This is a genomic window from Terriglobales bacterium (genome assembly GCA_035487355.1).
GTDB lineage: Bacteria > Acidobacteriota > Terriglobia > Terriglobales > Acidobacteriaceae > QIAW01.
Genome location: DATHMF010000030.1, coordinates 57,672 through 115,342 on the forward strand (window position 1 = coordinate 57,672; position 57,671 = coordinate 115,342).

At 56.1% G+C, this 57,671-nt stretch carries 56 protein-coding genes (2 of these 56 cut by a window edge); 25 read left to right on the top strand and 31 right to left on the bottom strand.

Annotated features, from left to right (window positions below):
* From VK738_06985 to VK738_07035, 11 genes are all read right to left on the bottom strand, one after another.
* A protein-coding gene (locus VK738_06985; protein ID HTD22380.1) for a hypothetical protein crosses the window boundary here: on the bottom strand, positions 1–345 show its 5' portion. Its footprint begins 168 nt before the window's first position; the window shows 345 of its 513 coding nt (coding positions 1–345); its start codon is at positions 343–345; its stop codon lies off the left edge, out of view.
* A gap of 72 nt (positions 346–417) precedes the next feature.
* Positions 418–1,020, bottom strand: a complete 603-nt coding sequence (locus VK738_06990; protein ID HTD22381.1) for a ubiquitin-conjugating enzyme E2 — start codon at positions 1,018–1,020, stop codon at positions 418–420.
* A gap of 36 nt (positions 1,021–1,056) precedes the next feature.
* On the bottom strand, positions 1,057–1,716 hold the full coding sequence (locus VK738_06995; protein ID HTD22382.1) for a DUF4339 domain-containing protein: 660 nt from the start codon (positions 1,714–1,716) through the stop codon (positions 1,057–1,059).
* A gap of 14 nt (positions 1,717–1,730) precedes the next feature.
* The gene (locus VK738_07000) at positions 1,731–2,282 is read right to left on the bottom strand and encodes an NINE protein (protein HTD22383.1); all 552 of its coding nucleotides are present in this window, start codon (positions 2,280–2,282) and stop codon (positions 1,731–1,733) included.
* The gene (locus tag VK738_07005) at positions 2,279–3,346 is read right to left on the bottom strand and encodes an FHA domain-containing protein (protein ID HTD22384.1); all 1,068 of its coding nucleotides are present in this window, start codon (positions 3,344–3,346) and stop codon (positions 2,279–2,281) included. Before VK738_07005 ends, VK738_07000 begins: the two co-directional genes overlap by 4 nt.
* Positions 3,327–4,184 carry a Mov34/MPN/PAD-1 family protein gene (locus tag VK738_07010; GenBank protein HTD22385.1) on the bottom strand — a complete coding sequence of 286 codons (858 nt, stop codon included), beginning with the start codon at positions 4,182–4,184 and terminating at the stop codon, positions 3,327–3,329. The genes VK738_07005 and VK738_07010 overlap by 20 nt, the downstream gene beginning before the upstream one ends.
* Positions 4,181–5,389 carry a ThiF family adenylyltransferase gene (locus tag VK738_07015; protein HTD22386.1) on the bottom strand — a complete coding sequence of 403 codons (1,209 nt, stop codon included), beginning with the start codon at positions 5,387–5,389 and terminating at the stop codon, positions 4,181–4,183. Before VK738_07015 ends, VK738_07010 begins: the two co-directional genes overlap by 4 nt.
* Positions 5,386–5,661 carry an EsaB/YukD family protein gene (locus tag VK738_07020; protein ID HTD22387.1) on the bottom strand — a complete coding sequence of 92 codons (276 nt, stop codon included), beginning with the start codon at positions 5,659–5,661 and terminating at the stop codon, positions 5,386–5,388. The genes VK738_07015 and VK738_07020 overlap by 4 nt, the downstream gene beginning before the upstream one ends.
* 23 nt (positions 5,662–5,684) lie before the next feature.
* On the bottom strand, positions 5,685–6,791 hold the full coding sequence (locus tag VK738_07025; protein HTD22388.1) for a serine protease: 1,107 nt from the start codon (positions 6,789–6,791) through the stop codon (positions 5,685–5,687).
* Between the two features lie 217 nt (positions 6,792–7,008).
* Positions 7,009–7,695: an NAD(P)H-binding protein gene (locus tag VK738_07030; protein HTD22389.1), complete on the bottom strand. Its 687-nt coding sequence runs from the start codon at positions 7,693–7,695 to the stop codon at positions 7,009–7,011.
* A 54-nt stretch (positions 7,696–7,749) separates the two neighbouring features.
* Entirely contained in the window at positions 7,750–8,862 is a 1,113-nt protein-coding gene (locus VK738_07035; protein ID HTD22390.1) for a metallophosphoesterase, read from the bottom strand.
* Between the two features lie 142 nt (positions 8,863–9,004).
* Between VK738_07035 and VK738_07040 the strand changes: the two genes are divergently transcribed.
* Positions 9,005–9,628 (top strand): TetR/AcrR family transcriptional regulator, encoded by a 624-nt coding sequence (locus VK738_07040; protein HTD22391.1) that lies wholly within the window; start codon positions 9,005–9,007, stop codon positions 9,626–9,628.
* 76 nt (positions 9,629–9,704) lie between these two features.
* The gene (locus tag VK738_07045; protein HTD22392.1) at positions 9,705–10,577 is read left to right on the top strand and encodes an alpha/beta hydrolase; all 873 of its coding nucleotides are present in this window, start codon (positions 9,705–9,707) and stop codon (positions 10,575–10,577) included.
* A gap of 13 nt (positions 10,578–10,590) precedes the next feature.
* On the opposite strand, the gene VK738_07050 is transcribed toward VK738_07045, so the two are convergent.
* Complete coding sequence (locus VK738_07050) at positions 10,591–11,256, bottom strand: hypothetical protein (GenBank protein HTD22393.1); 666 nt, start codon at positions 11,254–11,256, stop codon at positions 10,591–10,593.
* Between the two features lie 237 nt (positions 11,257–11,493).
* On the opposite strand from VK738_07050, the gene VK738_07055 reads away from it, so the two are divergent.
* The 4 genes from VK738_07055 to VK738_07070 all read left to right on the top strand — a co-directional run bounded on the left by VK738_07055 (position 11,494) and on the right by VK738_07070 (position 17,479).
* Positions 11,494–12,657 (top strand): lactonase family protein, encoded by a 1,164-nt coding sequence (locus VK738_07055; GenBank protein HTD22394.1) that lies wholly within the window; start codon positions 11,494–11,496, stop codon positions 12,655–12,657.
* A gap of 315 nt (positions 12,658–12,972) precedes the next feature.
* Positions 12,973–15,441: a S8 family serine peptidase gene (locus VK738_07060; protein HTD22395.1), complete on the top strand. Its 2,469-nt coding sequence runs from the start codon at positions 12,973–12,975 to the stop codon at positions 15,439–15,441.
* A gap of 153 nt (positions 15,442–15,594) precedes the next feature.
* The gene (locus tag VK738_07065; GenBank protein HTD22396.1) at positions 15,595–16,524 is read left to right on the top strand and encodes a hypothetical protein; all 930 of its coding nucleotides are present in this window, start codon (positions 15,595–15,597) and stop codon (positions 16,522–16,524) included.
* A 79-nt stretch (positions 16,525–16,603) separates the two neighbouring features.
* Positions 16,604–17,479: a DUF3365 domain-containing protein gene (locus VK738_07070; GenBank protein ID HTD22397.1), complete on the top strand. Its 876-nt coding sequence runs from the start codon at positions 16,604–16,606 to the stop codon at positions 17,477–17,479.
* An 11-nt stretch (positions 17,480–17,490) separates the two neighbouring features.
* Here the strand turns inward: VK738_07070 and VK738_07075 are convergent, their stop codons facing one another.
* The gene (locus VK738_07075) at positions 17,491–18,807 is read right to left on the bottom strand and encodes a serine/threonine-protein kinase (GenBank protein ID HTD22398.1); all 1,317 of its coding nucleotides are present in this window, start codon (positions 18,805–18,807) and stop codon (positions 17,491–17,493) included.
* 454 nt (positions 18,808–19,261) lie between these two features.
* On the opposite strand from VK738_07075, the gene VK738_07080 reads away from it, so the two are divergent.
* Entirely contained in the window at positions 19,262–20,167 is a 906-nt protein-coding gene (locus VK738_07080; protein ID HTD22399.1) for a sugar ABC transporter substrate-binding protein, read from the top strand.
* Positions 20,168–20,190: 23 nt separating this feature from the next.
* Here the strand turns inward: VK738_07080 and VK738_07085 are convergent, their stop codons facing one another.
* Positions 20,191–20,574, bottom strand: a complete 384-nt coding sequence (locus tag VK738_07085; protein HTD22400.1) for an RNA-binding S4 domain-containing protein — start codon at positions 20,572–20,574, stop codon at positions 20,191–20,193.
* 148 nt (positions 20,575–20,722) lie between these two features.
* Here VK738_07085 and VK738_07090 point away from each other — a divergent pair, with 148 nt between their 5' ends.
* On the top strand, positions 20,723–21,679 hold the full coding sequence (locus VK738_07090) for an EamA family transporter (protein HTD22401.1): 957 nt from the start codon (positions 20,723–20,725) through the stop codon (positions 21,677–21,679).
* Positions 21,680–21,692: 13 nt separating this feature from the next.
* Here the strand turns inward: VK738_07090 and VK738_07095 are convergent, their stop codons facing one another.
* Positions 21,693–22,952 carry a beta-ketoacyl-[acyl-carrier-protein] synthase family protein gene (locus tag VK738_07095; GenBank protein HTD22402.1) on the bottom strand — a complete coding sequence of 420 codons (1,260 nt, stop codon included), beginning with the start codon at positions 22,950–22,952 and terminating at the stop codon, positions 21,693–21,695.
* A gap of 930 nt (positions 22,953–23,882) precedes the next feature.
* Here VK738_07095 and VK738_07100 point away from each other — a divergent pair.
* The 6 genes from VK738_07100 to VK738_07125 all read left to right on the top strand — a co-directional run bounded on the left by VK738_07100 (position 23,883) and on the right by VK738_07125 (position 31,852).
* Complete coding sequence (locus VK738_07100) at positions 23,883–27,806, top strand: Ig-like domain repeat protein (protein HTD22403.1); 3,924 nt, start codon at positions 23,883–23,885, stop codon at positions 27,804–27,806.
* 198 nt (positions 27,807–28,004) lie between these two features.
* Complete coding sequence (gene hemW / locus VK738_07105; GenBank protein ID HTD22404.1) at positions 28,005–29,210, top strand: radical SAM family heme chaperone HemW; 1,206 nt, start codon at positions 28,005–28,007, stop codon at positions 29,208–29,210.
* 360 nt (positions 29,211–29,570) lie between these two features.
* Positions 29,571–30,653 (top strand): low-specificity L-threonine aldolase, encoded by a 1,083-nt coding sequence (ltaE, locus tag VK738_07110; GenBank protein ID HTD22405.1) that lies wholly within the window; start codon positions 29,571–29,573, stop codon positions 30,651–30,653.
* A gap of 49 nt (positions 30,654–30,702) precedes the next feature.
* Complete coding sequence (locus tag VK738_07115) at positions 30,703–31,176, top strand: SRPBCC family protein (protein ID HTD22406.1); 474 nt, start codon at positions 30,703–30,705, stop codon at positions 31,174–31,176.
* 143 nt (positions 31,177–31,319) lie between these two features.
* On the top strand, positions 31,320–31,616 hold the full coding sequence (locus VK738_07120; protein HTD22407.1) for an Mpo1-like protein: 297 nt from the start codon (positions 31,320–31,322) through the stop codon (positions 31,614–31,616).
* A 50-nt stretch (positions 31,617–31,666) separates the two neighbouring features.
* Positions 31,667–31,852: a hypothetical protein gene (locus VK738_07125; GenBank protein HTD22408.1), complete on the top strand. Its 186-nt coding sequence runs from the start codon at positions 31,667–31,669 to the stop codon at positions 31,850–31,852.
* Positions 31,853–31,858: 6 nt separating this feature from the next.
* Here the strand turns inward: VK738_07125 and VK738_07130 are convergent, their stop codons facing one another.
* Entirely contained in the window at positions 31,859–32,848 is a 990-nt protein-coding gene (locus tag VK738_07130; protein HTD22409.1) for a TonB family protein, read from the bottom strand.
* A gap of 153 nt (positions 32,849–33,001) precedes the next feature.
* On the opposite strand from VK738_07130, the gene VK738_07135 reads away from it, so the two are divergent.
* The 7 genes from VK738_07135 (at position 33,002) to VK738_07165 (ending at position 39,245) form a co-directional block, all read left to right on the top strand.
* Positions 33,002–34,144, top strand: a complete 1,143-nt coding sequence (locus VK738_07135; protein HTD22410.1) for an acyl-CoA dehydrogenase — start codon at positions 33,002–33,004, stop codon at positions 34,142–34,144.
* Between the two features lie 217 nt (positions 34,145–34,361).
* A complete protein-coding gene (locus VK738_07140; protein HTD22411.1) occupies positions 34,362–36,170 on the top strand; it encodes a DUF885 domain-containing protein in 1,809 nt (602 codons plus the stop codon).
* Positions 36,171–36,224: 54 nt separating this feature from the next.
* Entirely contained in the window at positions 36,225–37,184 is a 960-nt protein-coding gene (meaB, locus tag VK738_07145; GenBank protein HTD22412.1) for a methylmalonyl Co-A mutase-associated GTPase MeaB, read from the top strand.
* A gap of 23 nt (positions 37,185–37,207) precedes the next feature.
* Positions 37,208–37,615 carry a methylmalonyl-CoA epimerase gene (gene mce / locus VK738_07150; GenBank protein HTD22413.1) on the top strand — a complete coding sequence of 136 codons (408 nt, stop codon included), beginning with the start codon at positions 37,208–37,210 and terminating at the stop codon, positions 37,613–37,615.
* Between the two features lie 38 nt (positions 37,616–37,653).
* On the top strand, positions 37,654–38,349 hold the full coding sequence (tsaB, locus tag VK738_07155; GenBank protein HTD22414.1) for a tRNA (adenosine(37)-N6)-threonylcarbamoyltransferase complex dimerization subunit type 1 TsaB: 696 nt from the start codon (positions 37,654–37,656) through the stop codon (positions 38,347–38,349).
* 111 nt (positions 38,350–38,460) lie between these two features.
* A complete protein-coding gene (gene rimI / locus VK738_07160; protein HTD22415.1) occupies positions 38,461–38,943 on the top strand; it encodes a ribosomal protein S18-alanine N-acetyltransferase in 483 nt (160 codons plus the stop codon).
* A 68-nt stretch (positions 38,944–39,011) separates the two neighbouring features.
* Entirely contained in the window at positions 39,012–39,245 is a 234-nt protein-coding gene (locus VK738_07165; GenBank protein ID HTD22416.1) for a YdcH family protein, read from the top strand.
* A 173-nt stretch (positions 39,246–39,418) separates the two neighbouring features.
* Here VK738_07165 and VK738_07170 read toward each other — a convergent pair whose 3' ends face one another.
* The 12 genes from VK738_07170 to VK738_07225 all read right to left on the bottom strand — a co-directional run bounded on the left by VK738_07170 (position 39,419) and on the right by VK738_07225 (position 49,421).
* Positions 39,419–39,796 (bottom strand): DUF393 domain-containing protein, encoded by a 378-nt coding sequence (locus VK738_07170; protein HTD22417.1) that lies wholly within the window; start codon positions 39,794–39,796, stop codon positions 39,419–39,421.
* A 396-nt stretch (positions 39,797–40,192) separates the two neighbouring features.
* Positions 40,193–40,591, bottom strand: a complete 399-nt coding sequence (locus VK738_07175) for a hypothetical protein (protein ID HTD22418.1) — start codon at positions 40,589–40,591, stop codon at positions 40,193–40,195.
* Positions 40,592–41,015: 424 nt separating this feature from the next.
* The gene (locus VK738_07180) at positions 41,016–41,684 is read right to left on the bottom strand and encodes a PspA/IM30 family protein (GenBank protein HTD22419.1); all 669 of its coding nucleotides are present in this window, start codon (positions 41,682–41,684) and stop codon (positions 41,016–41,018) included.
* A gap of 293 nt (positions 41,685–41,977) precedes the next feature.
* Positions 41,978–42,112, bottom strand: a complete 135-nt coding sequence (locus tag VK738_07185) for a hypothetical protein (GenBank protein ID HTD22420.1) — start codon at positions 42,110–42,112, stop codon at positions 41,978–41,980.
* 150 nt (positions 42,113–42,262) lie between these two features.
* Positions 42,263–43,723 (bottom strand): SPFH domain-containing protein, encoded by a 1,461-nt coding sequence (locus VK738_07190; GenBank protein ID HTD22421.1) that lies wholly within the window; start codon positions 43,721–43,723, stop codon positions 42,263–42,265.
* Positions 43,724–43,761: 38 nt separating this feature from the next.
* Positions 43,762–44,265 carry a flotillin family protein gene (locus VK738_07195; protein HTD22422.1) on the bottom strand — a complete coding sequence of 168 codons (504 nt, stop codon included), beginning with the start codon at positions 44,263–44,265 and terminating at the stop codon, positions 43,762–43,764.
* 86 nt (positions 44,266–44,351) lie between these two features.
* A complete protein-coding gene (locus tag VK738_07200; GenBank protein HTD22423.1) occupies positions 44,352–44,939 on the bottom strand; it encodes an NfeD family protein in 588 nt (195 codons plus the stop codon).
* A 44-nt stretch (positions 44,940–44,983) separates the two neighbouring features.
* Positions 44,984–45,523, bottom strand: a complete 540-nt coding sequence (locus VK738_07205; GenBank protein ID HTD22424.1) for a helix-turn-helix transcriptional regulator — start codon at positions 45,521–45,523, stop codon at positions 44,984–44,986.
* 6 nt (positions 45,524–45,529) lie between these two features.
* A complete protein-coding gene (locus VK738_07210; GenBank protein HTD22425.1) occupies positions 45,530–46,057 on the bottom strand; it encodes a hypothetical protein in 528 nt (175 codons plus the stop codon).
* A 201-nt stretch (positions 46,058–46,258) separates the two neighbouring features.
* Entirely contained in the window at positions 46,259–47,095 is an 837-nt protein-coding gene (locus VK738_07215; GenBank protein ID HTD22426.1) for an ABC transporter permease, read from the bottom strand.
* Positions 47,096–47,112: 17 nt separating this feature from the next.
* Positions 47,113–48,030, bottom strand: coding sequence for an ABC transporter permease (locus VK738_07220; protein HTD22427.1), 918 nt, complete (start codon positions 48,028–48,030; stop codon positions 47,113–47,115).
* 11 nt (positions 48,031–48,041) lie between these two features.
* Complete coding sequence (locus tag VK738_07225) at positions 48,042–49,421, bottom strand: hemolysin family protein (protein ID HTD22428.1); 1,380 nt, start codon at positions 49,419–49,421, stop codon at positions 48,042–48,044.
* 279 nt (positions 49,422–49,700) lie between these two features.
* Between VK738_07225 and VK738_07230 the strand changes: the two genes are divergently transcribed.
* From VK738_07230 to VK738_07245, 4 genes are all read left to right on the top strand, one after another.
* Positions 49,701–50,909: an efflux RND transporter periplasmic adaptor subunit gene (locus tag VK738_07230; GenBank protein HTD22429.1), complete on the top strand. Its 1,209-nt coding sequence runs from the start codon at positions 49,701–49,703 to the stop codon at positions 50,907–50,909.
* A 69-nt stretch (positions 50,910–50,978) separates the two neighbouring features.
* A complete protein-coding gene (locus tag VK738_07235; GenBank protein ID HTD22430.1) occupies positions 50,979–52,235 on the top strand; it encodes an ABC transporter permease in 1,257 nt (418 codons plus the stop codon).
* Positions 52,236–53,498, top strand: coding sequence for an ABC transporter permease (locus tag VK738_07240; GenBank protein HTD22431.1), 1,263 nt, complete (start codon positions 52,236–52,238; stop codon positions 53,496–53,498).
* 44 nt (positions 53,499–53,542) lie between these two features.
* The gene (locus tag VK738_07245) at positions 53,543–54,376 is read left to right on the top strand and encodes a CAP domain-containing protein (GenBank protein ID HTD22432.1); all 834 of its coding nucleotides are present in this window, start codon (positions 53,543–53,545) and stop codon (positions 54,374–54,376) included.
* Between the two features lie 510 nt (positions 54,377–54,886).
* Here the strand turns inward: VK738_07245 and ispG are convergent.
* From ispG to VK738_07260, 3 genes are all read right to left on the bottom strand, one after another.
* Positions 54,887–56,140, bottom strand: coding sequence for a flavodoxin-dependent (E)-4-hydroxy-3-methylbut-2-enyl-diphosphate synthase (ispG, locus tag VK738_07250; protein ID HTD22433.1), 1,254 nt, complete (start codon positions 56,138–56,140; stop codon positions 54,887–54,889).
* Between the two features lie 100 nt (positions 56,141–56,240).
* Positions 56,241–57,581 (bottom strand): RIP metalloprotease RseP, encoded by a 1,341-nt coding sequence (gene rseP / locus VK738_07255; protein HTD22434.1) that lies wholly within the window; start codon positions 57,579–57,581, stop codon positions 56,241–56,243.
* A 24-nt stretch (positions 57,582–57,605) separates the two neighbouring features.
* Positions 57,606–57,671, bottom strand: the 3' end of a protein-coding gene (locus VK738_07260) for a 1-deoxy-D-xylulose-5-phosphate reductoisomerase (protein ID HTD22435.1). It continues 1,137 nt past the right edge of the window; 66 of the gene's 1,203 nt are visible here — the last part of the coding sequence; its start codon lies beyond the right edge, outside the window; its stop codon occupies positions 57,606–57,608.

A 57,671-nucleotide genomic window follows, 5' to 3' on the forward strand; every position in this document is an offset into this window, starting at 1 on the left:
CACGGCGGAGTTTCCGTCAGGCGCAATGGTGATATGGAGGTTGGTGCGCTGAATTTTGTTCTCGCGCAGCCTGGGGAAGACGCGCTTAAGATTTGTCCGATAGTGCTCACGGTTCATGGAAACCATCTGTAGCCCGGTGGAGCTGTCCATAACCACTTTGAGCAAGGCATCTTTGCCGATGTTTTCGCAGACCGCGTCTGGATCTTTGCTATGTTGGGCCTTGCTGTCACTTTCCAAGAGATTGAGGACATCTTGCTTGGTGATAGCTTGTGCCACGGCGTGCGTGGCCGCGAGCACAGAGGCAACCATGAGAACAAATGCGCAGACAAGCTTTCGGGTGTACATATTATTTCTTTTCAAGATCAGCCGTACATAACAGAAGCACTCAGCAGTCAGACGCCGCAAAGACGGCTTATGTTAACTGATTACAATCTTTTCCGACCAAGGATCTTCCGTCCCTTGTTCCGGGGCTCCTCGCTCTGGCGTCTCCTGTTCTGGAACTGTTGGAGCCTGCGGAGCCGCCGAGCCGGCAACATCCGATTCCTGAATGTCACCAAGGGAGGGGGCAATACTCCGGCTATCCACGGGCAACAGGTGCGGGTTTTGGGCGGCCCACTTTGCGGCCAACCCATTCAAGGGACTTTTGGTGTTGTATTCCTGATAGGCAATCATTCGTCCGATACGAATGATGAGATCATCGAGTCCCTCGGATGCGGCCCAGAAGTCGCCGATACAAACAGTGGCGTCATCGAAGTTAGGATGAAAGACCGGCGTCAACATCCTGCATTGAGGCGCGCGCCTGGGATAGCCAAGAGAAAGATTCACTTCCAGCACGTGAGTATCGCGCTCCAGGATATCTCCGGTCGGCGAGACGTACAGACCGCGTATCTTGTAGGTGAAACGATACACTTCCGGAGGAAGCCCGGCCGTGCCGGTGATCTGGATCAGCGGCCAGCCCTTCAACATCCGCTGCAGTAACTGGTAGTCCTGCGCGAGGCGACGGATACGAGGAGCGGTCATAGAGCAATAGTCATCCCAAGAAGCCGTGGCGAAAATTTATGGCACACCTGTTTTCTTCCATTTTGCGATGGAATTGACATGGTATTGCAAATAGACCGTGCTGAAGAAAAAGGTCATGACACCGCTCAAATGCAAGCCCATATTTTCTGTGGAGGTGTAATACTCCTCCATGGCGGCCTTGATCTTGAAGATGCCGATAAGATAAGCAATCGCTCCGCCGATAATGAGTATGCCGCCAATCAACGGTCCGGAGTCGGAGTGCGCATTCAGTACCATGGCGAATACTCCAGCAATAAATCCTGCAGGATACATGGCCACGAGTATCAGGATGTTATTGTCGCCGCTGAGCTTGCGCGCCCAGTTCGCCAGTATAAATGTCCAAGCCATGTTGAAGAGGATGAAGGGAGAAAAGAGGCGCGACAGAATGCCCATTAGCAAGACAACACCCCAATGGAGATTCGGGGGTAGCTCGACTGTCGCGACCGGTGCGAAAGCCGGCGCGGCGGCAGCGCCGGACGCGGCCGACACGGGGACTGCGATATTACCCACGACTTGAGAAACCAATCCCCAATCACTCATGCCTTCGCTTTTTGCCAGGTCGCCTGGCGAGATCTTTCCCGATTGCACCTGCTGCTGTAAATCCGCAAGCGAGAAGGGACCCAGTTGTTCGGTACCACGTTTCACAAAATAGTCCATAGAAAAACGCGCTCCTACGATTGGAATTGAACTCCCTTGCTGTCATGATTGACAATACAGATTTCAATGACCGCCCACAGCCAGGCCATTGGACTACCATAGCCAAGAGTTACAACGGAAAGGCACAACTGTCCAATGGCCTTGCCGTAGTATCCGGCATAAAAATTGTGTCCGCCCAACGCCCCCAGAAAAACCCCCAGCAGAATGAACGTCATCTTGTTCTTGGCAACGGGTGGCGAAGTGGGGAAGATAGCAGTGCCCACAACGGGAGCGCCATTCGCATTGCTCGACTGGGGCTGGGTCGCAGCCGCGGGCGCATACCCGGCAAAGGTGGGCACAGAGCCTGACCGAATAGTTCCGGCGACCGGAACAGACACTAATTCCGGGGCAGACACCGCAACCTTGGGCTCTTCTGCCGGTGCGCAGCGGCAACCGAAGAGCGTGCAGCCGCCATTTTCTGCATAGCAGTCTTTATGGTGCGGTGTTCCACACCCCTCGCAGAACAGGTCCTCTCCAGAGGCGGAATCAACAGATGTGCGGCAATAAGGACACACAGCACCAGTCATGAGCGCTGTTTCTCCTTGTAACGGAAGGAATATCGGCCAATCTGCACCAGGTCTCCATCCTGCAGAACGCGTGAGGCTATAGGTTGTCCTGCGACATAAACATTTCCCAGGGCCCGCATTTGTACACGGGCCCCAGTAATTTCAACAACCGCGTGCTGGGGAAGAATGGTTTGGTCTTTGAACAAGTAGACATCAGATTGCTGCTGGCTGCCGATAACGGTAGAAGACTTGTACAAAATGAATTGCTTTCCTGCCAGCGGACCGGCGGTTACATAAAGCCAACGGTCCTTGAGGGCGCTCTCAACCATGCCCATCGCGATACCGGTCGTCATGCCAAAAAGGGCAAAACCAACTACTCTGCTGGCAGCTCCGCCGCCAGTCACAAACGAGATTGGATCGAAGATGATGCCGCCCAGTCCCGCACCGATGATTCCACCGAGTATTCCGAACTTGGCCTTCTTTGGCGATTGGCCGACAATGCCATAAATGATTCCACCCGCCACGCCGAATATCATCCAGGCGATGCCACGGGAAATCCACCACGCTGGATTGCGAGGGGATTGAATGCCGGCCGCGAAGCTCATTTGAAGGGCGATGTTGTAGATAATGTTGGCTATGAAACTGAAAATGAAGCCAAGCATCACACCCAGTGGTAACGCCAAGGCGCCGCGAAACAACGCCTTGCGCAGCGACCGTTCTACAATGCTTTCGGCGATGGCGAACCCTAAACACATGAAGGTCAGCATCAAGGGCACCATCCACAGATTACCCCAGCGGCGCCCTTCGCCGCCGTCTATGAAGAACGGCTCACAAATCCCCCAACCGACAATCGCGCCAAGAAGACCGGCCACACCAAGATAGAACCAACCTTGCAGCAGGATGGAGCCACGTGTTTCTGACGCGGTAGCAGGGTCATCAACTGCAGCACTGATGCTGCCGTAGGTCTTTCCTCCCACATCGGCTGGTTTGGACGGCGCAACCGGAGCAGCAGTTTCCGGCAGGGTGACAGCCGCAAGGTCCTCGAAGGTAATCTTGATGCCTTCTTTATTGTCTTTGCTGGCCATCTTTCTCCTTCTTCTCCTTGCCGGCGGAATCTGTGGAAGTCTTGCCGGCGGGTTGAGCAGTATCGTGCGTCAAATTCTGACCATTCTGGTCACTTGTCTTTTCCTGGCCTTCGGGTATGGCCTGAATGATACGCCCAGTCTGAGGATCAACCGGCACCGGCATTACCACGACACGTGGGAAGACCACCCAGGCCACAACCAGACCGCAAGCAAAGATCACCAAGTACCAAAGAATCGCAGTAGTCCAGCGCAACCAGGCAGGCTCTGGATTGGATTCGGGCCGGGGTGAGTCATCGCGTCCCACCACGTGATCATCACCCAGATCAAAGCCCATCGGTTCAGGTTTGCCGGTTTCCCCTGCGCATTCCCCGCCCTTTGAGTCGGCGACAGCCAGTTGCGATAGCCGCTCAAGCGAACCACCGACCCAGCCGAAGCAGCCTTCCTCATCACTCTGGGGGTCATACACCCAGGCCACCTGTTGCGGTGACGAGAAGAAATTCTTATGGATAAAAGTATCGTGATCGGAGAGAAAAACGCCGAATCCAGGATGCGAGTGATACCACCCAAGGATTCGTTCGTCAGGATATTCTTTGTCCTTAACGTTGTAAATGTGCTCCCATGTATCCTGGGTAAAAGTAACGTGCGTGCCCCCTTGCGCCGCATTCACGCCGGGGATGGAGGCTTCGACCTTCAGTTTGCCTTCGTGCTCACGCCCGATCAGGACTCCGCACACTTCGCTTTTGCTCTGCGAGCGTGCGTGCTGGCGTATGCGACGCAGAACCTCGCTATTGATAATAAGCGCCGGGCCTTCCCCCTTCATTTTCGACTTACGCGTCACGTTTTCCACCTTTGCGCGGCTGTCGAAGCAAACACATCCGGTTCGTCGCCTGAGATAAAGTACGCGATTTCCTGGTCCTCGGCCCGGGCAATGAATGCATCAAACAGAGGCAATCCCAAAGCATTGAGCTTGCGCTGGGCGAGTTCGGGTTCGCCGCCATAGTTGTGCATCGTGGTTACGACCCGCATGTGACCGTCACGCGGGCAGAGACCCTGCTCATAGCGGACGCTTCCTACCGGGGCAAATAACTCCTGCTCCTGGTGGCAGCTTGGGCACGATAGCCTGTGGACAACGTCACGGCTGAACTCCAGAACCACTTCATCCCGGCCAAGGTCATGCCGCGCGCGCTCCAGCAGTTGAAGCAAGGTCATCTCTCCTGAACGTTGCGGCAGCCGCACTATGTTCTCGAATGTGTCGTGGCTCATGCAATCAGGGTTCTCGGTGTATTCGACGACGTAGGAGGTATGATTCAAACCCTCAAAAATGTATCCCCGGCCCGCCAGGGTGGGAAGTCCGTGAATGAGTTTCACCGCCTCTTGTACCTGAACCGCCGCAATAATTGAAGAAATGGTCGGAGTGGTTGGCACCTTTCCCGCGGTCTCTTCCTCGCGGGCCAGCAGATTACAGGACATACGGCGCTCCAGCTGTGCCCAATCCGTCTCGCCCAGCGTGCATTCATAGCAGGGCGGAGAGCCCGGAACAAATACCCGCGCAACTCCATTAATTCCCTCGATGGCGCCATCCACCCAGGGGCGTTTCATTTTCCAGGCGGCGCGATTGATCCAGAGCCGCGCTTCACGATTGTCGAGGCCGGCGATGATCAGGTCGCTCCAATGAAATAGTCCCAAACCGCAGTCATACAAAATATTTGCAACCAGGGGCTGCACCATGGCTTCAGGAGACAATGCCTTAACTGCTTCCGCTGCGACTTCCGCTTTGAACTGGCCGACGTCTTCGGTGCGGTAAAGCACTGCACGTGAAAGGTTCGACTCCTCTATGCGATCAAGATCTACGACCACGATCTGCTTGAACCCCAACAACGCCAGGTTCTTAAGTACCTCGTTGCCCAAAGCGCCGGCGCCAACTACCAGGACACGCGTTTCCCGTATCTTCTCTTCGTTCCACCACGGAATGAGCCGCAACCGGCTGAAGCGGTCTTCCCGCATGTCCGATGGCGCTACCGTAATCTGTGGAGGAACGCTCATTGACCACCTGCAGTGATCTCCGGCTGAAGGCGAAGAATATCACCATCGGCAACTGCGGCCTCGGCAAGGGTTTGGGTATCCTGAATCTGGCGTCCTGAGTTCTTGTGGTGGAACTTGTAGCTCAGGGGAGCACCATCCGGGCCATTACTGGGAAGGCGGAGCTTCTGCACCAGCACGGCAATGATCTTGTTGCATGGAGCGTCGTCGGGAAGCTCAACCGGAACACGTTTGTTCTCAGTCGAGTCATAGACGGTGACGTTTATGGTGGGCATCTTTAGATTTATCCTGCTCTCTCTTATCGAGCTGTAGGTTGAGATTTCCCGCCCGAAATGTTACCTCGGGAATTGATGCTTGCAAATTCCGCAAGCCGTTGACGCCCGTTGCCCGTGAACTCCCAATCAGAGTCACTCAGCAAAGTGTCAGCACGCACGGCAAAGTTCAGATTTTCTGCATTGGGATCAACATTCCGGTCCATCTTGAACACCACGATCCCGAGCAGGTTCCCCTTATTGTCAAAAACTGGCCCGCCGCTATTGCCTGGACTGATGGGCGCCGAAATCTGGAACAGAGAACCCTGGTCCACGCGGGAAACCATTCCATTGCTGATGGTGAACTTAAGTCCCTCAGGATGGCCAATTACAAAGACATCTTCACCGTCAGTCGCTGAGGCAATGGGTTGGACGAAATCGGAGTGTCCTGACTCACGCGGCACCCACAACAGGGCCAGGTCTAAATGCTTGTGGTGCGCTACCACATCGGCTCCCGCCCACGCGCCTGAGGCCATGGCCACCAGTGCGCGGGAATTGGCTCGGCCGCTCCAATTGAGGCCATCAACAACATGACGGGCCGTGGCAAATAAATATCCCTCGGAGTTTGCGCGCAGAAGGATGCCTGCGCCCAGTTCTCCCGACATTGTCTCCTGATGGCTGAACCACAGCCGGCGAGCGGGAGTAATCACAGCTACGAGCGGCTTGAGATTCGTCGCCACAGCGGTGCCAGACATAACATCGGTCGAGGGCAGGCTTGGGAATATGGTTCTTTCATCAAGGTCGCTGATACCCTTGCTCACCACTGCGGGCAATGGGACGAATGCGACCGACAGAACCGCGGCAGCAGAGGTCATGAAACCGCTGATGATCAACAGCGTTGATAAAAACGCAGTCCAGGCATGTTTAATTCGAGAAGGTTGGTTGCGAGTGGAGGCCCGCAGCACAATCGTCACCAGACATAAAAGAGGCAGCACCAAGGTCAACGGCGAAAGAGCAAGCTTGACCCACCAGGAAATGACAGGCGGGAGCTTCGGCTCCAGGCGTCCAGGCCCCTCGGGCGTATTAGGTACTGCTGCGAGTTCCTGAGTACTGACTACGACCTTATCCATTTGCAGGGGCGAGGAGCACGCCACGCTTATTCAAATCTTACTGCTTTGGAAATTCTTACGTCAGAGCCCAGCATGGATGGCTGCTCTTTTGTTTGGGAATTTTTATGATAAATGACCTGCAAGGACCGGGCAATAGGAATCCCGCCTATTTTTTGTGCAGGAGGATTGCTTTCGAGCAGGACGTCATTCTCCACCCAGCCGCGATTGGAGCTGCTTTGCGGTACAAGGAACGCGTTGCAGCTCAGCGCGGTACTGATGCATGGTCTCGGCAAATACGGTTGATGTCTTGGTTCTCAAGCACAGATTTAGGAGCACCCCGCTTGGCGACGATCAGCATCGCGCGGCCTATGCATTCCGTCGCGGTCACATACTTGGGGAAAAGCAATTTCCATACTGGATAGAGGGGCCCCATCATTGCGTAAAATGCCGCGTACCATTTCGTCTTTGTCCGAATCCCGTGGAGTGGCTGGATGTAGCCAGGACGGAACATGTATGCAGCCTTGAACGGCATTTGCAAGAGTGCATTTTCTGTTTTGCCTTTTACCCGCGCCCACATCATGCGACTGCGCTCCGCACTATCGGTATTCGCGCCCGACACGTAGATAAACGTCATCATCGGGTTGAGCCTGGCCAAAGTTCTGGCCACCGAGATGGTGAGATCGTATGTCACGCGGCGATACGCCTCCTCGTTCATCCCCACGGCGGAGACACCGAGGCAGAAAAAGCATGCGTCGTAGCCCGAGAGTCTGCCTTCGATCGCGGAGAGATCAAAAAGGTCGTTGTGTACGATTTCGTGCAGTTTCTCGTGCTGCTGCGCAGTGGCTTTGCGACCAATGGCAAGGACGCCTTCCACGTCGGGATCGAGCAGACATTCGCGCAGGACGCCTTGTCCGACCATACCCGTCGCCCCTAGAAGAATCACCTTCACGTGTGTGTGACCACCTTTCAACTTAGTTTTGGAATTGCTCGACAGCTAGTAACTTTACTGGAACTCAAGCATTACAATCTCGGGATTCGATCCCAGCCGCAGCGGCGGTCCCCACGTTCCTGCTCCGCTCGAAGTGAAAACCTGCATCTTCCCGATCTGGCTTAAGCCATACACAAACTGCCGGTAAATCCGCCGCGCCATCCAACTCCAAGGTATGAACTGCCCAAGGTGGGTATGCCCGGATAGCTGCAGGGAAACGCCGGCGGCCTCGGCGATCTCCGGATGGTCGGGGGCATGCGTCAACAGAATGCTCGCGCGATCGCGATCCAATCGGATGCCGCGTAGCACCGACGCAAAGTTGCTATCCAGCGCCGCGTTCCGGTAGGGCACACCAACAATCTGCAAACCATCCACTTCTACCTTCTCATTGCTGAGCACGCGGACTCCGGCCGCCGCAATGGCATGCAGATACTTGCTGTCGTCCCCAAATTGCTCATGATTTCCCGCGACGAAATACACGCCGTGTGGCGCCACAAGCTCGCTCAATGGCTCCGCTGCTCGCCGCGCATCGATGGCCGTGCCGTCATACAAATCTCCAGCGATAAAAATCGCGTCCGGCTCCTCATTCAAAATCTTTGCAACCATACGCCGCAGAAAACTGCCGTTTCGCACATGCCCCAGGTGCAGATCGCTGATCAGCGCCGCTCTTCGCCCGCGCCATGCCGCCGGCAAGTTCGCGAGCCGAACCGTCGTTCGCGTGATCCGCGTCCAGCTTGCATTGAAAACTCCGTAGAGTCCGGCCACTACTGCAGCACCGAACAGCAATTCCACCGTCCGATGGAAGTTCATGGCCAGCCCCGCCACCTGCGCAACTCCAAAAGCAATCCAGGAGAAAACCGCGGCGAGAACAAGAAAGGTCAGCAACCCCAACCAAACCGCAGCAGCCTTGTAAAACGCGCGCACAGCAGCATTGGTATAGCGATATGCGAGTAGCGAAGCGGCGACAAAGCTCACCGACAAAAAGCCAAGGACCAGTTTGATCCAGAACGCCCCGTGGGCATCGCTCCCTGCGGGTGAGAATGTCCACGTCTCATAGAGGAGAAGATGCGTCAAAGAAAGAACAGACTGAATAATTGCAATAAAAGCGATTAAACGTTTTCGTGTCATTAGATTTCCTCAACTAAATTCCTCAATCCCGCGATTCGCATTGTTGGCGTAGTGTCGCAGGAAATTCGCCTGCCGATCTCGGGTTTCTTGGTATACCAGATATAATGTTTCGGTATACTCCGTATCGTTGGATGGAATGCCGATGAAAAAGATTCAGAAAAAAAACGCCGGAGCCAAAGAGAGCAGTTCGCCCAAGCCGAATGCCATCGTGCTGGCGGCGCTCGACCTGTTTACCCGGTACGGATATCGCAAGACTTCCATCGATGACATTGCCCAGGCGGCGCAGGTGGCCAAGCGCACGGTATACCTGCACTTTGAGAACAAGGCGGCGGTCTTTCTGGCAATCCTTGACTATCTGGGTGACCAGGTGCGACAGCGCTGCGCTGCCGCCGAGCGCGCGGGCGGCACGGCAGTGGACCGGCTGACAGGGTTGCTCGATGCTTACTTTGGAGTGGGGTTCGAGCTCTTCAGCAAGTCCGAGCACATGCCGGAGCTGGAGGAGACCTTCTCAAAGCTGGCGCAGGCGAGGATCGGCGACCTGAATACGGAGTACGAAGATCGGCTCGCGAAATTTTTGCGATCGCTTGAGAAAACGGGCGAGATCGGAGGGCCTCCGCAGGGGCTTACTGTGGAGCAGATCGTCCACATCTTGATGCGGGCGGCACAGGGGGCCAAACACGACGCTAAGATGCAGGGCGATCGGAAGACACTTGAGCGGCGCCTGCGGGAGTTAGCGATGCTCGCCATTGCCGCGATGAAAAAGTAATTAGAATGCGAAATGTCTGCCGTTAATCAGGACGAGTGGTCATTGGAGACCACACCGATTATCTGTAAACTGTCTCATGCCAAATCGTAAAAAATCACGCGCCTCAAAATCCACGCAAGCGACGCAAAGCCGTTTCGCGAATGTCAACGGCGTGCGGCTGCACTATCTGGTTGCAGGCACAGGCGACCCAGTCGTGCTCCTGCATGGTTATGCCGAAACCAGCCACATGTGGCGCCCGCTGATGGCGAAGCTGGCAAGCACCCACACCGTAATCGCCCCGGATTTGCGCGGAGCCGGTCAATCCGCTACTCCGGCCGATGGCTACACCAAGGCTGCAATGGCGCAGGATATCCACGCGCTCGTGCGCAAACTTGGTTACGAACACATTCAAATTGTCGGACACGATATTGGATTGATGGTTGCGTATGCCTATGCGGCGCAGTATCCGAGCGAGGTGGACCGCATTGCGTTAATGGACGCCTTCCTGCCTGGCGTAGGAAACTGGCGCGACGTTTGGCTGATGCGTGATCTGTGGCATTTTCATTTTTACGGCAAGACGCCGCTCGCGCTCGTACACGGCCGCGAACGCATTTATTTTGAGCATTTCTGGAACGATTTTGCCGCCAACCCCAAACATTCGGTGCCGGAGCGCGACCGTAAGATTTACGCGAAAGCTTATGGCCGGCCGGGCGGCATGCGCGCCGGCTTTGAATACTTTCGGGCGTTTGAGCAGGACGCGAAAGATTTCGCTGGCTTTGCCCAAACTCGCTTGCCCATGCCGATGCTGGTTCTCACTGGGGAAAAGGCTTCAGGCGATTTCCTGATTCAACAGGGCCGGCTGGTAGCGACCAATGTTGAAGGCGTGGTGGTCCGTAATTCCGGGCACTGGCTTATGGAAGAAGCGCCTGATCAAGTTATCCCTAAACTCGTAGAATTTCTCAACCGCTAGAGGACTGGACGATTTAGTCTCCGCGCACAATCGCCTTTATGACGTCCAACGCCTTGTCCAGCCCGAAGCTGTAGTTGTGTCCCACGAAAGCGCTTTCCGTGCGAACCGTAGTGATAATGATTACTTCGTTCTGTCCTGCAGCCTGCCGCAGCGTGACGGAAGCTTCGCCTAATTCGAAGTACTTCTTGGAAGCTACGAAACCCCAGGCCGGAGGCTCGTAACGGCGGTTCAGGCCGTCCTTGATCTTCTTGAGCAGCGCCTTGCGGTTCTTGAATTGCTCCGCGGCCGGGCCCTCGACCTCGAGCTTGTCACTTAACAAGCCTATGGATTTCTTGAATGCAACGTCGGTAGTGCTGGGCAGATCCAGCACCGCCCGGTAGATGACCGTGGTGATCGTCCCCGAGTCCGTCGTCATCACGACCGTTTCCAACGGCCACGGAGCGCCGGGAAGGGTTGCGTGGTAGGCGTAGGTGTTCATTGCTGCCTGGCGCTGCAGAACCAAAGACTCGAACAGTTGTTTGCCGAAGCCGTGTGAGGGAAGTTGCTGCGCGTCCAGTCTCATGTGTTCGACGGCGACGGCGCCAGAAAATCCAGCCTTCTGCATTTCCTCGGTCCACCACAACTGTAGTTTCTGGCAATCTTCCGCCGGATTTCCTCGCGGGAACCCCTGTTTATTCATGAGCGGACCCCTTTCAGAAATTTCGATCTACGAACAGGCCGTTAGGTTGATTGATCGTATCTTATCCATCGGTTGCCGCCTACATTTCTCTATGCTGGCCGTGATGCAGCAAGTGCTATCCTGCCATCCGCACGCGATGGTGACGCCGATTCAGCCTCCTGCGTGTGATATACAATTTGGGGCTGGAATGAGGTGAGGATGCCTGCGTTGAAACTGTCGGACACTTTCCTGGAGACTATGAGAACAACTCGACGAATTTTCATACTGTTTGCCCTGCTGCTACTTACCGTTGGTGCTCGCGGTGCTGAAAAGACTGCCGCCAAAGGAAAATATCTTGTTTATATCGGTACTTACACTCAGGGGGAGAGCAAAGGTATTTATGCCTATCGTTTCGATGCAGAAACAGGCGAGTCAACCTCGCTCGGTTTGGCAGCGGCAACTACCAATCCATCGTTTCTTGTTATTCATCCCAACCGCCGCTTCCTTTATGCAGTGAATGAGATTACGAACTACGAAGGCCGGGCGAGCGGGGGTGTCAGCGCCTTTGTCATTGATCAGCAGACCGGCAAGTTGACCCTGACGAACGAAGTAGCTTCGCTTGGAGCGGATCCCTGCCATGTGTCGGTGGATAACACCGGCAAATACGTCCTGGTCGCGAACTACACGGGAGGCAATGTAGCCGTGTTCCCAGTACGGGAAGACGGAGGATTGGGCAAAGCCTCGGCCTTTGTGCAGCACACGGGGTCGAGCGTGAATCCTCGACGCCAGGAGGGAGCGCACGCGCACTGGATTAGCGTCTCTCCCGATAACCGCTTCGCGATTGCAGCGGATTTAGGGCTCGATGAGCTGATTGTCTATCGCTTCGATGCGCACACGGGAACGATTGCGCCGAACCATCGCCAGTGGGTGAAGCTGGTTCCGGGGGCCGGCCCGCGGCACTTTGTCTTTCACCCCAGTGGCAAATTTGCCTATGCGATTAACGAGTTGTATTCCACCATCACCGGTTTTTCCTACGACGCGGCGAAAGGAAGCCTGCGTGAGCTGCAAACGGTCTCGACACTGCCCAAAGACTTTGGAGGCTATAACGATGCGGCCGAAGTGCAGGTGCATCCTACAGGCAAGTTCCTTTATGCCTCGAACCGTGGGCACGACAGCATTGCGGTGTTTAATATTGATGCCGCCAAGGGCACCCTCGCACTTGTAGAGAACGTTCCGACGCAGGGTAAGACGCCACGCAATTTTGCGATTGACCCGACTGGGTCGTATCTGTTCGCAGCCAATCAGGAGTCCAATAACATTGTTATTTTCCGCATCAACCCAGATTCGGGCCGCCTGACACCGACCGGCCAGGTACTCGAGACGCCGTCGCCTGTTTCTATAACATTCATGGCGAGCGAGTGATCTTCTAGTCTGGCTTTCTGAATGCTGCGAAGCTGCGCCCGGGCTACTTCTCGCCCTTCTCCTCTACCCCGTCCATTTTCGGGAATAGTTTCATGTTGGGAAACCAGCTAAGGCCTGAATAGATCTAATCGATTGAACCTCTTGACTTGTTTTACGTCTGGAAGCGCCTCTGTCGGAGATCAGTCAAATCTGGCGGTTCAGGCGTAACGATTCGACAACCATCGTCACTACATCGCACACGAGCAAATTATTTAGCAACAACTGTGGTCAAGGTCATGAGATCCAAAATGGGAATCTCAAGTACAAGGAGATGAGATGAGAGACAAATGGTTTATCAAATACTTCTTTGGTTGTTTGGTCCTGCTGGCAGGCGTGCTTGACGGGACGAGGGCCACGGCCCAGGGGTCTTCCGTGCTCAATGAGCGAGCGCCGAAGGTGATCCCGGGGCAGTACATCGTTGTCTTCAAGCCAGTCACTCGCCAGGCTGCCTCCAAACCAGGCACTGCCCGCCAGGACGTCCTGGCCGCGGAGGAAACCGTGAAGCGGCTCGGTGGCACAGTTGGATTCACGTACACGTCGGCGGTGATCGGCTTCAGCGCCAAGTTGCCACCCCAGGCACTGGAAGCGGTCCGTACCCGGCCGGGCGTTGCCTATATCGAGGCTGACCAGGTTGTGTCGCTCAACACGGTCCAACCTCCCAACCCGCCGGGCTTCCCGCCCCTGGGTCTGGACCGGATCGATCGCCGGCTTCTCCCGCTGAACAATACCTACACTTACAGCGAAACCGGCGCCGGTGTGCATGTGTATGTCATCGACAGCGGAATCTGGACTCCGCATACGGATTTTGGAGGGCGCGCCTCCGGGGTTTTCACCGCGGTGATGGACGGCCATGGAACCGATGATTGCAACGGCCATGGCACTCACGTGGCTGGGATCATCGGTGGGACGACCAACGGTGTTGCGAAGCAGGTAACTCTTCATGCCGTGCGTGTTACTGACTGCACTGCAAACGGAGCACTGGCAGACACTATTGCGGGCGTGGATTGGGTGACGATGAATGCAATCCACCCTGCGGTTGCCAACATGAGCCTGGGCACACCCTCATCGCCCACGCTGGATACGGCCGTAAAAAACTCCATCGCGATGGGTATCACCTACGTAGTGGCGGCAGGGAATCAAAATGACGACGCCTGTTTCTACTCGCCGGCCGAAGTGCCGGCAGCCATCACCGTAGGCGCCACCAATCCCATCGACGACTCACGCGACGCTAATTCGAATTTCGGCACGTGCCTCAAATTGTTCGCTCCGGGGATGCAGATCGAATCAGCGATGCCCGATGGCGTTGCGGTGCATCCGGGTTGCATTCTGGGTTCGAACACACCGGGGTCCCGGACACAGAGTTGCTCCGGCACGTCGGTGGCGTCGCCGCATGTCGCTGGCGTGGCGGCACGCTACCTCGAGACTCACATGGCGGCCACCCCGGCAGCCGTGTGGACTGCCATCCACGCCGCTGACGACGTCTTTGGGGTGACCCCGATGTGGCCGGGCGTCGGCTTTCCGGGAGCAGGCTCGCCTAACGAGTTGCTGCACTATGGGTCGCTGAACGACGGACTCAACGACGGCGACCCGCACTTGACCACTGTCGAGGGAGTACACTACGACTTCCAGAGCGCGGGAGAGTTCGTCTCTCTGCGCGATTCTGACGGGCTGGAAATCCAGACGCGCCAGACACCCGTCCCCACAGCATCCGTTGTGGGCCCCAATGCTCACACTGGACTCACGACGTGCGTGAGCCTCAACACCGCTGTTGCGGCGCATGTAGGTAAACATCGGGTCAGCTACGAACCCAACCTCAGCGGCGTGCCTGATCCCAGCGGTCTCCAACTCCGCGTGGATGGCACTTTGACGACACTTGGCCCGAACGGGCTCGACTTTGGAGACGGCAGTCGCATCGTGAGCACTGCAGCCCCCGGCGGTCTTGAGTTTGATTTCCCGGACGAAACTGCTCTCGTCGTGACGCCGGGCTGGTGGGCTCCACAGGGCAGGTGGTACCTCAACGTGGACGTATCCCATACCCGGGCCTTGGAGGGAATCCTGGGCGCCATTCCGCAGAGCAGTTGGTTACCGGCACTGCCGGATGGTTCATCCATGGGGCCAATGCCAGGCCCGTTACATGATCGCTTCGTTGACCTCTACCAGAAGTTCGCTGATGCATGGCGCGTAACCGACAAAACCAGCCTGTTCGACTACGCGTCGGGCACCTCAACCGGCACGTTCACCATGAGCAACTGGCCACCGGAGAACCCGCCGTGCACCATCCCGCACACGAGACCAATCCGGCCCGCCAGCCGTCTGATCGCGCAACGGGCTTGCCGCGCAATCAGGGACGAGAACACGCATGCCAACTGCGTCTTCGACGTGATTGTCACCGGCAACCCTGGCTTTGCTAAGACCTACCTGCTGAGCCAGCGGATCAAAACCGGCTCGACCACGACTACCGTGACCGATGACAGGGATCCCACGAGGATCGAAGAACCCGTGACGTTCACCGCGACCGTGACGGCAGGCAAAGGCGTTCCGACTGGGGCGGTGCAGTTCACACTCGACGGCTACAAGATAGGTAGGCCGCTCCGGCTTGACTCGAAAGGTCAGGCAATATGGAAGACGAGCAGCCTGAAGCCCGGGAAGCATAAGGTGACGGCCAGCTACATCCCCAGCCTGGGTAGCGTGTTTCTGCCGAGCACGAGTCCGGACGAGGAACATACGGTCAGAGGTGAGGACTAGTGAAGTTGCGGTAGAACAGCGGCCGAACCGGTCTTCCCGCAATTTGGCGAAGACCGGTTCAGTCGCCCGCAAATCTCTCCAGATTCTTGATCCGGGCCGCGGCTGGCATCCGCGTTACCTTCTAATAACTAAAGACGGTATAATCTCCTCGCCGTGGGTAGACACACTAACGAGCCGTGGATTGCGCAGGAGGCGTGCCGCCATCAGCAGCGCGTGGGCAGGCCGCGTTATATCTTTGGCATCCTCACTGCCGTTGTCGTACTCGTGCTTTTTTACGCAGCGCAAGCCGCACCGCAAACTTCAGCAGCCGGGAATAAGCCCGGCAGCTCTTCACCGCCACAGCCGCAAGCAACACCAAGACGTCCTCCCCAGGCCAGGACGCAGAAAGAATACAGCGATTACAACGCAGCCCACGCTGTAAATGGAGGGCCTGCCGCGGAAAAGGCCGCCGATGATTTTGCCGCCGAACATCCCGACAGCGAGTTGCGGGTGTATTTGTATTCCAAAGCCATGCACGAGTACCAGAATGAAAATAATCCCGGCAAACTGCTGGCCATAGCAGAGAAGGTCCTGGCGTTGGATCCCGATAACTCCATCGCGCTGGTGCTTACTGCCTCTGTGCTCGCAGATAGCTTGAGTGATACTGACCTGGACCGCGAGCAGAAGATCGCTGAGATCAAGAACAAATCCACGCACGCGCTGGAGACCGTGGATACCGCGTTTGTTCCGCCGCAGGGCGCGACCCCGGAACAGATTGACGCCTATAAGAGCACGCTGCGCTCCATGGCACACTCCGCCTTGGGCATCATGGAACTGAAGAGCGGGGCTGATGCCGCCGCGGAAAAGGACTTGCAAGCCGCCGCCGACCTGAATAAAACCGAGCCTGATCCTTATGTCTGGTATCACCTCGCGCTCGCCCAGGACCATCAGAAAAAATACGTTGAGGCGCTGGCTTCGATCAATCAGGCATTGCAGCATACATCCACAAATCCTGAGCTGGAGCGGTTGGCGCGGGGTGAACGGGAACGGCTGCTTAAGCTTACCGCCACACCTGCAGTCCCTCAAAAGCCAATCACCAAGTGAACTCTCCACAATAGAGGGAAACTGTTCTGACCAGATGCCCTCGTGTACCATGAATGATCATTGATTAGCGGGGGGCCGCTTGAAATTACTGTTCAAGTTCAACCTGATTTTTATTGCATTGTTCGGAGCAGGTCTGTTGCTGATTTCGCATCTGGCATACCAGTTCCTTGCGAACAATGCGCGCAACGAGATTGTGCAACAGGCGGCGCTCATGATGGAAAGCGCGCGGGCCACGCGCGACTACACGTCAAGGGAGCTGAAGCCGCTGCTGCTGAAAGATCCTGATACTGAGACGACCTTTCTGCCGCAGACCGTCCCAGCCTACAGCGCTACGGTCACCTTTGAGCGGCTGCGCAAGACTTATCCGGAGTACGGATACAAGGAGGCAGCGCTCAATCCAACCAATCTGCGCGACCGGGCGGCGGACTGGGAAGCAGACGTCATCAACGTCTTCAGAAATCATCCCGAACAAAAAGAGATTATTGCCGAGCGCGACACGCCTACAGGAAGGTTCTTGTACCTGGCGCATCCCATCAGCGCCGACCCGCCGTGCCTCTCGTGTCACAGTGTCCCGGAGGCGGCCCCTGACCCGATGATCGCCGCCTATGGCCGCAATAACGGCTTTGGCTGGAAGCCCAATGAAGTGATCGCCGCGCAAATCGTTTCAGTTCCGATGTCCCTCCCGGTCAAAAATGCCGACCAGGCATTCCGCAATCTCGTGATCTATTTCGCCGCGATCTTTTTTCTTTCGGTGGTTGTGATTGACGCAGCGTTGTATGTCATCGTCATCCGGCCGCTGCGCAAGCTGTCGAAGGCGGCCAATCTTATCAGCCAGGGAAATCTTGAGGTGCCTGAGCTGGCGGTAAAAGGCAAAGACGAGATTGCAGCGACCGCGGCTTCTTTTAACCGGCTGTACTTAAGCCTGAAAAAAGCCGCCAAAATGCTGAACGGATGAAGTGCGGCACTCTAGTCGTGACGGGTATGCTGTGAGGCGAGAAACTCTTTCCGATCTTTGGGCGATTCGATCTCCTCGGCCAGGGTCTTATAAAGATCTTGCAAGTTGCTATGCCGGCTGGCGGCGCGTTGCACCACAATCTTGGCAATCGGGCCGATATAAGCGGCGAGCTTGCGGGTAATGCGAACAAGTGTCTCAGGACTGAAGGCAGTGGAGGCCGTCGGCGTTGATCGGCTGACCGGTGGCGCTGGGGCAACCCGTTTTGACGATGGTGGAGTGGCCACTCCCGATGCCGCCACTCCCGATGCCACCACTGGCATGGCCGGCGAGCTGTGTGCGCCTTTGACCGCGACGAATTGCTGAAGTTGAGTTGTATTGAGGCCGGTGTTCCTGAGCGCCGAAAGGAAATCTTCTGCGGATTGAAAGCGGTCGTCCGGATTCTTGGCCAGCGCTTTCAGAACGATATCGGAAAGCTTTGCGGGAATGTTTGTATTCACGACCGAAGGCGCGGTGGGTTGTTGCTGAAGATGGCCGGTCATGATCGTATATTGGGATTCGCCGTCAATCGGCACCTTGCCGGTGAGCGACTCGTAGAGGGTTGCCCCGAGTGAATATAAATCTGACCTTGCGTCTACTTTCTTGGCCATCACTTGCTCAGGGGACATATAGTGCAGCGATCCCATGACCCAACCCGGCGCGGTGAGTCCGGGATGGAAGGAGTCGAGGGCGAGTCCGAAATCAAGCAGCTTGACCCGGTTGTTGGCGGTAAGCATGATGTTGGAAGGCTTGATATCGCGATGAATGACGCCTTGCGCGTGCGCATAGGTAAGCGCAACAAGAACCTGGGAGATGTAATCAATACTTTGGCTGAGGTTGAGCCCCGACCGGCGAAGCCTGGCATCGAGCGTCTCGCCTTCCACGAACTCCATGACCATCAGCAGATGCTCTCCCTGGCGAAACGCGGTGTGCAGCCCGGCGATATTGGGGTGGCTCAGACTGGCCAGCACCCTGATCTCGCGTGCGAACCGTTCGGATGACTCAGGACTGCCGGCACGAAGCACCTTCAAAGCTTCAACGCGGTGAGAGATGTTATGCCTGACTTTGTAAACCTCTCCGATGCCGCCCGCCCCCAAAGCGCCGATGACTTCGTAGTCTCCTACGTGATCTCCAACCGTCAGGCCCATTACGTTTCTGGGAGTGAGTCCCCGGCGTCCTGAAGAAGCTTGCGGGTCGGCAACGGTTTCTCGCTTTGCTTCGCCAAGTGGTTCAAAGAAATCTTTGGTTGATTTGTTGGCGGAGTTCAGGAGGGCTTCTATCTCTTTCCGCATTTCAATATCTGTACCGCAACTCTGATCGAGGAATGCAGCTCGAGCCCCAGGATCCAATTCGAGAGTTGCGAGAAAAATAGCCTCGATTTGTTTCGCGCGATCCGATGAGGGAACAGTGGGCACGAGCTTCTAGTACACCTCGCGTGAGTTCGTGATGCAGACAGGCCTGACTATCTTGAGGTTCCTAGTCTAATGCGGTTTTGACCCAAGGCACAAGCACCAGCTCCCGCCAAATCGTCGCGCCTTTTGAACTTGGTCTCCGGTGGCTACCAAAAACTTCGGTTTGAATGAAAACATTGAATTTACGAGTTCGGCCTTGTAGGCTGTCAGGGTCCATGGCAACTCTCTTCATGGTGATGTTCTCCACCTTTCCAAACTCGTTGTGCTCCCGCGCTGCCAGCGCGCCATTCTTCGCAACCGGTTTTGACCGCGCCGAGAAGGATGGCAAGTGAGCATGAAGCAGCTTAGGTTCCTGCTTAGCCTGGTGAGCAGCGAGAGCGAATACCAGCGCGACCAGGCGCTGCAGGCAGAAAGAGTCGCCAAGCGCCTGGGGATTGCGCTGCAGGTCGTTTATGCCGAACGCGATGCGATCACCCAGAGTCAGCAATTGCTCAGCGTGATTCAGTCAAAAACTGCCCACAAGCCCGATGCAATCATCTTTGAGCCGGTGAGCGAAACCGGCATGCCAACCGTGGCGCGATCCGCCGTCGAAGTAGGAATCGGTTGGGGCATTCTTAACCTTCAGCCGGCATACCTGGCCGAGCTGCGAACATCCGACTCCTCCATGGCTTTTGGTATTGGAGCTGACCATTCTGAGATTGGCCGGATTCAGGGCAGGCAATTGGCCAAGGTGCTTCCACAAGGTGGTGAAGTGCTCCTGATTCAGGGTCCTTCGGATAACGTTGCGGCACAGCAGCGTACGCAAGGCCTGCAGGAAACGAAGCCCGGCAACATTAAACTAAAGCAACTCAAAAGCAAATGGACTGAACAAGGCGCGTACCAATCCGTAGCTGCGTTCCTTAGCCTCTCCACCTCTCACGACAGCAATATCCAGTGCGTCGTCGCACACAATGATCCAATGGCGCTGGGCGCGAAGCGGGCCTTTGCAGAACGGACCGCGGGCGATGAGCGGACCCGTTGGCTCCAGCTCCCATTCCTGGGTTGCGACGGATTGCCTGAAAGCGGGCGCGCCTGGGTCCCAATCAGAGAGCTCACGGCGACTGTGGTCGTTCCCCCCAACGCCCCGCTTGCGATCGAAACCTTCGTGGATGCGCTCACGACTGGTAAACGGCCGAGAGAATATTCTCTGACCGTATCAAAGTCTTTTCCTGATATCTCGCTATTGAAGCAAGCCGGGTGAAGCAAGCCGGGCGTTCTTGAGGCTTATCCGCCTCTGCCCCGGAACTGGATGATTCTCCGGCGGTCGCGTTTCGATGGCCGGCCTGCGGGTAACTCTTCAAACTGCTTCATCGCCTTACGCTCAGCTGCCACCTTCAGGCGCAACTCCCGGCTCGCTTCGGTCTCACGGTAGAGCGTTTGCGCAACCGAGGCTGGGCCGCGCACCTCGCTGAGAAGCAAGACCTCCACCTGAAAGTCGCCGCCATCGTTGGTCACCCGCAACTGGTCCCCGATCCGGACGTCGCGCGCAGGCTTGGCCGGCTGCCCGTTGGATTGAATCCTGCCGAGTTCACAGGCGCGTGCGGCCAAGGCCCGCGTCTTGAAGAACCTGGCCGCCCAAAGCCACTTGTCCATTCGCACGGAGGTCATGATCTATTTTCCTATATGAATGAGATTTCAGGGGCATCGGTGGCAACCTCATCAACCGGGTCCAACCTGCGGCTTAAACTGCATCGAATCACCTCGCAGCTAATCTAATCGGGATGCGGCGGCAGTGGCTCGCCGCACATAATCTGCTATGGAAAGCAATACACATCGCCCGAGATGGAAGACCTTGCTGGCTTTCGCGATTATCTATTTTGTGTGGGGATCCACATTTCTCGCAATTCGTGTTGGCGTCCGCGAAGTTCCACCGCTTATTCTGGCGGCGATGCGTTTCCTGGTTGCCGGACTCGTTCTTTACGGCTGGATGATCGCGCGCGGCGAACGCTCACCGAACGCGCGCCAATGGATGGCAGCATCGTTAATCTCGATCCTGATCTTCGTCCTCGACTACGGACTGTTGTTCTGGGCCGAGCAGCGCGTGCCTTCGGGCATTGCCGCGGTCATGTTGGCCACGATCCCGGTGTTTATGGCGCTGTCAGAGATCATTTTCCTGCGCACCCAGAGGCTCACCTTCCGCCTGGCCCTGGCGCTCTTGATCGGGATTGGCGGAGTGGCAGTGCTGGTGAGCCGCTCGTTGAATCTTGGCGGGACGCCGGTTGACAGCGTGGGCGCCGTGGCGCTGATCGTGGCATCCATGAGCTGGTCGGTATCGTCGGTGTTTGCGCGCAAGCTGCCGCTGCCGGATTCCAAAGTCATGAGCTCGGGAGCGCAGATGCTCGCCGGTGGAGTATTTCTCACTCTCACAGCAGCCGCGCTCGGTGAATTTCGTAACTTCCATCCGTCGGTCGTCTCACGCGGAGCGTGGCTTGCGTTGCTCTACCTGATTGTCGCTGGCTCCATCATCGGCTTCACCGCCTACGTGTGGCTGATTCATCATGAATCGCCGACCAAAGTCGGGACCTACGCATATGTGAATCCGGTTGTGGCCGTGCTGGTTGGTTATTTCCTGGGCGGCGAAGCGCTTGGCCTGAGAACCATTCTGGGAACGGTGTTTGTGCTGATCAGCGTGCTGGTAATCACCACGACGCCAGCGAAGAAGCCGTTAGCGACAGTGCCTGTGGAAGACACGGCTGAAGCCGTGGAGTCCTAGAGCTAAACAACTTCTAAGAAATTTTTCTCAGCACCAGCGCCGAATTCTTCGATCCGAAGGCAATGCAGTTGCACACGGCGTGCTCGACTTTCATTTTGCGTCCGGGTTGGGGAACATAATCCAGGTCGCATTCGGGATCGGGCTTGTCGAGGTTGATCGTAGGCGGAAGTTGGCCGTGTTCCATGGCAATCAATGTGGCGGCAACGCCGCCGGCTCCGCATGCGCCCTGGGGATGCCCAATTTGGGACTTCAACGACGACATCGGCGCCTTATACGCCTGACCACCTAAGGCGAGTTTGAGCGCGCGCGTCTCGATGCGATCATTCAGCTCAGTAGACGTCCCGTGCAGATTTACGTAGTCAACATTATGCGGCGCAATGCGGGCTTCTTCCAGCGCAGTGGATATAGCGCGCGCCGGCTCCTCGCCGCACTCGGCCAGACGCACGCGATGGAAGGCCTCGCAGGTTGAACCGTAGCCGGCGATCTCCGCGTAAATTTTGGCGCCACGGGCGCGGGCGTGCTCGTATTCTTCCAGCATAAACATCCAGGCACCCTCGGCCAGCACAAAGCCATCGCGATCGGCGGAAAAAGGACGCGAGCCGCGCTCGGGAGCATGGTTCCACGCGGCCGTCAGAATGCGCATAAGAGTGAACGCCTTCATGATGCCGTAGGCGAGAGGAGAATCCACGCCGCCGCAGAGCATCATGGGCAGAACCCCTGCCTGGAGCTGGCGATAGGCGTAGCCCAGGGCGTCGGTGGAAGAGGTGCATCCGCTGGTCACGACCTGGCTGGGGCCACGGAAGCCAAAGCGCATGCTGACCTCGCTCGACATGGTTCCCATGGTGCCGCTGGGAATGGTGAAGAGGCTGACCTGCTTGACCTTGCCGGAATAAAACAAACGGTATTGCTCTTCGGTGAAGTCCTGGGAGCCGCCGCCGGAGCCGAGCAGCACGCCGATCTTGCGCCTCTGCTCCATGCTCAGGTTGGCGATGATGGCCGAGTCGAAGCCGGCATTTTTCAGGGCTTCGGTCGCGGCGGCAATGGCCATGGGCACGGCGCGCGAGACGTGCTTGCGTTCGTGCGCATCCATCCAGGCGAGTTCGTCGAAGTTCTTGAGTTCGCCGGCAATGTTGACGGGCAAGCCATCAGGATCGAAGCGGGTTATGCGGCCCACGCCGCTTTTGCCGGCCAGCAGCGCGCGGCAGAACTCGGTGTTCCCCAGACCGTTAGGACTCAGACTGCCAAAGCCGGTTATCACTACGCGACAAGACATCTGGACATTGTAAAAGACCGCCGGGAAAAACGAGGTCTTTATGACAAGAAAATGACAAAAAGCAGTCGTCAGTTGCCAGTCGCCAGTGAAAGGCAAGAGCTTAACCGCAGAGGGCGCTGAGGGGCGCAGAGGACAAGAAGGTTTCGCCACGGATGAACGCGGATCAACGCAGATTTTCGGAAGATGATTGGGCCCCACTTGCTGGCAGGTGTTTGGAGTGCTCCAAATCACGTCTGACCCTTGTCATTACTGGCGAAGAGCGATCCGGAGTGGGGGACTTGCTGAAGTAGTCCTCAGTACTCAGCACTCAGTACTCAGCAAAAGCAACCGCAAAAGACTTCGCCGCAGATGAACGCTTAGAAAACAGTTTCGAGTTTTAAGTTTCGAGTTTCAAAGGCAAAAGCAGAGATCAAGTGGTTTGGACTCTCACCCACTTGCTAGCAAGTGTTTGAAGCGTCCAAAATCGCGTCTGACCCGCGTCATTACTAGCTAAAATCCATCTGGGGCGGGGGACTTGCTGCTAGTCTGCCGGAAATGGAGAACAGCCACAAGAAGACAGCTTCAAGCCCGCTGCTCCATGAATTTTCAAAGACCCGAAAGGCTACAAAAAAGCCCCGCATTCTTGAATGCGTAACCTGAACACACGTCTAGCCCAATTGTGGCCCGCAGGTTCTGAGAAAGCAAGGTTTTGGTGCCAGAGTGATATCACTATTGGAGGTCTACGTGCACGTATCCGGCCCTGGTTGCGCGAAAGGCTGAGGGACCGGCTCTTCTCTGTGCCTCTGTGTCTCTGTGGTGAATTTTTCTTCTGCAATTGGAGCGCTGGGATATACTGCTTGCCTCCCTCCTTAACATCTCTAGGACTGGTCAGGATTGGCACGCGGGGCCCTGGCATGACAGGACGGCGGCCTTAGAGCAGGGGATTCCCTTATGCATATGGACCACCGGCTGTTCTTGCTCCGCGCCACGGCAGTGTTTTCGCTCGCAGCAATCACGTTCGCACCCCTAACGCAGGCACAGAAAGTGACCACGACCGTAACTGCGGGGACCAATCCGTTTGCCATCGCCGTGAACCCGGTTACTAACAAGACCTACGTGGTGAATAAAATGAGTAACAACCTGACGGTCATTGACGGAGCCACCAACACGACCGCCACGGTAAATACAGGGACCACTCCCGTTGCCATTGCCGTGAACCCGGCGACCAACAAGATCTACGTCGCCAACTCCGGCGGCAATACCGTCAACGTGTTTGAGGGAGTCACGAACGCCCGCGCCACAGTCTCTGATCCGAATGCCACCAGTCCGGCCGCGATTGCGGTAAACCCGGTGACCAACAAGATCTATGTTGCCAACGCCGTCAGCAACAACGTCACTGTGATCAATGGCGTCGACAACACTTTCACAACGGTGACCGACCCCAACGCCAGCGGTCCGTCTGCGATTGCCGTGAACCCGGTGACCAACAAGATCTACGTGGCCAACCGCAACAGCGGCAACGTGACCTTGATTGACGGGACCAGCAACTCCACTACCACGATCGGTGTAGGATCCACGCCCGATGCCGTGGCCGTGAACCCGGTGAGCAACAAGGTCTACGTAGCCAATGAGAACAGCACCAACGTAACCGTGCTGGATGGGGCTGCGAACACGGTCATCACCACAGTCGGCGCGGGAAGTTTGCCCTATGCTCTAGCGGTGAACCCGGTCAGCAACCGGATCTACGTGGCTAACTTCGGCGGTACAACCGTGACTGTGATTGATGGGGCTGCCAACACCGTCATCACCACGGTCGGCGTGGGATCCTCTCCCTCCGCTGTGGCCGTGGACGCGGTGAGCAACCGGATCTACGTCGCCAATTTTGGCGGCAGCACCGTGACCGTAATCAACGGCGCCGACAACACCACCACTCCCGTGACCGTGGGTACGAATCCACTGGCCATCGCCGTGAATCCAGTGACCAACAGGATTTATGCGGCCAATAACGGCAGTGCCAACGTGAGCGTGATTGATGGAGCTACGAACAACCCAGCCACGGTAGCAGCGGGCGTTCAAAATTCCAGCCTGCTGCCCAACAACAACGTGGCTGTGAACCCGGCCACCAATAAGGTCTATATCGCTAACTTCGGCGATGGCGTTCATGCCAGCACGGTAACCGTGATCAACGGCGCCGATAACACCACCACCAGCGTGAATGTGGGCGTGGGGCCGCAAGCCGTCGCCGTAAACCCGCTCACCAATAAGATCTATGTGGCCAACAGCGGGAGCAATAACGTCACCGTGATTGACGCCGGGAACAGCAACGCCATCGCTACCGTCGGCACGGGCGGTTTTCCTGATGCCATCGCAGTGAATCCGGTGACCAGCAAAGTCTACGTCGGCCGGAATAACGGCGTAACGATAATTGATGGCAACACGAACGCTGCAACCGGGGTTGCCACCGCTGGTGTCTTTTGTTCTGCTGTGGCCGTCAATCCGGTAACCAACAAAATCTATGCGGTCAGCGTAAACGGGACTTCGGGTGGCCTCCTGACCGTGATCAACGGTCTCGATAACTCCACCACCACTCCAGTGAGGGTAGGAGTCAATCCTTTTGCGGTAGTCGCGAACCCTGTGACCAACACGATTTATGTCGCCAATGCGGCCGACTCCACCGTAACCGTGGTCGATGGCAATACCAACAGCGTTATCACCACTGTGCCCGTCGGCGGGAGTCCGGTTTCTCTCGACCTGAATCCGCTGACCAACAAGATCTATGTGGCCGCGCAAAGCGGCAGTTTAAGGGTGATTGATGGGGTCACGAACACTCCCCTCACGGTTGCGACGGGTAACGCTCAGGCTGTCATCGTCAATCCCGTAACCAACAAGATCTATCTTACGAACGGCGCTGTGGTTGACGGAGCTACCAACAGCATCAGCAGCGTTAACACGGGCGCCCTGCCTTTTGCTCTGGCTGCGAATCCGGTCACCCAGAAGACTTACGTGATCAACGGCAGCGGCAACGTGACTGCCATAACCGAGCAGCAGGTACAACCTATTCCCTTGATCACCACAATCCTGCCGCTCGCGAACAACACCTTCACTAATCCCGGGACGCCTGTGTTCAACTTCACGACTGCCAGTTCGTATTTTCCCACCGCCCCGCTGGTGCAGAACCTCTACTACCAGTTGGACACATGGCAAGGGCCGTGGCTCCGGGCCACGAGCACGGGCCCAAATGCATTCAGCGGCGCGGGGCCGGCGCTTCAATCCGGTATCCACATCCTCTACGCATACGCCGCCGACGGCCAGTTTGCCGATTCCATCCAGACGGGCCTGGAAAGCAGCCCCATACCCGGCGCCATCGCGGCTTACCTGTTTTTAGTCGTGCCCACCAGCTCCAGTACGACGCTGGCTTCGAACGACAATCCAGCGCACTACGGTGATGCGGTGACTCTGACCGCCACCGTCAACGTCGGCGGGAGCGTAGCCACCGGGATCGTCGAATTGTTTGATGGAAGCACATTGCTGGGCTCCGCTCCTTTGAGCGGCTCGCCGGCACAGGTGACCTTTACCACCTCAGCGCTTTCCTCTGGCACGCACCCGATGACCGCGCGCTATGACGGCGCTGCAAACTACAGCGCCAGCACCTCTCCCATTCTCAGCCAAGTGGTGAATCCGGGAGTGAGCAGCACTGTGGTTTCCCTAACGACGGGTACGAATCCCTCGAGCTTTGGCCAGCCTTTGACCTTTACCGCTGCAGTGACCGTTGGCCTCGGTATACCGACCGGGATGGTAATCTTCTATGACGGCGTCACACCGCTGGGCACCGCAGCCCTGAACGGTTCCGGGAACGCTTTGTTAATAACCAGCGGCCTACAAATCGGTACGCACTCCATCACCGCCTTCTATGCTGGGGACATAAACGTCACCGGCAGCACCTCAAGCCCGATCACGCAGACGGTAACCCAGGCCACCAGCGGCATTGCGCTTGCTTTGACTACAGGCGCAACTCCTTCTGGGTTCGGCCAGACGCTCACCTTTACGGCTACCGTAAGCCCGCAATTCGCCGGCTTGCCCACCGGCATGGTGACCTTTTATGACGGCAGCACAGTATTGGGCACGGGAGCCTTGAACGGCTCAACACACGCCACGTTGACAACGATCTCACTGCAACTGGGCACACACTCCATCACCGCCGTCTATGCTGGCGACACAAATTTCAGCGGCAGTACCTCGAGCCTGATCATGCAGACTGTCACTCAAGCCACCAGCAGCGTCGTGGTTACTCTGACCATGGGGGCGAATCCTTCACTTTTCGGACAGGCGCTGACCTTCACGGCTACCGTGAGCCCGCAATTCGGCGGCACGCCCACTGGACAAGTCATCTTTAAAGATGGAAGCGTGGTCTTGGGGACTCATGCTCTGAGTGGCAGCGCCCAGGCTGTAATTACAACTGTGGGTTTTGGTATTGGCGTGCATTCCATCACCGCGATTTACGCAGGAGACCAGAATTTCATGGGCAGCGACTCTTCCGGTTCACCTCTGAGCCATACCGTGAATACGAACGCAGGGACAGCCCTCACAAGCCTGGTGTTTACCACGGCGCCCACAATCTCTCCGAATACGCCACTGTTCCGCAAGACTGTGACTCTCACCGCCACCGCCACTCCTAGTGCGGCGACGGGGACGGTAAGTTTTGTTGACGGAACCACACTGCTCGGGACCGCGACAATGAGTGGAGGCGTGGCCTCGATTACAACCAGCCAGCTCGGTCCGGGTAAGCACTCCATTGCGGTCTCTTATTCAGGAGACTCGACCTACAGGACTACATCCTTCATGGTAACGCTCTATCGTTCGCCCCGACCGAGGTGAAGATAGTTCTCAGTTCTCAGTGGAGTCAAGAACTTAACCGCAGAGGGCGCTGAGGAGCGCAGAGGTAAGAAGGTTTCGCCGTGGATGAACGCGGGTCGTCGCGAATTTTAAAACGCAGTTTCGTCAGAGTTCTTTTCTGAGTACCGAGTACTGGGTACTGCCTCTATCATTTAAGATGAAACTAACGTCTCATCTGCAATGTCTCTTGGTATCTACGTTTCGGTCCCGTTTTGTAAGACGAAGTGCAGTTACTGCAACTTTGCCTCCGACGTGTTTTCGCGCGCGCGCATGCAGGGCTACGTAAATCGCCTGGTGCAGGACATCGCTGTATCGCAGCGCATGGTCGAGGTGAACGGCGGCAGATGGGAACCCAATGTGGACACGATCTATCTGGGTGGAGGTACACCCAGCATTTTGGATCCGGCGCAGATGGAGCAGATATTCCGCGCGCTGCGCGAGCATTTTGAAGTTGCCGCCGCCGCCGAGATTACGGTTGAGTGTGCGCCCGCCACGCTTTCCCCGGAAATGCTCGAAACCCTGGTTGGTTGCCGGGTCAATCGTGTGAGTCTTGGCGTGCAGTCTTTTATTGACAGCGAAGCGCGGGCGGTCGGCCGCCTCCACACGCGCGATCAAGTGCTCAACGATATTGCACGCTTGCGTGCTGCCGGCATTTCGAACCTGAATGTTGATTTGATTGCCGGATTGCCACATCAGACGGCTGCAAGTTGGGATGAGTCATTGACCACTGTTATCGAGAGTGATGTTCCGCACGTGAGCGTCTATTTGCTCGAGGTGGATGAAGACTCGCGTCTGGGCAATGAACTGCTTGCCGGCGGGGCACGCTATCACGCCCACTTTGTGCCTGATGAAGATCTCATGGTCGAGTTTTATACGCGTGCTTGTGAGCGCCTGGCTGAAGTGGATATTCTGCAATACGAAATTTCCAACTTCTCGCGTCGCGGCAGGGAATCGAGTCATAACCTTAAATACTGGGAGCGGCATCCTTATCTCGGCTTCGGCGTGGACGCCCATTCCATGCTTCCCAGCTCCGACGCCAAGCTTGATGCCGTGCGGCTGGCTGCTCCTGATTCCTTGCCGACTTACATTTCTGCCTGCGATCAAGCAACTCAGGTCACTCGTGTAAGCAAAAATGAAATCTCGTTCAGTCAGGCTTGGGAGGAGACCTTTTTTCTGGGGTTGCGTCTAAACAAAGGAGTTAGCTTGCGTCAGGTTTCCGACCGTTTTGGCAATGTAAAAGCAGATTCTGCTCGTGAGTTGATGCGCGAGCTGGTTGAGTTGCAACTGATCGAGATAAAAGGAGACAGAGCCTGTCTTACTCCCGGTGGCCGGTTGGTCTCCAATGAAGTCTTTGAAAGATTTGTATCGGATTCGGTCGCGCAGTAGTCTAAAAGCAAGTAGGCATCCTATCGCCGCACGATAGGGGTTGTGTAGAATTGAATCAAAGTATCTCTTAACAAAATATCAATTGTCGTTCAAGCAATTAAGAAACCCTTCCCGAGCGCGGATGAGTTTCTTTATGCGCACGCTTGAACGGCCGGGGGTATGTGTCTGGAGGTTGCGAAAAAAGTTTTTTTGTAACGCTTCTCCCGCATTGCGGGATGCACGCATGCCTGCGGCAGCAACGAGTCTGGTCATGTACTACCTGTACCAAAAGATGCTTGAATCGCGGCCTGTCGAGTGACATAGTGACGCGTATTCAATGACTTCGAAAATTTGCCTGGGAATTGAAGGGGCAGCCCACTTATGGCAACTCAAGTTAAAAATACATTGCAGGCAGAGGAAGCAAAGACGGTCATAGGGGTGGTTGATCTGCGCAGCGACACGGTGACCAAACCATCGCCCGAGATGCGCCGCGCCATGGCTGAAGCCGAGGTGGGAGACGATGTTTATGGTGAAGATCCCACGGTCAACCGCCTGGAGCAGCGCGCGGCAGAAATTTTTGGCCGCGAAGCCGCCATCTTCGTTCCCAGCGGGACCATGGGCAACCAGATTGCCATCAAGATCCACACCCATCACGGGCAGGAGATCATCTGCGAAGAGCGGGCCCACATCCTCAACTATGAAATGGCCATGCTGGCGCACTTTTCCGGATGCGTGCCGCGGCCCATCCATGGCGAAGACGGGATCTTGACGTGGGGCGAGATCAAAAAGCGCATCAGTCCCAAAATTTATTACCGCGCTCAGACCGGCCTGATTTCGCTGGAGAACACACACAACATGGCGGGCGGAACAGTTTATCCGCAGGAGGTCACCGACGAAATCTGCGACCGTGCCCATGAAATAGGATTGCCGGTGCACCTGGATGGCGCGCGCATCTTTAACGCCGCGGCGGCCCTGGGTAAACCGGTGCGCGAGATTACCAAGAAGTTTGATTCGGTCATGTTCTGCCTCTCGAAAGGCCTGGGCGCGCCGGTGGGCTCACTCCTTGCCGGTTCACGGAACCTTATTGAGCAGGCCCGCGTATATAGAAAAGCACTCGGTGGCGGCATGCGCCAGGCCGGCATTCTGGCGGCGGCGGGGTTGATTGCGTTGGAAAAAAGTCCGGCGCGCCTGCATGAAGATCACGAGAATGCAAAATTTCTGGCGGAGGGTTTGGCAGAAATCCGTGGAATTCAAATTGCGCCGGCCAAGGTCAAGACCAACATTTTAGTTTTTGATATCAGCGGTACAGGCATGAGCTCCGATGAGATGACGCGCAAGCTGGCGGCAAAAAACATTTTTGCTTCCGGAATCAGCGCGCAAGCCATCCGCCTGGTTACGCATGTGGACGTGGACCGTGCAGCCTGCGCCCGCGCCTTGGACGTAGTGCGGCAAATTTGCAAATGAACAATAAAAATCAATCAGTCACCAACGCATTCACTGACAACGGCACATAATGGGATCAAGAATCGAACACTCTGTTCAGGTCAAATGCAGCCAGCAAAGAGCATGGGACATACACACCGATTGGAAGCGGTGGAAATTATGGAATGGAATTTACGGCGGCGTACGATGGGTGGAAGGCGAGCCCTGGATCGTGGGCAGCCGTTTAGAAGTTGACCTGCTTCAGCCCCGGCCCATGACGGTGAAGCAGGTGCTTACCGTCTGTGAGGCGCCGCGCAAGATGGCATGGGTGGGCCATGCGGTTGGCGTTACTTACGAGCAATGGTTTAACTATTCGGCGCGAAGAGCAGGCGGGGCCTTCGTGCATTCCTGGATCGAACTCACCGGCGTCGCCAGCCTGTTTTTTGGAAAGACGACGGAAGAATTTGTCCGTGAAAACCTGGTGAAATGGTTTGAAGGATTTCGCGCCGAGTGCGATCTGGGTGTCGTTCCCGAGGTGCAAAGGCCGCCCTCTCCGCAACCTTAGATCTAAGGGCTCCGCAGCCAAAATCGTGCCGCTGCGCCCTCGCTTTTGGTTCGCGCGGAACGGCGCTCACCAAAAGCTCACCCTGATTAGCTTTCACATCCCTTATTAAGTGAGATACACTAGGGCACATACGGAGGGACGATATGGGTCTTTATGCGCACTATGACCACGCGCACAATCATCCGGTGAATCGTGCGTTGCACATGCTGGCCATCCCCACGGGTTTTTCTTCATTGATCGTGGTGTGGTTTCATCCCATAATTGCGGTGCTGCTGATTCCTCTCGCGTTTGCCATGGCCTGGATCGGCCATTTTATTGAAGGCAACAAACCTGCTTTCCTTACCAATCCTACGCATGTCTTTGTTGCCCCGGTGTGGATGGTGCGCAAAATTTTTGGCGTCGGGCAAAAAGATTCCTCGGGCAAGACCAATACTGCATGAAGATCGTAATTAAACGCTGCCTCATTTGAAGCGAGCACCGCATTCGGGCCGTGAGCCTGAAGAAACTTCTCGCCGACAAACTCGGAGTTACACCCAGGATTACCATGGGAACCCTGGGTATGCTCGATGTCTTTGTCGATGGCCAACGTATTTTTTCTTATCGAGAGGCCGGGCACATGCCCGAGGATGAGGAAATTCTCGGTTTGATTCAAGCGCAAAGCGGGAAAGCTCAGTAGCTGATTTTACCGGCCTTGAAAGTGCACGACGAAATCGCCTTCGAGATTGGCGGGACGGTCGTTGCACAACAATGGAAGAAACTTCCAGCTTGAAACCGCCTTCAGTGCCTCAGCATTCAGGTCGGGGCGGGGAGAAGACTCGATTTGCACTCCCGCAACGGTTCCATCGGCCATGACCCTTCCGTGCACGATGACATCGGTAATATCGTTGCCCGCGTTGCCGCTTGGTGGCATCGGGGTAGAGATGCCGACGGGGCGCCGCATGGTCGAGCACGAGTACAGGGTGTTCCAATGCTGCGACGGAGGTGAAAATAGATTAGGGTCCATGGGACCCTCGATGGCCTTCATGTTTTGCTCAATCTCGAGTTGCACCACGCCCCGCACAAAGCGGCGGGTATGTCCGGGCTCCCAGAGGTTCCCTATCTGAAAGTAGTCGGTATTTTCAATCACCTCATCGCCGACTTGCCAGCGTAAAAGCGTGCCGCGTTCGCTATCCACACAGATTTGATTTGCCTGCAGGGTGTTGCCGAAGTGAGTCTCGAAGTTAATGCATTTCGCTGGACGGCCTAGCACGCTGGCCCCGTCAATTGAGCGGATGACGTCCTCCTGATCGAAGCGGCCCAGGCGGATGGGTAACTGCCTGCGAACTTCGCGCACTTGCGCGGGCATGACGGTGGTTGAGGACTCCGAAATACGGTTGCCCGAGAGGACGATGACGGTGTGGTAGTCACCAAAAGTAATTTCATCGCGATGGCCGGCCGCGCCTGCAGAAACACGCGTCATCGTGCCCTCTTTCACTGTGCCATCGGCTTCGTGAACACGGAATGTGACCACGTATTCATAATTGGGAAGAGCTCCGGGCAGACTCACCGCGTTGGCTACTTCCAGCAGATGAACGGCCTGGTCACGCAGCTTGATATCTTCAGCGTGCAGCAGAGTCCGGCAGAATAGGGTTGTAACCAGGAACAACCAGGTACAGTGAGTCGTACGGGCCATGCTTACCTCCGGGCACCGAATCTGGAGAGTTCATATTACTTCAGGGCAGCCACCGACACTCCATTAGATTCTCTTATCTTTGTATAATCAATAGTTCTGGATGGCTTCCAGTCATCAGTCGGGCTTCAGCGCCCTCACACCTAAGGAGTTCGTTTGGATTTCCAACTCAATGATGAGCAGCTTCAGCTAAAAAAGAGCGTTCGCGAATTTGCCGAGCGCGAGATTGCCCCTCACGTCATGAAGTGGGATGAAGAGGGCGAGTTCCCACTGGCCACGGTCAAAGAGCTGGGGAAACTGGGGCTGCTGGGAGTGACTTTTCCCACCGAGTATGGCGGCGCCGGCATGGGCTACGTGGAATATGTGACCGCCATCGAAGAGCTCTCGCGTGTAGATGGGTCGGTGGGCATCATCGTGGCAGCCCATACCTCGCTCTGCAGCAATCATATTTTTGTGGCGGGCAATGAAGAGCAGAAAAAGAAATATATTCCCAAGCTGGCCAGCGGCGAATTCATTGGCGCGTGGGGGCTGACCGAGCCGGGCTCAGGCTCCGATGCCGGTGGGGCGCGCTGCACGGCGGTGCGCAAGGGCGATTGTTGGGTCATCAACGGCACCAAGACCTTCTGCACCAACGGTCACTATGCAGACGTCGTGGTGGTGATTGCCGTGACCGATAAGGCCGCGCACACCCACGGTCTCTCTGCTTTTGTAGTGGAGAAAGGCACGAAAGGGTTCCGTCCGGGCAAAAAGGAAAACAAGCTTGGACTGCGGGCCAGCGACACGGCTGAGTTGATCTTTGAAGATTGTGCTGTTCCGGCATCTCATCTGCTGGGCAAAGAGGGTGATGGGTTCATAGATGCCATGCGCATCCTCGATGGCGGACGCATCTCCATTGCCGCACTCTCGCTGGGAATTGCCCAGGGAGCGTTTGACGCAGCGCTCAAATACTCCAAGCAGCGCAAGCAGTTCGGGAAAGCCATCAGCGAGTTCCAGGCCATCCAATGGAAGCTGGCGGACATGGCCACAGAAATTGATGCCGCCCGCCTGCTCACCATGCGCGCTGCTGCCATGAAAGACGCAGGAGAAAAAACCACCTTGGAGTCATCCATGGCTAAACTCTTTGCCAGCGAAACCGCTGTCAAGTGCGCCAATGAAGGTGTACAGATTCATGGCGGCTATGGGTTTATTAAAGATTACCCGGCAGAAAAATTTTATCGCGACGTGAAATTGTGCACCATCGGCGAAGGGACGAGCGAGATCCAGCGCATGGTGATCGCGCGGCAGTTGTTGAAGTCGTAGTGATGGCGGCGCTCGTTTAAAAATGTAGCGCGGCCCGATTAAGGCCGTGCGTGGCTCCAGTCTCCATCGGAGGTCCTTCGCGCCAAAAACGGGCGCTTAGGACGACACTCCTTAGAGAGCACAGATTCCAGGAAAGGTCGACTGAGCGATTTTCCATTTAAAAAATTTATCCGCTTCCAAATGAGGCGAAGCACGTCTTAATGCATGGAGGGGAACCATGAGAATTCAAGTTGTATTAGTGACATTTTTGTTTCTATTAACATTTATGGTAAATGCACAGACCAATTCTGCGCCGGCGCCCACTAAGTCCGCACCTCCGGATTGGGTGCAGCGCAGCAACGAAAATACGCGCATTGTGCTGGAGTCGGAGTCCAAGTTTGCGCCGGAATTTTATGCCCGCCAGGGAGTCACGGGAATTGACAACGATATCCGCGATCTGAAACCGGGGGTGGAAGAGCGTACGCGCGCGGCTGAAGCCGATGTGGTCAAACAATTGGAGCAACGTTTGGCCAAGGAAAAAGACCCGCTGATCCGCCAGGATCTGGAGATCCTGATTAAGGCGGAGAACGACAACATCAAAGGATCGTTGTTGCAGGAAAAATACGAGATTCCCTATTTCAACGTTGGCCGCGTCGTTTATTTCGGAATATTCAGCTTGCTCGATGATCAGGTGGCTGCCGAGCGCCGTCCGGCAGCGTTGGTGCGGCTGCGAAAATACACCGGCATGGAAGCCGGAACCACGCCCCTTACACAGTTGGCGCAGGACCGCATCCAGGAACGCCTGAACAAGCCCGGTCTGTTAGGCCCCGCGAAATTGCAGGTGGAAGACGACCTGGCCAACACCAGGTTCTTTGTAGATGGCATCGGCAAGCTCTTTGAAAAATATAAGATCACCGGGTACGAAGAGGCGTATGCAAAGCTGAAACAGCAGCTCGCCGACTACGAAACTTTTGTTCGCAAAGAAATACTGCCGCACGCGCGCCAGGATTTTCGCCTGCCTCCTGAGGAGTATGCTTTCGCCCTGGAGAACTACGGTGTGGATATCCCTCCCGCAGAACTGGCTGGCATGGCGCACAAGGCCTTTACCGAAATACAAGGGCAGATGCAGACGGTGGCAGCGCAGGTAGCCAAGGAAAAAGGATATAAGGTCAGCGATTACCGCGATGTCATCCGTGAACTGAAGAAAGACCAGATTGTGGGCGATGCCATCCTGCCGCATTACCAGCAGCGGTTGAAAGACATTGAAGCCATCATTCGCCGCGAACATCTGGTCACGCTTCCCGAGCGCGCAGCGCGCATACGGCTGGCCAGCGACGCTGAGACCGCGGCGCAGCCGGCGGCCCACATGGTGCCACCGCGCCTGCTGGGGAATACCGGCGAGCAGGGCGAATTCGTTCTGCCGCTGAATATTCCTGCGCCGCCGGGCTCGAAAGACGCGATGATGAAATATGACGACTTCACCTTTGCGGCTGCTTCCTGGACCCTGACCTCGCACGAAGCGCGTCCGGGACACGAGCTGCAGTTCGACTACATGATCGAGAAAGGCGTATCCCAGGCCCGCGCGCTCTACGCGTTCAACAGCGTGAATGTCGAAGGCTGGGGACTCTACTCGGAGTACATCATGCAACCGTTCATGCCCCACGATGGCCAGCTTATTTCTCTGCAACACCGGCTCATGCGCGCCACTCGCGCATTCGTTGATCCGGAATTGCAGGCGGGGAAGCTTACTCCCGATCAGGTCAGGGACATATTGTTGAACGATGTAGTACTTTCGCCGGCCATGGCCAAGGAAGAAGTGGAGCGCTACACCTTCCGCGCGCCGGGACAGGCGACCTCGTATTTCTACGGATACACGCGCCTGCGTGAGTTGCGTGCCGACGTGGAAAAAGCGCAGGGCCAGCACTTCGACCAGCAGAAATATCACGATTTCATTCTGTCGCAGGGGCTGCTGCCGCCTCATCTATTGCGCAAAGCTGTAATGCAGGACTATGTTGGCGAAGCCAACTCCTCAAAAGCCGGGAATTGATTTATCGTTGGAAGAGGCGCGGCCCGTCGCAACAAGCCGCGCCTCAGTTCAACCTTGAAATCCGACAACAACAATTGGGTGGATCGCGTACGCTCGGGCGACGTGCGCTCGCTGGCGCGGGCCATCAGCGCGATTGAAAATTCCGCTCCTGAATCCACCGAGCTGCTGAAAGCCCTCTTTCCTTATAGCGGACGCGCCCGCATCGTCGGTCTCACCGGCGCTCCCGGTTCAGGAAAAAGCACGCTCGTAGACCAGCTTGCCCGCGAATATCGCAAGCAACAAAAGACAGTCGGGATCATTGCGGTTGATCCGACCAGTCCTTATACCGGCGGCGCGATTCTGGGCGACCGCATCCGCATGCAAACTCACCATGCTGACAGCGGCATCTACATTCGCAGCATGGCAACGCGCGGCTTCCTCGGTGGCTTGGCGCGCACCACCGCCGATGTGGCCACCGTGCTCGATGCCTCGGGCAAAGACCTGGTGCTCGTGGAGACCGTGGGCGTAGGACAGGATGAGATTGATATCGTTCGCCTGGCCGATATCACAATCGTGATTCTGGTTCCCGGTATGGGAGACGACGTGCAAACCATCAAGGCCGGCATCATGGAAATTGCCGACATCTTTGTCATCAATAAAAGCGACCGCGAGGGCGCCGAACGCGTGGAGCGTGAAATCCGCGCCATGCAGACCCTGGCTGTGCGCAAAGATACATGGACCCCGCCGATCGTCAAAACCGTGGCATCGGAGGGTAAGGGAATTACTGAGCTGGTAGCGACGATCGCCGAGTACGAAAAATTCTTGCAGCGCGAAGGATTGGAGCTGAAAAAGAAGATCAGCAACTGGCGGGAGCGGCTGATCGAAATGCTGCGCGAGGCCTTGCTGGAGCGCGTGTTGCGAGAGAAACTCAGCGCCGAGCAGATTGCGCACTATGCCCAGGAGGTGGCGGAGCATAGACGCGATCCGTATACGCTGGTGCAGGAGCTGGCGAATGGCGGAAATTTGAAGTCGTAGGTTAAAGTGTAATCAATAGAACTATGGCCTCGATTGACCATCTCGGAATTGCCGTAAAGTCGCTGGCCGAAGCCCGCAAATTTTACGAAGCCCTGGGCATGAAGGTCATCGGTGAAGAAGTGGTAGAACACGAAAAAGTTCGTGTGGCCATGGTGCCGGTGGGCGAGAGCCGCATCGAGCTGCTGGAAGCTACCAGCGAGGAGTCGCCGGTCGCGCGTTTTATCGCCAAACGTGGTGAAGGACTGCATCACGTTGCGCTGAGCGTCCCCGATCTTTCGGCTGCGGTGGAGCAGCTTAAGAAGAATGGCACACGCCTGGTTTCGGATGAAATCAAGGTCGGCGCCGGCGGTCATCTTTATGTTTTTGTGCATCCTTCTTCCACAGGCGGCGTGCTGCTGGAGCTGTGTGAAGATCCGCCACTCGGGGTGTGAGATTCTGTGTTTGAGATCCCGTCTTTGAGATTCCGAAGATGCTGATTTTGGCGGTTGACACCTCGGGCAAACAGGGCAGTATTGCTCTGGCGCGCGGCGATGCCGCGAGTTTCGAGCTGATTGAGAGCGTTCCCGTTGCGGGAGGGACATTTTCAGCGCAATTGATTCCCGCAATCGCAGGTCTGCTGGCCAGGCATGGAATTCCCAAAGAGAAACTTGAGGGCATTGCAGCGGCATCAGGTCCGGGATCGTTTACCGGACTGCGAATAGGGCTGGCTGCCGTCAAGGGCCTGGGGGAAACACTGGGCAAACCGATTGCTGCGGTTTCCGTTTTGGAGGCCTGCGCCGATATGCAGAGGGCCCAAGTGCGGAAAGAAGTCCAGAAAGAAGACAAAGGCGAAGGCGAGATTCTGGCGGTGCTGGATGCCTCGCGCGGAGACGTTTTTCTAGGCAATTTCCAGGCAGAGGGAAACCGGCTTCAATGTCTGGGAGAGACCCTGATGAGCATGGCAGAGTTCGTGCAATATCTGCGCGAGCAAAACCGGCCACAGATGCTCTGCTCTCCCGATGAGAGCGTGGTCCATGCTCTTGAACAGCAAGGTATTACAGTCACAAAAAGCGAGCGCCCGGGCAGTCGGGAAATTGCCCGCCTGGGATTGCGGAAAATTGCGGTCGGTGAGGTAGTATCTCCAGAGGCGCTCGATGCGAACTATATCCGCCGGGCTTTAATCTAAGGGCTCCGCAGCCAAAACAAGCTGCTGCGCCCTCGTGCTGCGCTCGCGCAGTTCGGCGCTCGCATCGCGCTCACCCTAATCTTTGTAAGATACACTCATGGCAGGTAGACGATGCCAATCGTAATCCGTCCTGCGGTCGTTGCCGATGTGCCTATCATGATGGCGCTGGCCAGCCGTGCTGCCACCGCGGCGCAATGGAGGGCGAAAGATTACGAAGACCTCTTTCGGGCCGATGTGGTCAGACGCCACAGCCTGGTCCTTGAAGAAAAGGGCGTAGTGCAGGCATTTATTGTGGCGCGGCAGATGCAGAATGAATGGGAAATTGAGAACATTGCCACAGCGGCCAAAGCCCGCCGCCACGGCCTGGGCACGCGGCTGCTGGGAGAAATGATGGCCATCGCTTACAGTTTTGCCGCACAGGAGGTCACACTCGAGGTGCGCAAATCCAATAAGGCCGCGCGGGCGCTCTATGAAAAGTGGGGGTTTGAGGAGAGCGGACGGCGCAAGGCCTACTACACCTCTCCGGTGGAAGATGCAATCATTTTCCGCTTCGCTTTTCCAAAAAAATTTCCTGAAACGATTGAAGCCGGGTAAGCCGTATGTTAACCTTCCTTTAACAATCGATCTTCCAGATCAAATCAATGGTCAGGAGGTTTTTCTGGATGGCGACTCAAGTCAAAGATCACCTTATGGCCAGCCACGAAGAATTTCGCAGGCTGGCACAGGAACACTCTCAATACTCTCAACGTCTCGATTCCCTCATCCAAAAAAGATATCTCTCCGAAGAAGAAAAATTGGAAGAGGTGCGTCTGAAGAAACTTAAACTTCGCATTAAAGACCAGATGGAGCTGCTGGAACATACATACCGGCAGCAGCACGAACATATTGTAGCCTGATCGTTTCTCCATCCCCCGCTGCGCGAGATTATGCAGCGGGGGTTTGTGTTTGTGGGCGACGGCCTCTCTCTTGAGCTAAAAAAGGCTTGTTAACCGCGAGGCGCTGAGACGCGGAGGAAATCGGGTCATTGTGTTCATCGGGTGATTGAGTCATTGTGTAATCGGGTAATGCTCTAATCCAACTCACAGCTCTTTGGGGCCGGAAACAGTTTGCGGCGGAAGCGGGCGAACAGGTCATAGCCGAAATCCCGTATGGGACGCGGGACCAGGCGCAAAATAGCGGCGTAAAAAGGCCAGGGCTGAGGCAGCCTGGAAAAGATATAAAGCCCGGCCGAAGAGCGGGTCAGCAGCCCCTTTTCGCGGCTGAGCAGAATAAGGCTGTCAGGCAGGCGGGAGCGCTGTTCCTCGGGTATTTTCTGACGAAACCTTTCACCTTGGAGCGGGGCATACTCAAATTGCCCTTTGCGGTCGCGTTTGCGCACAAAGCGCGCGCTTCCATGGCAAAAGCCGCACTCGCCATCGTAGAACAAGAGGTCGTGTTCGCTCATCATTCGCCCCTTCCAGTCTAAAGCAAAGGGCGAGCCAAAGGGGGCCCTGGAACAGGCCTTCTTTTGGGCCTGCAAAGCCTCGCAAAGTGGCCCAAAAAAGCCTCCGGTGGGGCCGGAGGCATAAAGTGTACTGTGGTTTAGGAGAGCTTACTATGGACGTGTACGGCGTCCATGTCCCTATAAACCCAGCCCCCGGGAAAAGTTGCGCAGAAAAAGGGCCGAAAAATAGCTTAATTTCCGCGTGAAAAGCCAAAGGCCGATGTGGAAGAGATGGCCGTTTCCTAGACTATCTACAAACTGGCATTTCGGGTAGAGCTACCTTGGAACCGCTTTTAGGAATATGTAAAGGCGATTGTCCTGTTTGGTTGGAAGCCGGAGCAGGAATTAGCGAACAGCAGATCAGTGCTGCTCGCCTCTGCGTCCGACGACGAATCTGATCGAGGCCCCTGCGATGGTCACCACGCCGGCTGCCAGCATCACCCATTGAACATAATGCTTGTGCTGATGGAAGAGCTCCATTGCTGCGCCGCAGATTTCGATTCCTGCGACTACGCCCACGATAAACATTGCCAGGTGGTGGCGCTCGGACTCGAAGAGTTCGTAAATACCGGCAAGCACAAGCGCAATGCCTGCGACAAGGCTCGCCCAAGCCAGGACTTTCGGCTCGGCAGACAGCATTCCGATTGCTTGCCATGCGACCGCCAAGCCGACGACAACGTGCGACATCGTCGGAATACGCTGTGCTTGCTTACGCTTGGAAGTTCGGGCTGCATTGGTTGTGGTAGCTTTACTGGTCATTAAAGATCCCATCGAAAAAGATTCTTCAGTGCAGTCGCTGGTAAGAGGAACCTTCCCCATACCAGGTACTGGGCCACGAGCACAAATGGAATCCCCCACGCCGCCCCAAACCATCAGGTTTGATTATTACTTGCCCTGGCCGCGCTGAGGACTCCGATCTCAGAGAGAATCACGAAACCGCTCCACAGCAAACTGCAAGGGATGGCGACAACATCTTCCTGGTGGAAGACGACCCTGCGCTCCGGTTGGCCTGCCCACAGCAAAGATTCATTCTCCTGCAATCAGACTGAAATGCCGCTGCGTTTGTCATAGCTCTTCCTTCGGCAAAATACAGGTGGGCAGCCCACACTGAGACCTCAATGTTTAACTTCAAAGCGCGCGCGCTTGCCCTGATCGCGCCAGGGCAAGCAGGTTCACAGTTTACTCACGCCGTCAGGCTCTTGCGTGCCTTGATGTCGGCCAGCAGGCGCTCGATCTCACCCTCTTTTTCCATGGCGGCAAACTTGTCGTCCAGGGAATCGGTGTGCAGCTCGGCATGTGCCTGGCTGATGGCTTCATTGCGCATGGCCTGGTGCTTCATGCGGTCAAAGGTTGCTGTGCCCGAGCTGTTGCTGACCGCGAGCTGGGCTTCGCTGGCTTTCCTGACTGTTCGGGAACGGCGGTGCTGTGCGATCACCAACTCGCTCTTGGATTGCGCTTCGGCCAGCTTCTGTTCGAGCTTGTGAAAGGCCGTCTTCAGGTTCTCTACCTGCGTCTTCTGGTCGGCCACCTGTTGTAGAAAATTTTCTGCCATTTGTTTGTAGCTCATGGAACGCTCCAGCGCGGCCCGGGCCAGTTCGTCGTCTTTCTTGCGCTCGACGGCAAGCTCGGCTTTGTGCATCCACTCACTTGTCTTTTCTTCGTTTTCTTTCTGCTTCTTTTCCAGCAGGTGCTGGTCGGCAATGGCGATGGCCACCTGCGTCTTGACCTGCAGAAGCTGGTTCTGCATGTCCAAAATTACCTGCTTGATTAATTTTTCAGGGTCCTCGGCCTTTTCAATCAGGTCATTCAGATTTGCCCGGATTAACGTTGCGACTCGCTCTAACAGTGCCATGATGTGCTCCTTCTTTTGGAAGAGAGCTGCCAGCTACTAGCTTCTAGCGGTATGAGTGGCTTGCAGCTCGATTTTTCCTCTTCGACTTGGGATCTTTGTGATCCATTGTCGTGGTTTAACAACGAATTTTGCCGTTGCATCATTTCAGTGATAGCTGCCGGCCACCAGGTACAGCTAGAAGCTAGTGACTGGCAGCTTAACTTCTCTTCTTCTTGTTCATACAAATTGTTCATACAAAAAATTCAGGTTCAATAATTTCGTCGATAACTGCTAGACCCAGATACAGCCAGAGGCTAGGAGCTAGTAGCTGGCTTTTTGCTCATCACAAAGCCCAGAGCCGCTCCTATGGCCACGCCTACGCCGATACCAATCGGCAGCGCATGCATGGCTACTCCTACGGCTGATCCTATGCAAATTCCGATTGCCATTCCTGCACCAAATCTGCTTTTCGTCTTCATCATCCCCGTCCTTTTGATGGATTCCTTCTATACAAAGAATCTCGGTTACAAAATTTCAGTGATTGCTGCCAACCACCAACCACCAGATACAGCTAGAAGCTAGTGGCTGGCAGCTTCTTATTACGCTCCCGCACCCTTGCCTTTAGGCAGGGAAGCGGGCGGGTCGTCGGGCTTCGGCGATTTATCTCCGATGGCACGTACTTTCGCGAAGAGTTCAGACATCTGCATTCCGCTCAGGGCTTCGAAGAGAGCAGGAACCTGGGCGGCGATTTTGGTCATGTCTCCGGTTATTTTGTTCATGCCGGCAGCGTTGCCGTCGCCGGTGGAAACAATGGTGATCTTGTCCACCTTCTGCAGCGGCGAGGCGAGCGCCTGCACGATATCCGGCAGGCTCGTGATGAGCTTATCCACCACCGCGGCCTGGTTGTACTCCTGGTAGGCCTCCGCCTTCACGTTCATGGCTCTGGCTTCCGCGTCACCCTTCTTGAAGATGATGTCGGCTTCAGCTTCGCCCTGTGCGCGCGTGGCGTTGGCGCTGCCCTCGGCTTCGGTGATCAGACGTTGACGCTCGGCTGAGGCCAGGGTCTCGATCCGTTGCCGTTCGATCTCAGCCGGCTTCAGGACGGTTGCAATCAACTCGTTTTCACGGCGAGCGATCTCAGCCTGTTGCACCTTGACCTGCTGCTCTTTTTCAATCTGCTGGATCTTGACCGCTTCCGCTGTGACCTGCTGCAGCATGATGTTGGTTTGGATTTCGTAGGCTTTATCGGCCTGCGCCTGCTGTTTCTTGATGGTTTCCAGGTAGGTGGCTTTCTTGATCTCCAGGTCGCGCTGCGCCTCCGATTGCTTGGCCATGGAGAGCGTCTCGGCCAGCACGCGCTCCTGGTCGGCCTGGGCCTTGGCGACAGCGGACTCGCGCTGAGCCTGGGCCCGTTTAATGGCGGTGTCGCGCTCCGCTTCGGCCGCGGCTACGTCGGCATCGCGCTTGATGCGGGCAATGTCGGGCCTGCCCATGTTGGTGATGTACTCGTTCTTATCGCGGACCTCCTTGATGGTGAACGAGATTACCTCCAGGCCCATCTTGTTTACGTCTTTGGCGCAGGTGGCACGCATGCGGTCGGCCAGCATCTCCGGTTCTTTTACAATCTGTTCGACCGTAAGCTGCCCGATGATGCCGCGCAGGTGACCCTCCATCGCCAAACGGATCAGGCCCTCACGCTGCTGCGGCGTCTTGCTGAGAAACTGCTCCGATGCCGTGCGGACGGAGATGGTATCGGACCTCACCTTGAGCTGTGCCACAGCCTCCACGGTTACCGCTACACCCTGATTGGTATAGAGGTCCTGCTGCGGCGCCACGTCAAACGACATCAACTCCAGTGACAGCACGCGAAAGTTTTCAAACACCGGAAAGATCACAGTGCCACTACCGATAATGATGCGCGGCCCGCGAAAACCGTAAACCACCAGCGCCTCGTTGGGAGCTGCTTTGCGATAAAGGTTGGCCAGCATTGTCATCAGCATGACGACGCACGCGAACATTCCCACCCCAATGACGATCCAAGACGGAAATCCAAAAATCATAACTGCCTCCTTTCAAATAAAAGCTTCAAATAAAAGCTCTAACGGTTGCCCTTCTGTTCACGAACTTGTTTGATCCTGAAAGAGACCATCTCCAGGCCCATCTTGTCGATGTCAGCCGCACAGCTCTCGCGCATGTGGTCGGCCAGCTTCTCCGGCTCTTTGACAATCTGTTCTACGGTAAGGTGGGCGATGATGGTGCGCAGGCGGCTTTCCATCATCTGACGAATCAGCTCTTCACGCTGCTGCAGCGTCTTGGTAAGAAACCACTCGGCAGCGGCATGGATCGAGCTCGGGTTCGATTTCACCCTGACCTGGGCCACGGCATCCACAGCTACAATGGCTCCCTCGGAGGTATGCAGGTTCTGTTGCGGCGCCACCTCAAACGACATCAACTGCAGCGACAGCTTTTGATAATTTTCAACCAGGGGGAAAATCACGGTGCCTCCATCAACCACGATGCGCGATCCACGAAAGCCATACACGATGAGTGCCTCATTTGGTGCTGCTTTGCGATAAAGATTGGCCATGATTGCTATCAGCAAGAGAGCGCATGCTCCCATTCCAACCGCAATGACCATCCAAGATGGAAATCCCAAAACCATAACTACGTTCTCTGAAACTAAAGACTTTAGCTTTTCTCTTTCTCTTCACTGGCAATGCCGACGCCATGCTCATCGGCGAACTCCGCCCAGGGGCGCACAAAAGCAATGCCGTCTTCATACCGGGTCACTACCACTTCGGAATCCTTGGGGATGGCCCGGCCATCCTCGCTTTGCGCGCCAATCACACGGCGCGTCCCCTGCTGCTGATAAATCAGCTCACCCGTCCCTTTGGGACGTATGGAGACAGCCAAGGTTCCCACCACACCCACCATCTCGAAGTCAGAGGGGTCAAGTGGCGATTCATACCGTAGCAACACCTTCACGAGAAACCAGAACACGATGGCCGCACCACCCAGACCGGACATTGCCGAAGCCAGCAGCGCCAGCACAAACCAAATTGTGGAGTAATGGGTGAGCAAATAGCCCATGCCGCCGAACCAGCACAAAAACGCCATCATGGATGTCATGTTGAAGAACGGAATATCCAACGTGTGGCTCCCAGCCTTCGTCCCAAAGCGAAGATGTCCGCCGTGGTAATGGGCATGAAAGGGCAGGTGCCACCGCGCCGGCAGATGCAGATGAAAGGCGCCGGAGAACAGCGACAATGCGCTCATTAGAAATCCAAAGAAAAAACAGACAAGGTAGAAGGTCTCCCAGTTCATACCGTCCTCCTTCCGTTTCCCGGCCCGTTACGGGGCTTGCTTCCCGCAATTCGGCCGTTGCTTCTTTCATACTCGGGCTTCAAAACCTGCAGCAGGCGCTCGGCAAGCTGCGGCGTCTCCAGAATGGCCGCCAGCAGCGCCAGGCACTTGCGCGAATCCTCGTGCTTGGCCAGTTCAAGCAGGGCGTGGCTTAACTGCGGATCGCGGCGAAAGCGCTCGGCCCCGTTGATCAGCCACAAATCCAGCTTGTCTTCCAGCGTGCTCAGGTTCGAGGTGAGCTCGGTGTGGAAGCCCTCGGGGTCATCCACCAGGTAACCGGGATGCACCTTGAAAAACTTTGCCAGCAGCATGCGCGTCGTGTTGGTCAAGTGCGGACGCGTGCCGTTCTCGATCTGCGAGAGATACGACTGGCTGATGTTTTTCTTCAATTCCTTGCTCATAGCTCGGGCCACCTCGGCCTGGGTCATCTCGCGGTCCAGCCCGCGAACAGCGCCCTCCATGGAGCGCAAGTAACGGATCTTTTCTCCCAATTTCATGTGTTCCTATACTGCCTTGGCCTGCTGAATCGCGGCAGCCAACTCGCTCGCGTGCTGCGAGCCGATAAACACAGGCAAACCACTGTTCAGCTTGAGCTGTACGCCGCTCCTGCCGCTGATTACATAGGCCCATCCCTTGCGGCCGAGGCGCACTCCGTAGCCTCCATAGTCCAGGATCGGGCTGCTGTCTCGGGTGAAGACCTCGCGAATCTCAGTCAGCGGAATCGAACGCTGCCAGAATGGCGAGAACTTCAGCCTGATACCATTGCGATCTACCACCACCATCAGCCGGCAGGCAAAGACCAGCCAGACAGTCAGCAACGAGATCAACGTGATCACGGTTGCCATGAAAATCAGGGCCTGGTTGCTGAGCGGATGATTGCCCCAGGGAATGCCTCGAAAGATCTGTTGCCAGACTCCGAAGGCGAAGACCGCGGGCGCCACCAAGACCAGCAAAGCGATGGGAAACATTAGCCGCCGCCCAAATTGCTGCTCCTCCTGGAAGAGCACATTCGGGTTTGTAAAGTTATTCATATAATTGCAAATTGCAATCAGTTTATTACAATTTGTAATCAAGTCAATGGGATTTTAAGCTTTGTTTTCATATATTTGAGGAGATGTTCGAAAATGGTGCCTTGGCTTGTTAGGGAACAGCTTTACTTTAGAGGTTGCGGACGAGATGCAGAATTAACCTAAATCCGCGTTAATCCATGAAATCCGTGGTTTGCTTTTGTTCTACATCCCCGCTTCAATGCGGGCGCGGGGATCGAGGTAGTCGCGCAGGGTGTCCCCGATGAAGTTGAAGGCCAGCACCGCCAGCATGACAGCGGCGGCAGGGAAGAGCACAACGTGCGGCGCGTCGAACAGATGCGAGCGGCCATCGTTCAACATGGAGCCCCAACTGGGCACAGGCGGCGGCACGCCTAATCCAAGAAAACTCATGGTGGCTTCGGCCAGGACAGCTCCTGCCATGCCGATGGCCGCTTGCACGATGACCGGCTGGATCATATTGGGAAGAATATGGCGCGTGATCACACGCCAGTCACTGGCGCCCAGGGCGCGGGCGGCTTCCACGAATTCTTTCTCGCGTGTGGCCAGCACCTGAGCGCGCACCAGCCGGGCGTACCCTACCCAGCCTCCGAGTGAGAGCGCCAGAATCAGGTTCCACAGCCCGGGGCCAAGAAAGGCGACGAAGGCAATGGCCAGCAGAATTCCGGGAAAGGAGAGAAAGGCGTTCATCACTACGACGTTGAAGAAGCGGTCAATGTACCCACCGTAGTATCCGGCGGTGCAGCCAAAGATCATCCCCAGCAAGAGCGAGGCGGCCACCACGCTCGAACCCACCATCATGGAGATGCGCGCGCCATAAATAACGCGCGATAAGATATCGCGTCCGAGTTCATCGGTTCCCATCCAATGTGAAAGCGAAGGAGGGGAGAGGCGCGTGGGAAGATCAATATGTGCCGGGTCCTGGGGAGCAATCCACGGGGCAAAGAGGGCAAAGAGGGCGAAGACGCAGATCATCCCCAGGCCAAAAGCAGCCAGCGGATTGCGGCGAATATTGTGAAGCATGCTCAAGCGATTGCGTCCTACTGCCGAATTCTCGGGTTGGCCACCGAGTACAGCAAATCAGTCAAGAAATTCACTGCCAAATAGGTCAGGCCGATGGCGAGCACGCATCCCTGCACCAGGTAATAGTCGCGGGTGTTGATGGCCTGTACGGTGAGGCGTCCGATGCCGGGCCAGGAAAAAATGGTTTCGGTGACAATGGCTCCCGCCAACAGTGCACCAAATTGCAGCCCGACAACGGTGAGCACCGGAATCATGGCGTTGCGCAGGGCATGACGATACACGACGACGCTCTCCGGCAGACCTTTGGCGCGGGCGGTGCGGATGTAATCCTGTCCTAGCTCTTCCAGCATGGCGGTGCGGATCATGCGTGTGAGAATAGCTGCCAGCGCGCCGCCCATGGTGATTGCAGGCAACACCAGATGCTCCCAGGTTTCCGATCCAGAGACTGGCAGCAAGCCCAGCTTAATGGCAAAAAATAAAATCAGGATTGGCCCCAGTGCAAAGTTGGGAAACGAGAGCCCCAGCAAGCTGATGAAGCTAAGAAGGCGGTCATCCCAGCGATTGCGCCGTGTTGCCGAGCGCACCCCTGCGGGAATGGAGAGCAGCACGGCCACGGCAAGCGCGGCCAGGGTCAAGCGTAGGGTCGCGGGATAGCGCTGCAGAATCAATCCGGTGACGCCTTGGTTGTAGCGCAGCGAGTGTCCCAGGTCGCCATGCAGCACACCGCGCCAATAATTCAAATACTGGCGGCCGAGCGAGACATCGAGTCCGTAGGTATGACGCGCAGATTGAAGGTCGGCGCCGGCGGCGCCCTCTCCCAGCATCAACTGGATAGGATCGCCCGGGACAAGATGAATGAGCAGAAAAACGACAGACACAACCAGCCAGATCACTGGGATGGTATAAAGCAAACGCGTTGCAATGTACTTAAACATGGGGTTTAGTTTCAGGAAGCCTGTTCCTGGGCCGCCGGCGCAGGAGCTGTTTTGTTGGCTTCGATACGAACCAGCCCGACGCGATGGCCCTCCATTTTAACTACGGTGAATTTGCGGCCATCAAACTCCACGGTGTCTCCATTCTTGGGGATGCGTTGCAGGCGGGAGATCACGAAGCCACCCAGGGTCTCAAAGCCTTCATCGCGGGGAAGCTTCAACTCATAATTCGTTTCCAGGTCACGGATGTTCTCAGCGCCATCGAGCACCATCACTCCCCCGGCAAGAGAGAGCGGAGGCGATTCATCCACATCGAACTCGTCTTCAAGCTCGCCCACAACTTGTTCAAGCACATCTTCCACGGTGACCACGCCTACGGTCGAGCCAAATTCATCCACCACGACGGCCAGGTGGCGGCGACGCTGCTTGAACTCGGTCAGCAGGTCGGTGAGCGGCTTGGTATCGGGCACCACCAGTACATCACGCATGATGTGGCGAACCTGCACGGCAGAAGAAGGCGGAAGGGGAGCGCCCGACTTGCGCAAATTGGTAAAGCGCACATACATCAGCCGGGCCACATCTTTGGCATATAAGACCCCGATAATGTGCTCCGGCCCGCGCTGCGAGTCATAGACGGGAATGCGAGAGTGCTGATCTTCCACGACACGGCCGGCGGCCTCTTCCAGCGGCATGTCGGCGGGAAGAGAGAAGATGTCGGGCCGGGGCACCATGATCTCGCGTACGGTGATGTTCCCCAGGTCTAGGGAGCGGTGAATCATGTCTTCCTGGATCTCGGGCAACAAACCGACGCGGCGGCTTCCGGTGACAATCAGCTTCAGCTCTTCCGGCGAGTGCACTCCGCCTTCGCGCATGCTGCGCATTCCAAAGGCACGTAACACCAGGCGCGATCCGCGCGTCATTAGATAGAGAAGCGGCTTGGAGAGCGCAATAAAGGCCTCCATCGGTCCGGCCACGGCCAGGGCCACGCGCTCGGCCCGGGTCAGCGCCAGCGACTTGGGAACAATTTCACCCAGGATGACGTGAAGATAAGTGATCAGGGTAAAAGCAATGATGCTGGCGATGATATGAGCATAAATAGCCGCATGGGGAATATGCACCAGCAAAGGCTCGATCATGCGGTCTACCGTGGGCTCACCGATCCAGCCCAGCGCCAGGCTGGAGAGGGTGACCCCGAACTGCACGGCCAGCAGGACCTCGTCAAAGTTCTGGTGGAGCTTTTGGATGGTGCGTGCTCCGATGCGGCGCAGATCAATAAGCTGCTGGATGCGCGTATCGCGCACACTCACAAGGGCAAATTCTGCGGCCACAAAGAAGGCATTGGCTGCAATAAAGAGGAGAACGAGGAACACCCGCAGCAACACGAGCGTAAACATGGAATGCTGATTGTAGCATCCTCCGGGCTGGCTATCAGATGCCTGAGTACGGGGGTAAGCTTTCAGGTTTAGAAGTAGAATAGTAGCCGGTAATCTGTGCTTTTATTAAAGACGAGTAAATGTAAATGTGCATCTATTAAGAAAAAACGCTAACTTTTCCCTCAATTCGTGGTCTAACGGTGCGTACCGAATAGGAATTTTTTTAATCGAATAGGAACTTTTTCAAAGCGGCTTGCGTATCCCATCCAGCGGTGATCAAGATCTGTCAAGGAGCGGCCCATGGCGAATGGAAACGGCAAAAAGAAGAAAAAGAAGATAATTCTGGTATCTGGCGGGATTGCTGCAGGCGTCATCATATTGCTCATCCTTATCGCTGCCAAGAGCGGCGGCACGGTCATTGATAAATCCAAGATCGGAGAGGTCAAGCGCGAGACCTTGGCAAAAAACGTAGTCGCCACGGGTAAGATCACGCCCATTACCAAGGCAGAGATCAAATCCAAGGCTAGCGGCATCGTCAAGAAATGGTATAAGGACGCGGGCCAGCCGGTGAAGGCCGGCGAGGTGCTGGTGGAGCTGGATAAAGAAGAAATCCTGACCCACGTGCATCAGGCCGAAGCTGACCTGCAGGCCGCCGAAGCCAGCCGCAACGCCGCGCAGGCCGATGTCAGCCGCGCCACGGTGGATGCCGAAGGTCCCGATGTTCCCCTGCTGAAGCGCACGTATGAGCGCGCCGAACAGATGGCGAAGGAAGGCGTGTTTTCCCAATCGCAGTTGGAAGATGCCCAGAAGAATTACGAACTCGCACTTAACAAGCAGAACGTCGCCCGCGCCAACCTGATCGTCTCAAAAGCCAAGCTGACCCAGGAGACGGCCGCGGTTGCCAAGTCCAGGGCAGCGCTTGAGCAGAACAAGCAGGAATACCAATACTCCACCATTGTCGCCCCCATTGATGGAATCGTGCTTTCGCGTGACGTGGAAATAGGCGATGCGGTGAGTTCCATCCTGGTGATGGGGTCTGCGGCCACGCAGATTATGACCATTGGCGACATCCACGAAGTCTATGTGCTGGGCAAGGTGGATGAGAGCGATATCGGCAAAGTTACGATGAACCAGCCGGCACGGATCAAAGTCGAGTCTTTCAAAGACAAGACCTTCAACGGCAAGGTCACCAAAATCGCTCCCATGGGTGTGGAAAAGGACAACGTCACTACTTTCGAAGTACGCGTTTCCATTGATAACCCCGGCGGCGAGTTGAAGACTACCATGACCGCCAACGCCGAGATCATTCTGGAAGAGCATCCTGACGTCCTCACCGTTCCGGAGGCGGCGATCATCTACGACAAAGACAAGAAAGCTTACGTTGAAGTCGTGGATCCTAAAGCCAAAGAAGGCAAGCGCAAAATCTCCATCACGGCCGGCATCTCCAACGGCTCAAAAACAGAAGTCCTCAGTGGATTGAAAGAGAAAGACCAGGTGGTGTTGCAGTAAGGCGTTAAGTCTAAGGGCTTCGCAGCCACACATTCTGGCGAAAATAGCCGTCTCTTCGAGAGGGAAGCGATGAATTTGCGTGAAATCTTCCGCCAGACATTCACGGCTATTCGCACCCACAGGATGCGCAGCTTCCTTACCATGTTCGGCATCGTGTGGGGCATGGTATCGGTGATTCTGCTGGTTGGCCTGGGACTCGGATTCGGCCGCGACCAGCAAAACCGGATGAAATCTCTGGGCACAGATGTAGTCATCGTGTGGGGCGGAAGAACCAGCGAGCAGGCAGGCGGTTATGCTGCCGGACGCGAAATCCGCCTGTGCATTGATGACGCTCGTGCCATCCAGGCTGAGTGCTATTCGGTCAAAGCCGTCAGTCCGGAGTTGCGGCAAAGCCTGCCCGAAACCAGCCAATTCAACGCTGCCAACCGTCCGGTGCGCGGTGTCTGGCCTGTTTACCAGAATTTTCGCTCTCTCCAGATCGGTGAAGGACGTCTAATGAGCGAGGAGGATGAAGCCGAAGGCAGGCGCGTGGTTATTTTGGGACATGACGCAAGAGAGCAGCTCTTTAATGGACAGCCCGCCGTGGATGCAACCCTGATGATCAAAGGGCTGCCCTACACCGTCATTGGGGTTCTGGCCAAAAAGAAACAGAACAGCAGCTATGGCAGCGGGCAAGACGACACCCAGCTTTTTGTTCCCTATGCCGCCATGGCCCGCGATTTCCCCCGTGCCACCGGGGCGGGCGTGACCCGCGACTGGCTTAACAACCTGGTGTTCGAAGTGGAAAACCCAGATGAACATGAGCAAGCCGTGCAACAGGTATACCGCACCTTGGGCAGGCTTCATCACTTTGAGCCCACAGACAAAGACGCTTTATTCGTGTGGGACACGATGAACGCAGCCAAGCTTCTTAGAAGAATTTTCAGCGTCATGACCCTTTTTTTCGGCACGGTTGCGATTACGACTTTGAGCCTGGGCGGAATCGGGGTCATGAATATCATGCTGGTCTCAGTCACGGAGCGTACGCGTGAAATTGGCGTTCGCAAGGCCCTGGGCGCAAGCCGGGGAGACATCCTGCGGCAGTTCTTTGCCGAGTCTGCCCTGCTTACGTTGCTCAGCGGCGCCCTGGGGCTGATTTTCGGAGTAGGGTTTTGTGTTTTGTTGGAACAGGTTTCCTTGCCCGAGTTTATTCCACATCCTGTGATTTCTCTGGTTGCCGTAATCGCTGCGCTGTTCACGCTCTCGGTTCTTACCGTCACGGCCGGCATGGTTCCGGCCATGCGCGCCGCTGACCTGACCCCGGTGGAATGCCTGAGGTATGAATAAATGCCTTTGAAAGACATCGTGGTCCAGGGCTGGGAGTCGCTGATGCGAAACCGCCTGCGCTCGGCCTTGACCATGCTGGGAATCGTGTGGGGCCTGGTTTCGGTGGTGATCCTGCTGGCCTACGGCGAAGGACTCGGCAACAGTGTGTTCAACGCGTTCCTGGGGCTGGGAAATGACGTCATCATGATGTGGCCGGGACAGACCAGCATGCAGGCGGGCGGCGAGCGCGCCGGGCGCAGGATCAAATTTACCTACGATGATGTGCAGGCGGTCCGCGACCAGGTGCCCATTGCAAAAAACGTGAGCGCGGAATCGGACAACGGCCTGGGCTACAAAATTAACAATCGCGTAATTTCAGTGATGACCAAAGCGATTGAATACCCTTACGGAGCGATGCGCAAGCTGGAGGTAGAAGATGGGCGCTACTTCGAGGAGAGCGACTTCAGCGAAGGCCGCCACGTGGTCATCTTTGGAGCGGATGCGGCCAAAAAAGTCTTCAACGGAGCGCCCGCTGTGGGAGAAGATGTTGATATTCAGGGCCTGCGTTTCGAGGTCATCGGAGTTTTACGCAAGAAGATCCAGGATTCTTCCAATAACTGTCCTGATAACCAATGTGCTTTCATTCCGTTTCCGCTGATGCGCGACGTGACTGACCCTCCACAACGCAATCCGGACATGATCGTCTTCCAGCCGGTTTCTCCCGAGCAAAACAAAAAAACCGTGGCTGCAGTGCGGGCGGTCCTGGCCCAGTACCACCACTTTGATCCCAAGGACGACAAAGCCACTCCGGAGTGGGATACCGTTGAAGATGGCCGCGAACTCCGCCAGTTTACGATTGCTCTTGACGTATTGTTAGGCCTCATTGGCGCGTTGACCCTGGGCGTGGGCGGCGTGGGCGTAATGAACATCATGCTGGTTTCGGTGACGGAGCGGACGCGCGAAATTGGATTGCGCAAGGCCCTGGGGGCGCGTCCGCGGCATATCCTGATGCAATTTTTGGCGGAATCGCTGGTGCTGACCTTTGTCGGAGGCGTTATCGGTATGCTGCTGGCCTTGATCATCGCGCATGCGGTGCCTCCCATGCCGCTCTACAGCGATATGGAAAAGACCCTGAACCACGAAGGAGACATCTTTCTGCAAACTTCGACCATGGTCATGGTGGTTTCTTTTGCCATCCTTTCCATCGTTGGCGTCTTCTCCGGCTTCTGGCCCGCGCTGAAGGCGGCACGCATGGACCCCATTGAGGCATTGCGTTACGAGTGATTGCATTACGAGTGTATGCTAGTGCTGTGCGAGTAGTTTTCCTTTTGTTCTTAATCGTCAGCAGCGTTTGCCTGGCGGGCGCATTGCAGAACGCCGGAGCCCAGAGCGTCGAAAATAATTACAAAGACGCTGACGCTGATCCTAGTTCGTCGTCGCAGCTTACCTCCGATGAAAGCGAACTCTACACTCTGGTCAATCAAGAGCGGAAGAGCCAGAACCTGCCTCTATTTACACTGGATGATCACCTGATCATCGCAGCACGCAAACATTCCCGGGAAATGGCAAAGCTGGGCAAACTCTCACACAAATTTGCTGACGAACTTGCTTTGGCGCCGCGGCTGGCGCAGGCCGGCGCCCACTTTGATTCCGTCGCGGAAAATGTCGCGAATTCTGATTCCCCGCAGAGCGCCCACACTGAATTCATGCACTCTCCCGGACATCGCGCTAACCTGCTGAATCCCGCCTACAACGCAATTGGCATTGGCATCGTGGAGAAAGGCGACCAGATTTACGTTACGGAAGATTTTAGCCATCGCGTCCCTGAGCAAACTACCGAGAACATCGAAGCCCAAATCTTGAAGCAGATGAACCAGGTCCGTTCCCACAGCGGGCTGGCTGCATTCGTGCGTGGTGATTCTTCTCAACTGCGCGCAGCCGCATGCAAGCCGGGAATCACGCCCCACGCCGCCATGCGCTATCTTCCGGTAGAGGGCTTCATGGTGGTTTTCAGCCAGGCTGAAGCCCGAGATTTACCGGTTCAATTGAAAAAAGTTGCAGAAGACCCCGTGGCGAAGCATGTTGCCATTGGCGTTTGTTATCCGCCGGAGTCGCAGCAGGGATTCGCCATGTTCACGGCCCTGGTGGGGGTGTACAAATGACGGGGCGATCACGCAGTGGCGATCTTAGGGACCCCTCGGTTTGGCACAGCAGCAACATCCAGCCTGTTGGTATCACCGTGATATCAAACGCTTCACTCTTGGGTAATTGTAGGTCATCATTGTTCCCGGAAGTGTATCTGGCATTCAAGAATGCGGGGGCGCGTGCCCCAGCGGTCTTTGAAAATTCGCAAAAAGCAGTACTCAGTAGCCCCTCAGCAACGGCCCGCGGATGATATCTATTTAGTAAATACTGCAGACCGTACGGGCTGGCTCTGCAAGTGTCCCATCACGATAGCGGTTTTCTCCAGTAAATACGGGGCAATCACGTTGTTTCAGGAGGTTCTAACCACTTGCATGCAAGTGGGGGCGAGGTGAACCTGCCTGGAGCAATAGAGGGATCGGGGTGGGTAATTAAATGGTAAACGATTCACTTGCGCGGTGCCGATTTGATTGAACTGTTATTTCGAGGATGAAGCACGGCCGGGGACGGCTGTGCTTCACGAGCTATAGTTATACTTTGACGGCGACTTCGGCTTGTTCTTTGGCGCTGTAGTGCGAGTCAACATATTCATCGAGAATCTTGATGAATTCAGCGACGATGCGATCGCCCTTCAGCGTGGTCATCAACCGGCCATCTACGAACACGGGCGCTTTGGGTTCTTCAAATGTGCCTGGCAGTGAGATGCCGATATTGGCGTGCTTGGATTCGCCCGGCCCATTGACCACGCAGCCCATGACGGCGAGCTTCATCTCTTCCACGCCGGAGTATTGCGTCTTCCACACCGGCATTTTTTCGCGCAGATAGGTTTGGATCTGCTCCGCCATCTCCTGGAAGAAGGTGCTGGTGGTGCGCCCGCATCCGGGGCAGGCTGTGACCTGCGGAGTAAAGCTGCGGATACCGAGTGATTGCAGAATCTGCTGCGCAACAACTACCTCTTCCGAGCGGTCGCCGCCGGGAGCAGGAGTGAGCGAAACGCGGATGGTATCGCCAATGCCTTCCTGCAGCAGGATGCCGAGGCCGGCCGTGCTGGCGACAACGCCTTTGTTTCCCATGCCGGCTTCGGTGAGTCCCAGGTGCAGGGCATAATCGCAACGGGTGGCCAGAGAGCGGTACACATCAACTAAATCCTGCACGCCGCTGACCTTGGCGCTGAGGATGATCTGATCGCGCCGCAATCCGTATTTTTCGGCCAGCGCCGCCGAGCGCAATGCGCTCTCAATCATGGCCTCCATGGTGACCTCACGCGCGTCTTTCATCTGGTCTTCAGGCAGGCGGGCATTTTCATCCATCATGCGGGTCAGGAGCTGCTGATCGAGCGAGCCCCAGTTCACGCCGATGCGCACCGGCTTCTGGTTCTTTACGGCAACTTCGATCATGGTTTTGAAGTTGTCATCGTCTTTTTTGCCGATGCTGCAGTTGCCGGGGTTGATGCGATATTTGGAAAGGGCCCTGGCGCAGTCAGGATATTTGGTGAGCAGCAGGTGTCCGTTGTAGTGGAAGTCTCCGATGATGGGCACGTGGATATTTTGCCTGGCCAGGCCTTCCACGATGGGAGCCACGGCCTGGGCGGCGGCGTCATTATTTACGGTGACGCGCACCAGTTCGGAGCCGGAGCGCGCCAGCGCCGCCACCTGTTTGATGGTACCTGGCACATCGGCCGTGTCGGTATTGGTCATGGATTGCACCACAACCGGCACATCGCTGCCGACACGCACACCCCCGACATTGACGGTTACAGACTTCCTGCGCTGAATTGTTGCCATATCTTATGAGTGTAGCTGCAAGGGCAGCAGCCCTGCAATGTTTCCGTGGCTTATAGACGAAAGTGATATCCCGGGGTTTCGCGTGCAATCCGAACAGTTTCTACATGTGCGGCAGAAGTTTACCCAAGGCGGTCTTCGTAATGTCGTTGTAAATTACGACCGCGGCAAAAATAATCAGAAACACAAAAGCAGCCTGGTAAACCCGTTCTTTGACTTCGCGTCGTATATCGCGCCGCATGACCCCTTCGACAAGCAGCAGCAGAATCAGGCCGCCATCCAGAATTGGAATAGGCAGAAGGTTAAAAATCCCCAAGTTAAGGCTGATGAGACACATGAGTTCGATGAACGGCAGAAAGCCCTCATGTGCGACCTTCCCCGACATCTGCGCAATACCGATGGGGCCGGACATTTGGCGGATGGAAACCTGGCGGCGCAATAATTTCTGCAGAACTTCAATGATCAGCGACGAGGCATTCTTATTCCATTCAAGCGACTTCACGAACGCAGCTGAAAACGGAAGCCGGTCGGCATGCATAGGATCGGAACGCAGACCAACGCGGTAGCGCTGTTGCCCGTTGTCGTCGGTGAGTTCTGCTGTCATCTTGAAATCCATGAGTTTGCCATTACGGTTGACCGTCACTGTGACTGGCTGGTCCTTCACCTGCTGAAGACGATCGAGCAGGTCATGCGAGGAGTTAGAAGGAGCATGATCAACCGCAACGATCACGTCATCAATCTTGATGCCGGCTCTGATTGCGGGCCTATCTGGTTCAAGCTCAGTGACCTTAAAGGGCTGGTCGGGCGCGATGCCCAATTGATCGAAAACCGGAACTTCACTGCCGGCAATCACAACTTGTTTGGGAAGGACCTGGTTTCCGCGTTGCACATCGAAGCGGAATGGTTGTCCTACACTGATGGCCATCTCATCGAGGACTTTCTCCCACGTCGGGTTATTGATGCCATCCACGCGCACGATGCGGTCATTGGGCTGCAAGCCGGCCTTAGCGGCAACCGAATTCTCTTGCACACTCAGGATGGTCGCCGGCTGATCAAGAAAAAATGGATGCTCATAGCGCACCATGTACACGCCGGTGAGAACGGCAATGGAGAATAGAACGTTCATCGCTGGCCCGGCAATTGCAATGAAGAAGCGCTGCCACCGAGGATGCGCCATGAACTCGCCGGGATCGCCGGTGCTGGCCTCCATCGGGTTCTCGCCCGACATTTTCACGTAGCCTCCCAGAGGCAGCACGCTTACGCGATAATCGGTATCGCCACAGCGGAAGCCGAATAAACGCTTGCCAAATCCAAGCGAGAAGACCTCAACGCGCACGCCAAAGAGCTTGGCCGCGGCATAGTGGCCGAACTCATGGATGAAGACCAAAGTCCCCAACATCACGATCACGTCGAAGACAGGGTTAGTGAGTAAGTAAGAAAGCATACAAAATCAAAGTTCCTAACGATTTTATCGTGTCAGGGCCGCCGAGGGGGAGATTACTTTAGTTTTACCTAAATGGCCCACAATTTCAGC

What these genes read in the sequence shown, in the direction of transcription:
- VK738_06990 (HTD22381.1), bottom strand. Translation starts at nt 1,020, where the DNA reads ATGACCGCTCCTCGTATCCGTCGCCTCGCGCAGGACTACCAGTTACTG.
- VK738_06995 (HTD22382.1), bottom strand. Translation starts at nt 1,716, where the DNA reads ATGGACTATTTTGTGAAACGTGGTACCGAACAACTGGGTCCCTTCTCG.
- VK738_07000 (HTD22383.1), bottom strand. Translation starts at nt 2,282, where the DNA reads ATGACTGGTGCTGTGTGTCCTTATTGCCGCACATCTGTTGATTCCGCC.
- VK738_07005 (HTD22384.1), bottom strand. Translation starts at nt 3,346, where the DNA reads ATGGCCAGCAAAGACAATAAAGAAGGCATCAAGATTACCTTCGAGGAC.
- VK738_07015 (HTD22386.1), bottom strand. Translation starts at nt 5,389, where the DNA reads ATGAGCGTTCCTCCACAGATTACGGTAGCGCCATCGGACATGCGGGAA.
- VK738_07020 (HTD22387.1), bottom strand. Translation starts at nt 5,661, where the DNA reads ATGCCCACCATAAACGTCACCGTCTATGACTCGACTGAGAACAAACGT.
- VK738_07035 (HTD22390.1), bottom strand. Translation starts at nt 8,862, where the DNA reads ATGACACGAAAACGTTTAATCGCTTTTATTGCAATTATTCAGTCTGTT.
- VK738_07040 (HTD22391.1), top strand. Translation starts at nt 9,005, where the DNA reads ATGAAAAAGATTCAGAAAAAAAACGCCGGAGCCAAAGAGAGCAGTTCG.
- VK738_07045 (HTD22392.1), top strand. Translation starts at nt 9,705, where the DNA reads ATGCCAAATCGTAAAAAATCACGCGCCTCAAAATCCACGCAAGCGACG.
- VK738_07050 (HTD22393.1), bottom strand. Translation starts at nt 11,256, where the DNA reads ATGAATAAACAGGGGTTCCCGCGAGGAAATCCGGCGGAAGATTGCCAG.
- VK738_07055 (HTD22394.1), top strand. Translation starts at nt 11,494, where the DNA reads ATGAGAACAACTCGACGAATTTTCATACTGTTTGCCCTGCTGCTACTT.
- VK738_07060 (HTD22395.1), top strand. Translation starts at nt 12,973, where the DNA reads ATGAGAGACAAATGGTTTATCAAATACTTCTTTGGTTGTTTGGTCCTG.
- VK738_07075 (HTD22398.1), bottom strand. Translation starts at nt 18,807, where the DNA reads ATGCGGAAAGAGATAGAAGCCCTCCTGAACTCCGCCAACAAATCAACC.
- VK738_07080 (HTD22399.1), top strand. Translation starts at nt 19,262, where the DNA reads ATGAAGCAGCTTAGGTTCCTGCTTAGCCTGGTGAGCAGCGAGAGCGAA.
- VK738_07085 (HTD22400.1), bottom strand. Translation starts at nt 20,574, where the DNA reads ATGACCTCCGTGCGAATGGACAAGTGGCTTTGGGCGGCCAGGTTCTTC.
- VK738_07090 (HTD22401.1), top strand. Translation starts at nt 20,723, where the DNA reads ATGGAAAGCAATACACATCGCCCGAGATGGAAGACCTTGCTGGCTTTC.
- VK738_07095 (HTD22402.1), bottom strand. Translation starts at nt 22,952, where the DNA reads ATGTCTTGTCGCGTAGTGATAACCGGCTTTGGCAGTCTGAGTCCTAAC.
- VK738_07100 (HTD22403.1), top strand. Translation starts at nt 23,883, where the DNA reads ATGCATATGGACCACCGGCTGTTCTTGCTCCGCGCCACGGCAGTGTTT.
- hemW (HTD22404.1), top strand. Translation starts at nt 28,005, where the DNA reads ATGTCTCTTGGTATCTACGTTTCGGTCCCGTTTTGTAAGACGAAGTGC.
- ltaE (HTD22405.1), top strand. Translation starts at nt 29,571, where the DNA reads ATGGCAACTCAAGTTAAAAATACATTGCAGGCAGAGGAAGCAAAGACG.
- VK738_07115 (HTD22406.1), top strand. Translation starts at nt 30,703, where the DNA reads ATGGGATCAAGAATCGAACACTCTGTTCAGGTCAAATGCAGCCAGCAA.
- VK738_07120 (HTD22407.1), top strand. Translation starts at nt 31,320, where the DNA reads ATGGGTCTTTATGCGCACTATGACCACGCGCACAATCATCCGGTGAAT.
- VK738_07130 (HTD22409.1), bottom strand. Translation starts at nt 32,848, where the DNA reads ATGGCCCGTACGACTCACTGTACCTGGTTGTTCCTGGTTACAACCCTA.
- VK738_07140 (HTD22411.1), top strand. Translation starts at nt 34,362, where the DNA reads ATGAGAATTCAAGTTGTATTAGTGACATTTTTGTTTCTATTAACATTT.
- mce (HTD22413.1), top strand. Translation starts at nt 37,208, where the DNA reads ATGGCCTCGATTGACCATCTCGGAATTGCCGTAAAGTCGCTGGCCGAA.
- tsaB (HTD22414.1), top strand. Translation starts at nt 37,654, where the DNA reads ATGCTGATTTTGGCGGTTGACACCTCGGGCAAACAGGGCAGTATTGCT.
- rimI (HTD22415.1), top strand. Translation starts at nt 38,461, where the DNA reads ATGCCAATCGTAATCCGTCCTGCGGTCGTTGCCGATGTGCCTATCATG.
- VK738_07165 (HTD22416.1), top strand. Translation starts at nt 39,012, where the DNA reads ATGGCGACTCAAGTCAAAGATCACCTTATGGCCAGCCACGAAGAATTT.
- VK738_07170 (HTD22417.1), bottom strand. Translation starts at nt 39,796, where the DNA reads ATGATGAGCGAACACGACCTCTTGTTCTACGATGGCGAGTGCGGCTTT.
- VK738_07175 (HTD22418.1), bottom strand. Translation starts at nt 40,591, where the DNA reads ATGACCAGTAAAGCTACCACAACCAATGCAGCCCGAACTTCCAAGCGT.
- VK738_07180 (HTD22419.1), bottom strand. Translation starts at nt 41,684, where the DNA reads ATGGCACTGTTAGAGCGAGTCGCAACGTTAATCCGGGCAAATCTGAAT.
- VK738_07185 (HTD22420.1), bottom strand. Translation starts at nt 42,112, where the DNA reads ATGGCAATCGGAATTTGCATAGGATCAGCCGTAGGAGTAGCCATGCAT.
- VK738_07190 (HTD22421.1), bottom strand. Translation starts at nt 43,723, where the DNA reads ATGATTTTTGGATTTCCGTCTTGGATCGTCATTGGGGTGGGAATGTTC.
- VK738_07200 (HTD22423.1), bottom strand. Translation starts at nt 44,939, where the DNA reads ATGAGCGCATTGTCGCTGTTCTCCGGCGCCTTTCATCTGCATCTGCCG.
- VK738_07205 (HTD22424.1), bottom strand. Translation starts at nt 45,523, where the DNA reads ATGAAATTGGGAGAAAAGATCCGTTACTTGCGCTCCATGGAGGGCGCT.
- VK738_07210 (HTD22425.1), bottom strand. Translation starts at nt 46,057, where the DNA reads ATGAATAACTTTACAAACCCGAATGTGCTCTTCCAGGAGGAGCAGCAA.
- VK738_07215 (HTD22426.1), bottom strand. Translation starts at nt 47,095, where the DNA reads ATGCTTCACAATATTCGCCGCAATCCGCTGGCTGCTTTTGGCCTGGGG.
- VK738_07220 (HTD22427.1), bottom strand. Translation starts at nt 48,030, where the DNA reads ATGTTTAAGTACATTGCAACGCGTTTGCTTTATACCATCCCAGTGATC.
- VK738_07225 (HTD22428.1), bottom strand. Translation starts at nt 49,421, where the DNA reads ATGTTTACGCTCGTGTTGCTGCGGGTGTTCCTCGTTCTCCTCTTTATT.
- VK738_07230 (HTD22429.1), top strand. Translation starts at nt 49,701, where the DNA reads ATGGCGAATGGAAACGGCAAAAAGAAGAAAAAGAAGATAATTCTGGTA.
- VK738_07235 (HTD22430.1), top strand. Translation starts at nt 50,979, where the DNA reads ATGAATTTGCGTGAAATCTTCCGCCAGACATTCACGGCTATTCGCACC.
- VK738_07240 (HTD22431.1), top strand. Translation starts at nt 52,236, where the DNA reads ATGCCTTTGAAAGACATCGTGGTCCAGGGCTGGGAGTCGCTGATGCGA.
- ispG (HTD22433.1), bottom strand. Translation starts at nt 56,140, where the DNA reads ATGGCAACAATTCAGCGCAGGAAGTCTGTAACCGTCAATGTCGGGGGT.
- rseP (HTD22434.1), bottom strand. Translation starts at nt 57,581, where the DNA reads ATGCTTTCTTACTTACTCACTAACCCTGTCTTCGACGTGATCGTGATG.